The organism is Acidovorax sp. NO-1 (assembly GCF_000238595.1).
In the GTDB taxonomy this organism is placed as follows: domain Bacteria; phylum Pseudomonadota; class Gammaproteobacteria; order Burkholderiales; family Burkholderiaceae_C; genus Acidovorax.
This window is the reverse complement of the sequence record NZ_AGTS01000074.1, coordinates 1-56,176: the sequence shown is the minus strand read 5'-3', so window position 1 is coordinate 56,176 and position 56,176 is coordinate 1. Positions and strand designations below refer to the sequence as shown.

At 63.1% G+C, this 56,176-nt stretch carries 54 protein-coding genes and 3 pseudogenes (1 of these 57 cut by a window edge); 34 read left to right on the top strand and 23 right to left on the bottom strand.

Going from position 1 to position 56,176, the window contains the following annotated elements; translation table 11 throughout:
• Positions 1 to 588, bottom strand: partial view of a M14 family zinc carboxypeptidase gene (locus tag KYG_RS08800; protein WP_008904527.1) — the 5' portion only. 417 nt of this gene lie to the left of the window's left edge; 588 of the gene's 1,005 nt are visible here — the first part of the coding sequence; it begins with the start codon at positions 586 to 588; the stop codon falls past the left edge of the window.
• Between the two features lie 179 nt (positions 589 to 767).
• On the opposite strand from KYG_RS08800, the gene KYG_RS25345 reads away from it, so the two are divergent.
• The 4 genes from KYG_RS25345 to KYG_RS08790 all read left to right on the top strand — a co-directional run bounded on the left by KYG_RS25345 (position 768) and on the right by KYG_RS08790 (position 2,410).
• Positions 768 to 899 (top strand): hypothetical protein, encoded by a 132-nt coding sequence (locus KYG_RS25345; protein WP_008904526.1) that lies wholly within the window; start codon positions 768 to 770, stop codon positions 897 to 899.
• Positions 856 to 1,032: a hypothetical protein gene (locus KYG_RS25110; RefSeq protein ID WP_237707234.1), complete on the top strand. Its 177-nt coding sequence runs from the start codon at positions 856 to 858 to the stop codon at positions 1,030 to 1,032. The genes KYG_RS25345 and KYG_RS25110 overlap by 44 nt, the downstream gene beginning before the upstream one ends.
• Positions 1,033 to 1,069: 37 nt before the next feature.
• Positions 1,070 to 1,717 carry a hemolysin III family protein gene (locus tag KYG_RS08795; protein ID WP_008904524.1) on the top strand — a complete coding sequence of 216 codons (648 nt, stop codon included), beginning with the start codon at positions 1,070 to 1,072 and terminating at the stop codon, positions 1,715 to 1,717.
• 219 nt (positions 1,718 to 1,936) lie between these two features.
• The gene (locus KYG_RS08790) at positions 1,937 to 2,410 is read left to right on the top strand and encodes an HU family DNA-binding protein (RefSeq protein WP_008904523.1); all 474 of its coding nucleotides are present in this window, start codon (positions 1,937 to 1,939) and stop codon (positions 2,408 to 2,410) included.
• A 113-nt stretch (positions 2,411 to 2,523) separates the two neighbouring features.
• Here the strand turns inward: KYG_RS08790 and KYG_RS08785 are convergent, their stop codons facing one another.
• Complete coding sequence (locus KYG_RS08785) at positions 2,524 to 3,339, bottom strand: alpha/beta fold hydrolase (protein ID WP_008904522.1); 816 nt, start codon at positions 3,337 to 3,339, stop codon at positions 2,524 to 2,526.
• Positions 3,336 to 4,886, bottom strand: coding sequence for a benzoate-CoA ligase family protein (locus tag KYG_RS08780; RefSeq protein ID WP_008904521.1), 1,551 nt, complete (start codon positions 4,884 to 4,886; stop codon positions 3,336 to 3,338). The genes KYG_RS08785 and KYG_RS08780 overlap by 4 nt, the downstream gene beginning before the upstream one ends.
• Positions 4,887 to 5,107: 221 nt before the next feature.
• Between KYG_RS08780 and KYG_RS08775 the strand changes: the two genes are divergently transcribed.
• The 4 genes from KYG_RS08775 to boxA all read left to right on the top strand — a co-directional run bounded on the left by KYG_RS08775 (position 5,108) and on the right by boxA (position 10,752).
• A complete protein-coding gene (locus KYG_RS08775) occupies positions 5,108 to 6,046 on the top strand; it encodes a helix-turn-helix transcriptional regulator (protein ID WP_008904520.1) in 939 nt (312 codons plus the stop codon).
• Between the two features lie 147 nt (positions 6,047 to 6,193).
• Positions 6,194 to 7,867 carry a 2,3-epoxybenzoyl-CoA dihydrolase gene (gene boxC / locus KYG_RS08770; protein WP_008904519.1) on the top strand — a complete coding sequence of 558 codons (1,674 nt, stop codon included), beginning with the start codon at positions 6,194 to 6,196 and terminating at the stop codon, positions 7,865 to 7,867.
• A gap of 131 nt (positions 7,868 to 7,998) precedes the next feature.
• Positions 7,999 to 9,426, top strand: coding sequence for a benzoyl-CoA 2,3-epoxidase subunit BoxB (gene boxB / locus KYG_RS08765; protein ID WP_008904518.1), 1,428 nt, complete (start codon positions 7,999 to 8,001; stop codon positions 9,424 to 9,426).
• Between the two features lie 54 nt (positions 9,427 to 9,480).
• Complete coding sequence (gene boxA, locus KYG_RS08760) at positions 9,481 to 10,752, top strand: benzoyl-CoA 2,3-epoxidase subunit BoxA (protein ID WP_008904517.1); 1,272 nt, start codon at positions 9,481 to 9,483, stop codon at positions 10,750 to 10,752.
• Between the two features lie 332 nt (positions 10,753 to 11,084).
• Here boxA and KYG_RS08755 read toward each other — a convergent pair whose 3' ends face one another.
• The 5 genes from KYG_RS08755 to KYG_RS08735 form a co-directional block, all read right to left on the bottom strand.
• Entirely contained in the window at positions 11,085 to 11,480 is a 396-nt protein-coding gene (locus KYG_RS08755) for a hypothetical protein (protein WP_008904515.1), read from the bottom strand.
• Between the two features lie 101 nt (positions 11,481 to 11,581).
• Positions 11,582 to 14,728 carry an efflux RND transporter permease subunit gene (locus tag KYG_RS08750; protein WP_008904514.1) on the bottom strand — a complete coding sequence of 1,049 codons (3,147 nt, stop codon included), beginning with the start codon at positions 14,726 to 14,728 and terminating at the stop codon, positions 11,582 to 11,584.
• Positions 14,729 to 14,742: 14 nt separating this feature from the next.
• Positions 14,743 to 15,873 (bottom strand): efflux RND transporter periplasmic adaptor subunit, encoded by a 1,131-nt coding sequence (locus KYG_RS08745; protein WP_050813826.1) that lies wholly within the window; start codon positions 15,871 to 15,873, stop codon positions 14,743 to 14,745.
• Positions 15,874 to 15,905: 32 nt separating this feature from the next.
• Positions 15,906 to 16,538, bottom strand: a complete 633-nt coding sequence (locus KYG_RS08740; RefSeq protein ID WP_050813825.1) for a hypothetical protein — start codon at positions 16,536 to 16,538, stop codon at positions 15,906 to 15,908.
• Positions 16,535 to 17,701, bottom strand: coding sequence for a TolC family protein (locus KYG_RS08735; protein WP_237707233.1), 1,167 nt, complete (start codon positions 17,699 to 17,701; stop codon positions 16,535 to 16,537). Before KYG_RS08735 ends, KYG_RS08740 begins: the two co-directional genes overlap by 4 nt.
• Positions 17,702 to 18,195: 494 nt before the next feature.
• Between KYG_RS08735 and KYG_RS24655 the strand changes: the two genes are divergently transcribed.
• Together KYG_RS24655 and KYG_RS25100 are read left to right on the top strand one after the other, a co-directional pair.
• The gene (locus KYG_RS24655) at positions 18,196 to 18,408 is read left to right on the top strand and encodes a hypothetical protein (protein WP_160165341.1); all 213 of its coding nucleotides are present in this window, start codon (positions 18,196 to 18,198) and stop codon (positions 18,406 to 18,408) included.
• Between the two features lie 95 nt (positions 18,409 to 18,503).
• Positions 18,504 to 18,668 (top strand): annotated as a pseudogene (locus tag KYG_RS25100) (IS5/IS1182 family transposase); the annotation flags it as partial.
• 52 nt (positions 18,669 to 18,720) lie between these two features.
• Here the strand turns inward: KYG_RS25100 and KYG_RS08725 are convergent.
• Entirely contained in the window at positions 18,721 to 19,533 is an 813-nt protein-coding gene (locus tag KYG_RS08725; RefSeq protein WP_008904509.1) for a hypothetical protein, read from the bottom strand.
• A complete protein-coding gene (locus KYG_RS08720; protein WP_008904508.1) occupies positions 19,530 to 20,135 on the bottom strand; it encodes a hypothetical protein in 606 nt (201 codons plus the stop codon). The genes KYG_RS08725 and KYG_RS08720 overlap by 4 nt, the downstream gene beginning before the upstream one ends.
• A 122-nt stretch (positions 20,136 to 20,257) precedes the next feature.
• Between KYG_RS08720 and KYG_RS08715 the strand changes: the two genes are divergently transcribed.
• The gene (locus tag KYG_RS08715; RefSeq protein ID WP_008904507.1) at positions 20,258 to 21,484 is read left to right on the top strand and encodes an IS256 family transposase; all 1,227 of its coding nucleotides are present in this window, start codon (positions 20,258 to 20,260) and stop codon (positions 21,482 to 21,484) included.
• Positions 21,485 to 21,565: 81 nt separating this feature from the next.
• Here KYG_RS08715 and KYG_RS08710 read toward each other — a convergent pair.
• Together KYG_RS08710 and KYG_RS24835 are read right to left on the bottom strand one after the other, a co-directional pair.
• Positions 21,566 to 21,856: pseudogene (locus KYG_RS08710) on the bottom strand (ATP-binding protein); the annotation flags it as partial.
• A gap of 20 nt (positions 21,857 to 21,876) precedes the next feature.
• A complete protein-coding gene (locus KYG_RS24835) occupies positions 21,877 to 22,185 on the bottom strand; it encodes a hypothetical protein (RefSeq protein WP_008904505.1) in 309 nt (102 codons plus the stop codon).
• Between the two features lie 174 nt (positions 22,186 to 22,359).
• Between KYG_RS24835 and KYG_RS25475 the strand changes: the two genes are divergently transcribed.
• The gene (locus tag KYG_RS25475) at positions 22,360 to 22,626 is read left to right on the top strand and encodes a hypothetical protein (RefSeq protein ID WP_369749761.1); all 267 of its coding nucleotides are present in this window, start codon (positions 22,360 to 22,362) and stop codon (positions 22,624 to 22,626) included.
• Complete coding sequence (locus KYG_RS25470) at positions 22,614 to 23,390, top strand: ATP-binding cassette domain-containing protein (RefSeq protein ID WP_008904504.1); 777 nt, start codon at positions 22,614 to 22,616, stop codon at positions 23,388 to 23,390. The genes KYG_RS25475 and KYG_RS25470 overlap by 13 nt, the downstream gene beginning before the upstream one ends.
• Here KYG_RS25470 and KYG_RS08695 read toward each other — a convergent pair.
• Positions 23,296 to 24,219, bottom strand: a complete 924-nt coding sequence (locus tag KYG_RS08695; RefSeq protein WP_008904502.1) for a LysR family transcriptional regulator — start codon at positions 24,217 to 24,219, stop codon at positions 23,296 to 23,298. The two genes, KYG_RS25470 and KYG_RS08695, sit on opposite strands and share 95 nt — an antisense overlap.
• Positions 24,220 to 24,365: 146 nt before the next feature.
• On the opposite strand from KYG_RS08695, the gene KYG_RS08690 reads away from it, so the two are divergent.
• Genes KYG_RS08690 through KYG_RS08645 form a run of 10 tightly spaced genes read left to right on the top strand, consistent with a single transcriptional unit; the run spans position 24,366 to position 35,525 of the window.
• Positions 24,366 to 25,340 carry a tripartite tricarboxylate transporter substrate binding protein gene (locus KYG_RS08690; protein ID WP_008904501.1) on the top strand — a complete coding sequence of 325 codons (975 nt, stop codon included), beginning with the start codon at positions 24,366 to 24,368 and terminating at the stop codon, positions 25,338 to 25,340.
• A gap of 22 nt (positions 25,341 to 25,362) precedes the next feature.
• Entirely contained in the window at positions 25,363 to 28,326 is a 2,964-nt protein-coding gene (locus tag KYG_RS08685) for a molybdopterin cofactor-binding domain-containing protein (RefSeq protein ID WP_008904500.1), read from the top strand.
• Complete coding sequence (locus KYG_RS08680) at positions 28,323 to 29,153, top strand: xanthine dehydrogenase family protein subunit M (RefSeq protein WP_008904499.1); 831 nt, start codon at positions 28,323 to 28,325, stop codon at positions 29,151 to 29,153. Before KYG_RS08685 ends, KYG_RS08680 begins: the two co-directional genes overlap by 4 nt.
• Entirely contained in the window at positions 29,150 to 29,671 is a 522-nt protein-coding gene (locus KYG_RS08675) for a (2Fe-2S)-binding protein (protein WP_008904498.1), read from the top strand. The genes KYG_RS08680 and KYG_RS08675 overlap by 4 nt, the downstream gene beginning before the upstream one ends.
• 3 nt (positions 29,672 to 29,674) lie before the next feature.
• The gene (locus tag KYG_RS08670) at positions 29,675 to 31,252 is read left to right on the top strand and encodes an AMP-binding protein (RefSeq protein ID WP_008904497.1); all 1,578 of its coding nucleotides are present in this window, start codon (positions 29,675 to 29,677) and stop codon (positions 31,250 to 31,252) included.
• Positions 31,253 to 31,274: 22 nt separating this feature from the next.
• On the top strand, positions 31,275 to 32,726 hold the full coding sequence (locus KYG_RS08665) for a UbiD family decarboxylase (protein ID WP_008904496.1): 1,452 nt from the start codon (positions 31,275 to 31,277) through the stop codon (positions 32,724 to 32,726).
• On the top strand, positions 32,723 to 33,337 hold the full coding sequence (locus KYG_RS08660; RefSeq protein WP_008904495.1) for a UbiX family flavin prenyltransferase: 615 nt from the start codon (positions 32,723 to 32,725) through the stop codon (positions 33,335 to 33,337). Before KYG_RS08665 ends, KYG_RS08660 begins: the two co-directional genes overlap by 4 nt.
• 34 nt (positions 33,338 to 33,371) lie before the next feature.
• Positions 33,372 to 34,178 (top strand): enoyl-CoA hydratase/isomerase family protein, encoded by an 807-nt coding sequence (locus tag KYG_RS08655; protein ID WP_008904494.1) that lies wholly within the window; start codon positions 33,372 to 33,374, stop codon positions 34,176 to 34,178.
• Positions 34,179 to 34,208: 30 nt separating this feature from the next.
• Positions 34,209 to 34,646, top strand: coding sequence for a DUF2390 domain-containing protein (locus KYG_RS08650; protein WP_008904493.1), 438 nt, complete (start codon positions 34,209 to 34,211; stop codon positions 34,644 to 34,646).
• A gap of 30 nt (positions 34,647 to 34,676) precedes the next feature.
• Complete coding sequence (locus tag KYG_RS08645) at positions 34,677 to 35,525, top strand: AraC family transcriptional regulator (protein ID WP_008904492.1); 849 nt, start codon at positions 34,677 to 34,679, stop codon at positions 35,523 to 35,525.
• Here the strand turns inward: KYG_RS08645 and KYG_RS08640 are convergent, their stop codons facing one another.
• On the bottom strand, positions 35,526 to 36,152 hold the full coding sequence (locus KYG_RS08640) for a TetR/AcrR family transcriptional regulator (RefSeq protein ID WP_008904491.1): 627 nt from the start codon (positions 36,150 to 36,152) through the stop codon (positions 35,526 to 35,528). It abuts the gene before it with no gap.
• Between the two features lie 159 nt (positions 36,153 to 36,311).
• Here KYG_RS08640 and KYG_RS08635 point away from each other — a divergent pair, with 159 nt between their 5' ends.
• The 7 genes and pseudogenes from KYG_RS08635 to KYG_RS25090 all read left to right on the top strand — a co-directional run.
• Positions 36,312 to 37,130, top strand: a complete 819-nt coding sequence (locus KYG_RS08635) for a hypothetical protein (RefSeq protein ID WP_008904490.1) — start codon at positions 36,312 to 36,314, stop codon at positions 37,128 to 37,130.
• A 258-nt stretch (positions 37,131 to 37,388) separates the two neighbouring features.
• Entirely contained in the window at positions 37,389 to 38,369 is a 981-nt protein-coding gene (locus KYG_RS08630) for a TRAP transporter substrate-binding protein (RefSeq protein ID WP_008904489.1), read from the top strand.
• A gap of 92 nt (positions 38,370 to 38,461) precedes the next feature.
• Positions 38,462 to 39,025, top strand: a complete 564-nt coding sequence (locus tag KYG_RS08625) for a TRAP transporter small permease (RefSeq protein WP_008904488.1) — start codon at positions 38,462 to 38,464, stop codon at positions 39,023 to 39,025.
• Positions 39,025 to 40,290 carry a TRAP transporter large permease gene (locus KYG_RS08620; RefSeq protein WP_008904487.1) on the top strand — a complete coding sequence of 422 codons (1,266 nt, stop codon included), beginning with the start codon at positions 39,025 to 39,027 and terminating at the stop codon, positions 40,288 to 40,290. Before KYG_RS08625 ends, KYG_RS08620 begins: the two co-directional genes overlap by 1 nt.
• 54 nt (positions 40,291 to 40,344) lie before the next feature.
• Complete coding sequence (locus tag KYG_RS08615) at positions 40,345 to 41,103, top strand: SDR family NAD(P)-dependent oxidoreductase (protein ID WP_008904486.1); 759 nt, start codon at positions 40,345 to 40,347, stop codon at positions 41,101 to 41,103.
• 49 nt (positions 41,104 to 41,152) lie between these two features.
• Positions 41,153 to 42,622: an aldehyde dehydrogenase family protein gene (locus KYG_RS08610; protein ID WP_008904485.1), complete on the top strand. Its 1,470-nt coding sequence runs from the start codon at positions 41,153 to 41,155 to the stop codon at positions 42,620 to 42,622.
• Positions 42,623 to 42,713: 91 nt separating this feature from the next.
• A pseudogene (locus tag KYG_RS25090) lies at positions 42,714 to 42,830 on the top strand (GNAT family N-acetyltransferase); the annotation flags it as partial.
• Between the two features lie 176 nt (positions 42,831 to 43,006).
• Here KYG_RS25090 and KYG_RS08605 read toward each other — a convergent pair.
• The 6 genes from KYG_RS08605 to KYG_RS08580 all read right to left on the bottom strand — a co-directional run bounded on the left by KYG_RS08605 (position 43,007) and on the right by KYG_RS08580 (position 47,104).
• A complete protein-coding gene (locus KYG_RS08605; protein WP_008904484.1) occupies positions 43,007 to 43,360 on the bottom strand; it encodes a 50S ribosome-binding protein YggL in 354 nt (117 codons plus the stop codon).
• A gap of 112 nt (positions 43,361 to 43,472) precedes the next feature.
• Complete coding sequence (locus tag KYG_RS08600) at positions 43,473 to 43,802, bottom strand: hypothetical protein (RefSeq protein WP_237707232.1); 330 nt, start codon at positions 43,800 to 43,802, stop codon at positions 43,473 to 43,475.
• Between the two features lie 518 nt (positions 43,803 to 44,320).
• Positions 44,321 to 44,902, bottom strand: a complete 582-nt coding sequence (locus tag KYG_RS08595; RefSeq protein ID WP_008904481.1) for an HAD domain-containing protein — start codon at positions 44,900 to 44,902, stop codon at positions 44,321 to 44,323.
• Positions 44,903 to 44,934: 32 nt separating this feature from the next.
• The gene (locus KYG_RS08590) at positions 44,935 to 45,162 is read right to left on the bottom strand and encodes an antitoxin Xre/MbcA/ParS toxin-binding domain-containing protein (RefSeq protein ID WP_008904480.1); all 228 of its coding nucleotides are present in this window, start codon (positions 45,160 to 45,162) and stop codon (positions 44,935 to 44,937) included.
• An 8-nt stretch (positions 45,163 to 45,170) separates the two neighbouring features.
• Positions 45,171 to 45,854, bottom strand: coding sequence for a hypothetical protein (locus tag KYG_RS08585; protein ID WP_050813824.1), 684 nt, complete (start codon positions 45,852 to 45,854; stop codon positions 45,171 to 45,173).
• 116 nt (positions 45,855 to 45,970) lie between these two features.
• Positions 45,971 to 47,104: a hypothetical protein gene (locus tag KYG_RS08580; RefSeq protein WP_008904478.1), complete on the bottom strand. Its 1,134-nt coding sequence runs from the start codon at positions 47,102 to 47,104 to the stop codon at positions 45,971 to 45,973.
• Between the two features lie 314 nt (positions 47,105 to 47,418).
• Between KYG_RS08580 and KYG_RS23700 the strand changes: the two genes are divergently transcribed.
• The 4 genes from KYG_RS23700 (at position 47,419) to KYG_RS08565 (ending at position 52,557) form a co-directional block, all read left to right on the top strand.
• Positions 47,419 to 47,808: a helix-turn-helix transcriptional regulator gene (locus KYG_RS23700; RefSeq protein WP_008904477.1), complete on the top strand. Its 390-nt coding sequence runs from the start codon at positions 47,419 to 47,421 to the stop codon at positions 47,806 to 47,808.
• Between the two features lie 312 nt (positions 47,809 to 48,120).
• Entirely contained in the window at positions 48,121 to 49,023 is a 903-nt protein-coding gene (locus KYG_RS08575) for a TnsA endonuclease N-terminal domain-containing protein (RefSeq protein ID WP_008904476.1), read from the top strand.
• Complete coding sequence (locus KYG_RS08570) at positions 49,014 to 51,278, top strand: DDE-type integrase/transposase/recombinase (RefSeq protein ID WP_008904475.1); 2,265 nt, start codon at positions 49,014 to 49,016, stop codon at positions 51,276 to 51,278. The genes KYG_RS08575 and KYG_RS08570 overlap by 10 nt, the downstream gene beginning before the upstream one ends.
• Positions 51,271 to 52,557, top strand: a complete 1,287-nt coding sequence (locus KYG_RS08565; RefSeq protein ID WP_050813823.1) for an AAA family ATPase — start codon at positions 51,271 to 51,273, stop codon at positions 52,555 to 52,557. The genes KYG_RS08570 and KYG_RS08565 overlap by 8 nt, the downstream gene beginning before the upstream one ends.
• Here KYG_RS08565 and KYG_RS23695 read toward each other — a convergent pair.
• The 3 genes from KYG_RS23695 to KYG_RS08560 form a co-directional block, all read right to left on the bottom strand.
• Complete coding sequence (locus tag KYG_RS23695) at positions 52,527 to 53,909, bottom strand: TniQ family protein (RefSeq protein ID WP_085942535.1); 1,383 nt, start codon at positions 53,907 to 53,909, stop codon at positions 52,527 to 52,529. The two genes, KYG_RS08565 and KYG_RS23695, sit on opposite strands and share 31 nt — an antisense overlap.
• 19 nt (positions 53,910 to 53,928) lie before the next feature.
• Entirely contained in the window at positions 53,929 to 54,258 is a 330-nt protein-coding gene (locus tag KYG_RS23690) for a hypothetical protein (protein ID WP_008904473.1), read from the bottom strand.
• 66 nt (positions 54,259 to 54,324) lie between these two features.
• Positions 54,325 to 56,067: a TnsD family Tn7-like transposition protein gene (locus tag KYG_RS08560; protein ID WP_008904472.1), complete on the bottom strand. Its 1,743-nt coding sequence runs from the start codon at positions 56,065 to 56,067 to the stop codon at positions 54,325 to 54,327.
• Positions 56,068 to 56,176 lie beyond the last annotated feature (109 nt).

Genomic DNA, 56,176 nt, shown 5'->3' with positions numbered 1-56,176 from the left:
CGCATACGGGAACCACAGGCGGTCCTTCACCCCAAAGCCGGAGTGGCAGTCCAGCGCAATGCTGAACGGCCGTGGCAGCAGCTGCTCTTGCACCACCTCACACAGCGCCTGGCTTTCCTCCTCCATCGGCTCGCCCTGGCGCCCGCGGTACCAGGGCAGCCTGTCGCTCAGCCGCTGCCCGCCGATGCCCGGCGGCACCGGGTCCACGGCGTCTACCGGCGCGTTGCGCATCAGGTCCACCCCGCGCGGGTTGGCGCGCGTGGCGGCCCACATTCCGCCCGGGTTCACGATGGGCATGAACACCAGCCGCACCTGTTCGAGCTGCTGGTGCAGGGTGGTGTCCCACTGCAACCGCATCACCACGTTCTGCAGGTAGGCGATGACCACCTCGGCCCCGATGCGCTCCAGGCCATGGACTCCGCCAAAAAAGCCCACGGCAGGCGCATCGGGCGCGGGGTTTCCGACCCCGATCGCGTACACGGGAAAGCGCTGCCCCGATGCCAGCGACACGGTACGAACCACCTGCACATCCAGACGGGCGCCGCCCTGCTCGATGATTTTCTCCAGGGCCAGGAGCTCGGCAAGCATGGATGGGGTGTCGGGTGAAGGCGAGTGAGGGGCCAGGGCGTAGCGCCTCGCGAGGATAGTCCGCGAACACATGTCCCGCCAGCCTCTTGGCGCAAGTGTGTGGATTCCGCGACCGACGCGAAACCGTCACACAACGGCGCTACCTTGCGGGCAGTCACACCCTTTGAAAGAGGCGCGCCATGCTCTGGAAATTGCTCGGGTTGCAGCGGCTGCTGGATGAGCTGTTCGATGAACGGAGCTGGTTGAGCTTTGACCTGCCCCACCCCCATGACTGGACCTGCGACGATGCCCCGCCCGCCGCGCAGGATTGAGCTCGTCCGCCGGCTCATCGCGCTGGGCACGCTGGCGTGCGCCGCAGCCGCGGGCCTGGTGGAGCTGGTGGCGCTGCAGCGCTCGCGCCACCAGCTGCGGCGTGGACGGCAACAGCACACTGCTCACCACTGAGCTTGACCCCCTTCGCACCCATCCGGGATGGCTGGACATGCACGACCACGCACCCGACACGCGCGAAGAAATCGCCAACAGCTGCAGCCACGGCATCGCGCTATTGGCGGCCTGCCTGGCCACACCCAAGTTGCTGGAATCCGCTCTGCACGCGGGGGAACGGGCCTACGCCGGTGCATTGGCCTTTACCGTGACGATGCTGCTGCTCTATGGCGCATCCACCGCCTACCATGCGATGCCGCCGGGCAAGACCAAGCAACGGCTGCTGAAGCTGGACCAGTCGGCCATCTACCTTTTCATTGCCGGCAGCTACACGCCCTTTGCACTCAGCCAGCCGCCATCGGCACGAACCATGTGGATCCTGGTGGCCGTGTGGGCCGCAGCCGCTGTCGGATTTGTGACAAAGGCCTTGGCGCGCACCACATCCGCACTGTGGTCCACAGGCCTGTACGTCGCCATGGGCTGGCTGGTGCTGATCGCAGCTCTGCCATTGATCGCGCCCATGCCAGCTCTGGGCACCGCGTGGCTGGTGATTGGCGGTGCCGCGTATACGGTCGGCGTGGTTTTCTATGCACTGGACTCTGCGGTCCCCTACGCGCATGCGGTGTGGCATGGGTGTGTGGCCGCAGGCACTGCATGCCATGTGTTCGCCGTGTTGAGCGTGATGGCTGCAACGGCAGCGTGATGCTTCGCAGCCGCCTTGCGGTACGGCGAGCCGGGCTGCCCTTTCTGTCCACGCCCCACCTTCTCCTTCCACGCGGCAGAGCATGCATGGGCCTGCGGGTCAGCTGCGCGTAGGACTCGGGCTATAGGCTGTTCGCGGCATCGCCCCTAAAATCGGGCGCCCTCCCGAAAACCCGGGCGGGCACCCAGCAACTCTGAACATCGAAGAATCAAACACATCATGGCAACTGCAAAGAAAACCCCTGCACCCGCAAACAAGGTCGTCAAGGCCGCCGCACCCGCTGCCAAGAAGGCTGCACCTGCCGCAAAGAAAGTCGCCGCTCCAGCCAAAAAGGCCGCTGCCACCGCAGCCAAGCCCGTGGCGGCTGCAACCGCTCTGAAGCCGATCAAGACTGCCTTCAACAAGACCACCCTGGTGGCCCACCTGGCCGAGCAATCGGGCGTGGAACCCAAAGCCGCCAAGGCCGTGCTCGCTGCTCTGGAAGCCGCCATCCTGGGTTCGGTGCACAAGAAGGGTTCCGGCGAATTCACGCTGCCGGGCGTGCTGAAGATTGGCCTGCAGCAAGTGGCGGCCAAGAAGAAGCGCTTTGGCAAGGACCCCTTTACCGGTGAAGAGCGCTGGTTCCCCGCCAAGCCCGCCTCGGTGAAGATCAAGACGCGCGCGCTGAAGAAGCTGAAAGACGCCACGGCCTGATAGCGCCGTACCGCGCAGCTGCGCAGACCGTGATCCACGGCATGCCGCGCAGCCCGACCGAGCCGGAGCCCCTGGGCGTCCGGCTCTTTTTTTGCCTTCTCAACGGGTGGGGTTCAACGCCCGCTTTGCCCGCCGTGAGCGTGCCGATGCATGAAGGCAACCGACTGAGCAATGACGACGTCCGCGCAATCCCGGTGGGGAGAGTGCCCGCAATGCGGCAGCTGCAGCACACGCGCTCCAGAGACCACTGCAGCAATGCCATGCACCTGGGCGAGCGTTCCGTACTCGTCATCCAGCCCCTGCACCGCCAGCACAGGCGCACGCACGTGGGCAAGCTCTGCCTCGATGCTCCAGGTCCTGAATGCCGGATCGAGCCAGATCCGGCTCCAGCCGCCAAAGGCAGAATCCGGGTCGTCGTGGTAGCGGCTCAGCTTCTTGCGCAGATCGGTGTGCTCATAGGCGTCCCGCGCTATCACGATGCTCCGGATGGTCATGTCTTCCACGAAGATGTGAGGGGCCAGCACCACCAGGCCGCCCACCTTGTGGGGGAACATGGATGCATACAGCAGGGCGATGGACGCGCCGTCGCTGTGGCCGAAGAGCCAGGGCGATTCTTCAATGTCCAGCGCATCAAGGAATGCCGGCAGCACCTCCCGCGCCTGCCTGTGCATGAAGTCCACGCCCCAGGTTTCGTCGGGCGCCCGGGGGGTGGATCGCCCGTACCCGGGCCGCGAGAGCACCAGCCCCCGCAGGCCGCCGGCATCGCAAAGCCGTTGCGGAAAATCTCTCCACATCGCTACCGACCCCAAGCCCTCGTGCAGGAACACCACCAGCGGCGCGGTGTCGCGCTCCGGGGCGATCCACTGGTACTCGACGTGCACCGGCCGGCCCTGCCAGACGATGGCGGCGAATTCACTGCGCCCGCTCACGCGCTGGCCTCCCGCTCGCGCAGGCGGAAACGCTGTATTTTTCCGGTGGCCGTCTTCGGGAGCTCTGGCAGGAACTCGATGAAACGCGGGTACTTGTAGGGTGCGATTTTTTCCTTCACGAAGGCCTTGAGCTCGTCGGGTGTGGCGGTCCTGCCGTCCTTGAGCACGACAAACGCTTTGGTCCGGGTCAGGCCGTCAGCATCCTTCTTGCCGATGACGGCGGCCTCCAGCACGGCGCTGTGCTGCATCAGTGTGGCCTCCACCTCAAACGGCGAGACATACATGCCGCTGACCTTGAGCATGTCGTCGCTGCGGCCCGCGTAGGTGTAGTAGCCCTGTGCGTCGCGCACGTACTTGTCGCCACTTTTGGTCCACCCGCCCTGGAACGTCTCGCGCGTTTTCTCGCGGTTGTTCCAGTACATCAGTGCGGCGCTCGGCCCCCGGATGTAGAGGTCGCCCACCTCTGCGTCGGGCACGGGTTGGCCGTCCTCGCCCCGCAATTCGACCTCGTAGCCGGGTACGGGCTTGCCCGTGGTGCCGTAGCGGATGTCGCCAGGGCGGTTGGACAGGAAGATGTGCAGCATCTCCGTGGAGCCGATGCCATCGATGATGTCGCAGCCAAAGTGCGCCTTGAAGCGCTGCGCGATCTCCGCAGGCAGGGCTTCCCCCGCTGACGAGCACATGCGCAAGGCCACCGCCTCGCGCGCGGGCAGCCTGGGCGATGCCAGCATGCCCGCAAAACCGGTGGGGGCGCCAAAGAACACCGTGGGCTGGTGCTCCACCCAGCGCTTGAAGGTGGCATCGGGCGTGGGCCGCTCGGCCATCAGCACCACCGTGGCCCCCACGGACAGCGGGAAGGTGAGCGCGTTGCCCAGGCCGTAGGCAAAGTACAGTTTGGCCGCCGAAAAGCAGACATCCTTGCCGGTCACGCCGAGCACCGGCTTGCCATACAGCTCGGCCGTCCACCACAGGTTGGCGTGGGTGTGCACCGTGCCCTTGGGCTTGCCCGTCGAACCCGACGAGTAGAGCCAAAAGCCGGGGTCGTCCGCGCCCGTGGGGGCAGGCGCCGCCAGCGGGGTCGCGCTGTTCAGTGCGGCCTCCAGATCGCGGGCGCCCGCATGCAGCCTGCCCACGGGCAGCGACACCAGCAGTGTGCCCACTTCATGCGGGCCGCGCGCCATGGCTTCGGTCAGTAGGGGCAGCAGGGCCCCCGACACCAAGGCTGCCTGCGCCCGGCTGTGCGCCAGCATGTAGGCATAGTCGTCTGCGGTCAGCAGTGTGTTGACCGCTACCGGCACCAACCCTGCGTACAGGCAGCCCAGAAAGCACACCGGCCAGTCGCTGGTGTCATGCATGAGCAGCAGCACACGCTCTTCGCGCCGCACTCCCGCACCGGCCAGCACGCCAGCCAACCGCCGGGCGCGCTCCTCCAGGTCGCCGTAGCTCAGGCGGCCGCGATCGTCGATGTAGGCGGTCCGCCCGGCATGCGTCCGGTTCAGTTCAAAGAGATGTTCGGCAAAATTGAACCGCTCCGGCAGGCTGGGCATGGGATGTCTCCGAGGTGGCGGCCTGATAAGGCGCTGGCACGTGTTATTGATGTGTATCCTTGCGGATCCCAACGAGGTGCAGTATTTTGCTTGCGCATGAACAATAGGTAATGCTTGATCGGGTGTCAAGCACTATAGTGCATAAGACATGCCACCATGAATGGTCTGGCTCGCCATGGCCCCGATGCGCCAGCAGCCAGAACGCTGCCAGAAAGACAGGCATGAACGAACCAACAGACACAGACATCGCTCTCTCCACTCCTGCAGACGCCCTGCAAGACGCAGCCGAAGAGGCCAAGAACCCCCTGCTCGTGGCGCTGGGCGAGCGGGTGCGTACCCTGCGGGCCCAGCGCGGGTTGACGCGAAAGGCGGTCGCGGTAGCGGCCGACGTTTCCGAGCGGCACCTGGCCAACCTCGAATACGGCACCGGCAACGCGTCCATCCTGGTGCTGCAGCAGGTGGCCGGTGCCTTGCACTGCTCTCTGGCCGAGCTGCTGGGCGACTTCACCACCCGGTCGCCCGAATGGCTGCTGATCCGGGAGCTGCTCGAACACCGCAGCGAGCCCGAGCTGCGCCGTGTGCGGCTGGCGCTGCACCAATTGCTGAGCGGCGGTGGCAGCGACACGGCACGCCACCGGCGCATTGCGCTCATTGGCCTGCGGGGTGCGGGCAAATCCACGCTGGGCCCTCTGCTGGCGCGCGACCTTGATGTGCCCTTCGTTGAACTCAGCCGCGAGATCGAAACCCTGGCTGGCTGCAGCGTGCGGGAGATCCACGATCTTTATGGCACCACGGCCTACCGCCGCTACGAGCGCCGTGCCCTGGAAGAAACCGTACAGATCCACAGTGAGGTGGTGATCGCCACGCCCGGAGGCATCGTCTCCGACCCTGCCACCTTCAACGAGCTGCTGGCGCACTGCACCACCGTGTGGCTGCGTGCGACACCCGAGGAACACATGGGCCGCGTTCTGGCGCAAGGCGACATGCGCCCCATGGCCGCCAGCAAGGAGGCCATGGACGACCTGCGCCGCATCCTGGAAGGCCGCGCGGCCTTCTACTCCAAAGCCGACCTTACCGTGGATACCTCGGGGCAGGCCCTGGAGGAGAGCCTGCGCGAACTGCTCACCGGCGTACGCGCGCTGATGGCCCAACCCCGCTGACCCCGCGCGACCCGCGCCTACAACCCATCGCATTTCCACCCGCTGAGGGTCGGCTCGCATTGACTCGGCCCGAATCATGCATGATGATGCATATCAACGAGTCATGGCTTGCATTATTTTGCCGCTCGGTTCCTGATGGAGATGCCCATGAACGCCGCCCTACCCCCCACAGCCGTGCGGGTGGACTACCGCACCGATCCCACCCAATACCGCCACTGGGCCCTGACCGTCGATGGCCCGGTAGCCCGCCTCTCGCTCGACATTGCCGAGGACGGCGGCATACGCCCCGGCTACAAGCTCAAGCTCAACAGCTACGACCTGGGGGTGGATATCGAGCTGCACGACGCACTCAACCGCATCCGGTTCGAGCACCCGCAGGTGCGGTCGGTCATCGTCACCAGTGCAAAGGACCGCATCTTCTGCTCGGGGGCCAACATCTTCATGCTGGGCGTCTCCAGCCACGCGTGGAAAGTGAACTTCTGCAAGTTCACCAACGAGACGCGCAACGGCATCGAGGACTCTTCCAGGCACTCGGGCCTGAAGTTCGTGGCCGCGGTGAACGGTGCCTGCGCGGGCGGGGGCTATGAGCTCGCCCTGGCCTGCGACGAGATCGTGCTGGTGGACGACCGCTCGTCCGCCGTGTCCTTGCCCGAAGTGCCCTTGCTGGGCGTGCTGCCGGGCACGGGCGGGCTGACCCGCGTGACCGACAAGCGCCATGTACGCCACGACCTGGCCGACATCTTCTGCACCAGCGTGGAAGGTGTGCGCGGCCAGCGCGCGGTGGACTGGCGCCTGGTGGACCGCATTGCCAAGCCTGCGCAGTTTGCCGCGGCTGTGCAGGAGACCGCCACCCGCCTTGCGGAAGGCAGCCCACGCCCCGCCAACGCCCATGGGATCGCGCTGACCCGGGTGGAGCGCACAGAGTCCGACAACAGCCTGCACTACGACCACGTGATCGTGGACATCGACCGCAACCGCCGCACCGCCACCCTCACGCTGAAGGCGCCCGCCCACCCGCAGCCCTCGGACATGGCGGGTATCGAATCCGCTGGCGCCGCCTGGTGGCCACTGGCCCTTGCGCGCCAGCTGGACGATGCCATCCTGCACCTGCGCACCAACGAACCCGACATTGGCACTTGGCTGCTCAAGACCGAAGGCGACGCCCAGGCCGTGCTGGCCAGCGATGCCACGCTGATCGCGCACCAGGACCACTGGCTGGTGCGCGAGACCGTCGGCGCGCTGCGCCGCACGTTCGCACGGCTCGACGTGTCCTCCCGCACCCTGTTTTGCCTGGTAGAGCCTGGCTCTGCGTTTGCTGGATCGCTGGCCGAGCTGGCGTTTGCTGCGGACCGCACCTACATGCTGGCCCTGCCTGATGATGCAGAGCGCGCACCCCGGCTCACGCTCAACGCGTTCAACCTCGGACTGCTGCCGATGGTCAACGACCAGAGCCGCCTGCAGCGCCGCTTCTATGAGGAAGCCGCCCCACTGGAGGCCGCACGCGCCGCCGCCGGCACCCCGCTGGATGCCGACGCCGCGCTGGCGCTGGGGCTGGTGACGGCGGCCCCGGACGACATCGACTGGGACGACGAGATCCGCATCGCCATTGAGGAACGGGCCGCGATGTCGCCCGACGCGCTCACCGGGCTGGAAGCCAACCTGCGCTTTGCCAGCCGCGAGAACATGGCCACGCGCATCTTCGGTCGCCTGACAGCCTGGCAGAACTGGATCTTCAACCGCCCCAACGCCGTGGGCGACAAGGGCGCGCTGAAGGTTTACGGCACCGGTGAAAAAGCCGGTTTCGACACGAACCGCGTCTGACCCCTCAGCCCACCGCCCCACCCACCTCCGAACCCACCCCCACCGTTCAGGCGGAGCCTGTCGAAGTCCTGCGCAGAGCCCTCGACAAGCTCAGGCCGAACGGATAAGAACTTCCACCAGAAGGAATGGCCATGAGCACCATCAACTACAGCGAGAAAATCCCCAACAACGTCAACCTGGGCGAGGACCGCACGCTGCAGCGCGCTCTCGAAGGCTGGCAGCCCAACTTCATCCAATGGTGGGACGACGTAGGCCCCGAGGGCTCCACCAACCACGAGGTGTACCTGCGCACGGCGGTCAGCGTGGACCCGCAAGGCTGGGCGCAGTTCGGCCACGTGAAGATGCGCGACTACCGCTGGGGCATCTTCCTGAACCCGGGCGACGCCAGCCGCCAGATCCACTTTGGCGACCACAAGGGCGAAAAGGCGTGGCAGGACGTGCCCGGCGAGCACCGCGCCAACCTGCGCCGCATCATCGTGACGCAGGGCGACACCGAACCCGCGTCGGTCGAGCAGCAGCGCCACCTGGGGCTGACTGCGCCCAGCATGTACGACCTGCGCAACCTGTTCCAGATCAACGTGGAAGAAGGCCGCCACCTGTGGGCGATGGTCTACCTGCTGCACAAGCACTTCGGCCGCGACGGCCGCGAAGAGGCCGAGGCGCTGCTGCAGCGCCAGTCGGGCGACGTGGACAACCCGCGCATCCTGGGCGCCTTCAACGAGAAGACGCCCGACTGGCTGGCCTTCTTCATGTTCACCTACTTCACCGACCGCGACGGCAAGTTCCAGCTCTCGGCGCTGGCGGAGAGCGCGTTCGACCCGCTGGCGCGCACCACCAGGTTCATGCTGACCGAAGAAGCGCACCACATGTTTGTGGGCGAATCCGGCGTGTCGCGCGTGCTGTCGCGCACCGCGCAGGTGATGAACGAGCTCAGGACCGATGACCCGGCCCAGGTGCGCGCAGCAGGCGCCATCGACCTCCCCACCATCCAGCGGTATCTGAACTTCCACTACAGCGTGACCATCGACCTCTTCGGCGCGGACCAGTCGAGCAACGCTGCCACGTTCTACAGCTCGGGCCTGAAAGGCCGGTACGAGGAAGGCAAACGCGGTGACGACCACATCCTCAAGGGCCAGACGTACAAGGTGCTGGAGGTGGTGAACGGGCAGCTGCTGGAGAAGGAAGTGCCCATGCTCAACGCCCTGAACGAGGTGCTGCGCGACGACTTCATCAAGGATTCAATGGCCGGCGTAGGGCGCTGGAACAAGGTGCTGGAAAAAGCCGGCATTGCCACGCGCCTGGCCGTGCCACACAAGGCCTTCCACCGCCAGATCGGCGCACTGGCCGGCATCAAGATGTCGCCCGACGGGCGCGTGGTGAGCGAGGTGGAATGGGCCGCCCGCAAGGCCGAATGGCTGCCCACCCCCGAGGATTTCGCGTTTGTCGCGTCCCTGATGGGCCGCGTGGTGGAGCCCGGCAAATTCGCGGGCTGGATTGCCCCCCCCGTGATGGGCATCAACCGCCAGCCCGTCGATTTCGAATACGTGCGTTTTGGCTGATCACAGGCCCCCGCTCCCCGCACGCACACGCCGGGGGGCACTCTGGAGAACCCCATGGACATGGCTGTTGCAAACCCTGCGATCCGGCAACACCTGATCGACCCCGAGATCTGCATCCGCTGCAACACCTGCGAGGCCACGTGCCCTGTGGGCGCCATCACGCACGACGACAACAACTACGTTGTGCGGGCCGATGTGTGCAACGCCTGCATGGCCTGCATTGCGCCCTGCCCTACCGGCTCCATCGACAACTGGCGCACCGTGCCGCTGGCACGCGCGTACACCATCGAAGAACAGCTGACCTGGGAAAAACTGCCACCGGAGCTCTCGCCCGACGAACTGGCCGCGGAAGGTGTGGCGGCAACCACCGAAACGGCCGTGCAGCCACCCGCCCCGGCAGCTTCCGCGGAGCCCGGCACGCAGGTTTTTCGATCGGCCCAGTACGGCGCCACCGTGCCTCCCTGGTCGGCCGCACACCCCTACACCAACCTGTTTCCTGCCAGGAGCCCCACCACCGCCACCGTGGTCGGCAACTTCAACTGCACCGAGGCGGGCTTTGAGAGCGAGACGCACCACATCGTGCTCGACTTCGGCAGCATGCCGTTCCCGGTGCTGGAAGGGCAGTCCATCGGCGTCATCCCGCCCGGCACCGATGCCACCGGCAAGGCGCACCATGCACGCCAGTACTCGGTGGCCAGCCCGCGCAATGGCGAGCGGCCCGGCTACAACAACCTGGCGCTCACGGTAAAACGCGTGACCACCGACCACGACGGCAACTCCGTGCGCGGCGCCGCCTCCAACTACCTCTGCGACCTGAAGGTGGGCGACACGGTGCAGGTGGTGGGGCCCTTTGGCAGCGCGTTCCTGATGCCCAACCACCCGCGCTCGCACATCGTGATGATCTGCACCGGCACCGGCAGCGCCCCCATGCGCGCAATGACCGAGTGGCGCAGGCGCCTGCGCAGCAGCGGCAAGTTCGAGGGTGGCAAGCTGATGCTGTTTTTTGGCGCGCGCACCCAGCAGGAGCTGCCGTATTTTGGCCCGCTGCAAAACCTGCCCAAGGATTTCATCGACATCAACCTGGCGTTCTCACGCACTGCCGGGCAACCCCGGCGCTACGTGCAGGACCTGATGCGCGAGCGCGCCGCCGACCTGGCCGCGCTGCTGCGCGATGGCAACAGCCACTTCTACGTGTGTGGCCTGAAAAGCATGGAAGAAGGCGTGGTGATGGCACTGCGCGACATTGCCAGCGAGTCCGGCCTGGACTGGAACACGGTGGGCGCCACACTCCAGCGCGAAGGACGCCTGCATCTGGAGACCTACTGAGGCCGCCCGCCCACTATCGCCCGCAAGACACACGCGACGACGAAGGTGCGCACATGTCTCGCGTGAGCCGCAAGCAGACCGAGATACTGCGTGCCACCCTGCAGTCCGTGGTGGATATCTGCACCCTGGCCACTTAGGCAGCGGTCGTCAGGGGCAAGGCACCCACAACAGCGACCCCTGCGTGCAGCAGCGCGGCCGTCGTGAAGCCGCCAGCCCCGCACCCACGCTGCTGGACCTCGGGTGTTGACGCCAAGGCTGCGACCAGCAGGCCAGCAAGCATCCAAGCCACCTCGCAGCGCAGGAATGGGCAGGGATTCGCGCGTCATGCTGCCTTACCTGACAGCGAATCGTACCGTGATGCTTTTCTTACTATTGGTGGTCAGCACCGCAATTGCCTTCGCCCCTTTGGACAGGGACACACCTTTAGCCTCCAGTCTGTTAGCACCCGCCGGTTTCAAGGGCGCCTCGGATTTTTCTGCGCCGTTGAGCACCGTCAGCTTGCCTTCAAATCGCGAGGCATCCGCGTCTTTTCCATGGTCCTGAATGTAGATCTGGACACCTTCGGCAGTGGCAACCAGCTCAAATGACAAATCAGCGGCGGTTTGTACGATACCGCCATGCACAGGGGCCGCTGCACCATGGGCCATTGCCGTTGGAACGACGAGTGCAGACAGGGCCAGCATCAAGGCGCCAGGAGTCAATTGGGAGAGTTTGGTTTTGATGGTCATTGGGTTTCCTTTGGATGAGATATCGTTTGAAAACGGCGCGCTTTAAAAGGCGGCGCCCAAATGCCTCGGGAACAGTTGAAACCAGGTTGATCGGGGTGTGGTCAGTAAACCTCCTGCGGCGTAGCGCCCTCGTTGTGCGTCTGGGCATCGACCTCGATCAGGCGCCGCATCGCCCGCTCTCCAAACATCCAGAACATCACGGGCGTGAGCAAGGTATCCAGTAAAGTCGAACTGACGAGTCCACCAAAAATCACGACCGCCACCGGGTGCAGGATCTCCTTGCCAGGCGCATCTGCCGCCAGCAACAGCGGGGTCAGGGCAAAGGCCGCTACCAGCGCCGTCATCAAGACCGGTGTCAACCGTTCCAGCGAGCCGCGCACGATCATGGGTTGGCCAAAGACCTCGCCCTCGAACTTACACAGGTTGATGTAGTGGCTGACTTTCAAAATCCCGTTGCGCGTGGCAATGCCGGCCAGGGTGATGAAGCCCACCATGGAGGCCACCGAGAGGCTTACCCCCGCCAGCCACATCGCTGCCACGCTGCCGATCAGCGCGAGCGGGATGTTGGCCATGATGATCCCGGCCAGCACAGCCGACTTGTAGCGCCCGTACAGAACAAGAAAGATCATCGCCAAAGACACCAGTGACAGGCCGACGATCAGTTGCATGGCTTGCTCCTGGGCCTGAAACTGGCCTTCCAGGCTCAGAAAGGTCCCAGGGGGCAGAGGTGTCCTGGCCATCACCGCGCGAATATCGCTGATGACGCGGCCCATGTCTGATCCATCCGTGTTGGCATAAACGACGATACGCCGACGGCCGTTTTCCCGGCCAATCTGGTTGGGGCCGTCGGTCTCCTCCACCGACGCAATCGATGAGACCGGTATCCGCCCCGCAGGCGTGTCGATCAGCGTGCGTGCCAGATCCTGCGGGCTGCGTTTGTCATCGGGCAGGCGCAGCACCAGTTCATAGCGGCGAATTCCATCCACGATCTGGGCACCATGGGCACCGTCCGTTAGGGCCTGCAGCACCCGCACCGCTTCGCCCGGAGACAGCCCGACCTGCGCCGCCTTGCGGTGGTCGAGCCGTACCGTGATCTGGGGGATGAGCACCTGCTTTTCCACGGTCAGATCCACGAGCCCTGAAACGCCCGAAAGTCCTTGGCGCATCTGCTCGGCCAGGCCCCGCAAGGTGTCCGTGTCATCGCCGAAGATCTTGAGCGCAATCTGCGCCCGTACCCCTGACAAGAGGTGATCCAGGCGGTGGGAAATAGGCTGGCCAATGGCCACCTGGGCCGGAAGGACGACCAAACGGGCCCGGATATCCGCCATCACGGCCTCGCGGTCGCGGGCGGACCGCTTCAGGTCCACATCGATCTCGGCCGAGTGCACACCTTCGGCATGTTCATCCAGCTCGGCGCGCCCAGTACGGCGCCCCACCTGGGTGACCTCGGGGACCTCTGCGATCAGCGTCTCGGCCAACGCTCCCATGCGATTGGCCTCAGCCAAGGCGGTGCCTGGGTTGAATACCATGCCCAGTACCAGCGAGCCCTCATTGAACGCAGGAAGAAAAGCGCGCGGGAAAAACGGGACACTGGCCGCCGCTGCCGCCACCGCCAGTGCGGAGACAGCCATCAGCACCTTCGCGCGAGAAAACGACCAGCTGAGCACTTGCGCATCCCGCCGCTTGAGCCAGGCGACCAGCGTACTGTCACCGTGGTCCAGCCGTTTCATCCCCGGCAACAGGTAAAGACACAACACCGGCGTCACCGTCATCGAGACCAGCATCGATGCCAGCACCGACACAATGTAGGCGATGCCCAGGGGCGTGAACAGGCGTCCTTCAATGCCCGGCAGCGCAAAGAGCGGCACAAACACCAGCACCACGATGGCGGTGGCGTAGACGATGCCCGAGCGGACTTCCACGCTCGCCCGGCGCACGACCTCCAGCGTGGACAGTGGATTGCCCTGGGCACGGTTTTGCTTCAGCCTGCGCAGGATGTTCTCCACATCCACCACCGCGTCGTCCACCAGTTCGCCAATGGCAATGGCCAGGCCACCCAGAGTCATGACGTTGATGGACTGGTCCAGTAGCCGGAACACCATGGCCGTTACGGCCAGCGACAAGGGAATTGCCACGAGCGAGATCAGCGTGGTTCGCACGGACAACAGGAAGGCGAACAACACGATGGCCACCATGATGGCGCCATCACGCAAGGCTTCGGTCACGTTGCCGATGGACGCCTCGATAAAGTCCGCCTGGCGAAACAACACCTTGGGCGCAGCCAACCCCACTGGCAGCCCTTGTTGGAGGCCCCCCAATGCTGCCTCGATGGCATGGGTGAGCTGCACGGTATCGGCCGCTGGCTGCTTTTGCACACTGACGATGACGGCAGGCGCGCCGCTGTATCCGGCGTCGCCACGCTTCATGGCTGCAGCGAACCGGACATTGGCCACCTGTTCCAGCAAGATGGCCCGGCCATCCTTCCACGCCACCGCCACGCCCTGCAGGTCCTCGACACGATTGGTGCGACCGATGTGGCGGATAAGGAATTCACGGCTGTTGAGGTCGATGAAGCCACCTCCCGCATTCCCCGCAAAGCCTCGAAGGGCCTGCTCGATCTGCGTCAATGTCACCCCGAACTGTGCCATGCGTGCCGTGTCCGGCTCCACCCGCAACTGGCGCACTTCGCCGCCGATGGGGATGACCTGAGACACCCCTGGAATCGACAGCAGTCTGGGGCGCAGCACGAAGTCCGCGTACTCACGGGCCTGCATGGGTGTCGCTGCAGGGGATTTGCCATCGCCTGCCGTCAAGGGCAGAGCAATGAGCATGACTTCGCCCATGATGGAAGACACTGGCCCCATGACGGGCGTGATGCCTCCGGGGAGTTGCTCCCGCACCAGCGCCAGACGCTCCGCCACGAGCTGGCGGTTGCGGTAGATGTCGGTCCCCCAATCGAACTCGGCATAGAGGATGGACAGGCCAACCCCAGATGTAGAGCGAACCCGCGTGACCCCCGGCATGCCGTTGAGCGCGGTCTCCAGAGGGAAGGTCACCAGCTGCTCGACTTCTTCGGGCGCCATACCTCCTGCTTCCGTCAAGACGGTGACCAGGGGTTTGTTGAGGTCGGGAAACACATCGACTGGCGTGCGCCATGCGGTGATGGCCCCGTAGACCATCAGCAGCGCCGCGACCGCCAGGACGAACAGGCGGTTGTGAAGGCTGTTCCTTACGATCCAATTGAACATTGCGTGGGCTCCGTTCAGCGGATCTGTGCGATGAGCGGTGCACCTTGCACCACGACGCGGTTGTCAGCGCCCAGGCCCTGCGTGACGACCACCGTGGCGGCGTCCAGGGACCGGTACTGCACCGGCTGGGGAATGTAGCGCTCTGCACCGGACTTGATCCAGACCACCGGTTCGTTGGCACTGTTGCGCACAACGGCCTGCGCAGGCAGGACGAAGCCCTTCACCTGCTCGTTCAGCGAGGCCACGACGGTGACGGGCTGTCCGACCGCCAGCGGCAAGGCTGTGCCCGATTGCTCCGGGACGGCCCTGAAAGTCATCGGGAGGACGCCATCACGCAGGCTGCGCGCAGCGCCGATCAGCTGCAGCTTGACGCCAAGCACCCCCTGCAAGTGGGCTGTACCCGTGCGTGCGGGCAAGCCAGGATCTGCCGTAGTGGCCTCCACCAACACTCGTGCAGGGTCAATCACCTCGAACAACACTTCGCGGGCCTCAACCACCTGGCCTTTGGTTGCGTCGGCTCTGGCAATCACGCCGGAGACGGGAGCCAGCAAGGCCTCTCGGGCAGCCAGGCTCGCTCCAATGCTTTTCTCGCGCGCGGTGAGGCTCTGTAGCTCAGCACGTGCGGCCTCGATCTCCTTGCGCGGCACCGTGCCTTCGAGGGACTGCAGCCGCTGCACCCGCTGTGCAGCCAGCTCCCGGCCGCTGCGCAACTCCGCCAGTTGGGCCTGTTGATTTGCCAGCGCATAGGGCTCTGCATGGTGGGCCACATAGGCCAGTACCTCCCCCTGGCGCACGGTCTGGCCGGCGATCGGTAGGCCGCGAGGGCCCGCTTCGATCCGGCCCCCATGGATTGCCTGAACGCGGCCGCTCGCATTAGGGTCCATCACCACCCGCGCTGACAATTCGATGGTGGCTGCAGCCTGGGTTTCCAGGGTCAGCTGCGTGAGGATGCCCAGGCGCCGTTGGGCGAGCATCGGAACGTTGACACTGCCGTCTGGCAACCGCATCAAACCGGATGCGCTGACCGCCGTGGGGGCATCTAGATGCTCACCGTTCGGCCCATGGGCACCTGGCGCTGCGACGGCAACAGGTGGGAACATCGCCGCGATGCACGTGATGACACTCAAGCCGAAAACATGAAACATGCTGGTTGCCTTGGTTTTTTTCATCGATGGGTTCACAGCGCACCTCCTCTGGAGGAGGTACCTGCAGCCTTGGGCGTGCGGCCAAAGAACCAACCGACCGCCGCCAGGACGACCAGGGCCAGAGCCAGCCAGACCGTTCGGGAGGGCCCATGGGCGTGCCCGTCGTCGTGGGAGTGGCCATGGTCGTCGAGCACGGCGCCCGCGACCGTGAGGGTGCCGTCCAGCAGGTCGGAGTCATTGCCCGCCAGTACGGTGACCACCATGGGATGGTCACCGGGTGCCGCCAGAGCCTTGAGCATGTTGGCATCGTCGATGGCGTAGTCGCCCATATCTGCATGGAACTTGGCAGGCGCCTTGAGGTCGCCAGTCTCCACTTCCACTGTGGCATTGAGCACAGGTTCATTGGTGGCAAAACGGTTGATCAGGATGGACAACTCTCCGCCCTGCAGTCGGCCCACCAACTCGAAGGCTTCCGAGCGCGCTTCAAAACTAGGCACGGGGCCGCTGTTGGCACCAGCTTGAGCGGGGGCATCCAAGTGCTCGCCATTAGGACCGTGCGCTCCTGGCGCGGCATAGCTGGGTGTTCCGGCAAGCACCAGCAAGGCCAAGCCTGCTCCCAGCAATGAGAGGCGGTAACGAGAGGGGAATAGATTCAAGAGATTCATGGAAGGATTCCGAGAGATTGCTGGAAGCGGGCGCGGGCCAGGCCCAGGGCCACTTGCTGGCGTGCGAAGCTGGTGTCGGCCTGGGTAGCTGCAGCGAGCGCGCGCAACAACTCCGGCAGCGGTGTTTCTCCAGCTTTGAAAGACCGATCAATGAGCGTGGCACGCTCCCGCAGGAGTGCCGAGCGCTGGCGCTCCGCTTCCAGTTGCTGCTCTGCCGTGTGCACCGCAGACTGCGCCATCGCGGCGTCAGCAGCCAGCCGCTCCTCGGTTCGCTGTTTCGCGGTCAGCGCTACATCCAGCTCACTCAGTGCGGCAGCTTGCAGAGGTTGGTTGCGGCTCGCTGTGCCCAGGGGAATGCGCACGCCGACGCCGATGCTGTTTTGAGCCGACTCACCCCGCCCGGGGGTGTCTTGTCGGATGCGCAGCAAGAGCTCTGGAGGGTCGCGCCGCGTGGCGGCCACCACGTCCAGCCGCTTGCGAGCGCGCTCAACCGTCAGCGCAGCGACACGCGCATCGGGGTGGGTTTCAACGGTGAAGTGCGCCCCGCCTGGTGAAACTCCGGCCCCATCAACAACCGGGGCAGACGTGAGATCAGGCGCCAGGGCTATGCCCGTCAGGGTCATCCATTGCGACTGGCTGGCGCTCAAGCGCTGGCGTGCAGCCAACTGTGCAGATTGCGCAGCCAGCGCTTCGGATTGAGCGGCAAGCGCATCCGCCTGGGCCAGATCACCCGCTTTGACGCGGCGACGCACGTCATCGGAGATCTCCTGCAAGGACCTCCACTGGGCGTCCGCCAGGTCGGACTCGGCCTTTTGCGCGGCAATGCCCCAGGCGGCTTCACGTACCAGCCCAGCAAAATGCAGGCGCCCCGCTTGAACGGCAGCATGGGACAGCTCTACGTCGGCATCCACAGCAGCGCCGCGTGCATTGCGCTGCCCAGGCAACCACAGCGGCCACGCCAGGCCGGCCTCGGCTTCCCGACGTCCAGCCGACGTTTGCCAGCGGTCGTCCCGGTAGGAAAACTCCACTGCGGGGGGGGCCGCCCACAGGCTGGAGATCGCCACCCGATCCGCAGCAGCCCGCTGTGTCTGACCTTCGGCTTCTCTCGCCTGTGTGGCGCGCTGCCACGCAGCCTCGACAGCTTGTGCCAGTGTTGGAGCCATGGGCGATGCCGTGGCATAAAGCGATGGGGCGGCATGGGACTGCGCAACCGCAGCGCCAACGAGGACGCAGCTCAAAGCACAGCCTGCGGCACAACGCACCGCAAGCCCGGAAATAACAAAACGCACGTGATTCCTGACCGATCAAAGGCGGTAAACCAGGATCGTTGACGCAGCAGCGCCTGATCAAAGCAGTACCGCACCGATGAACAACCCCGCTTTCGCGTGGAAAGCGCGGCGCTAAGGGTGGATCAGGAAATCAGTCGGGGAGGTCGTCTTAAACCGTCCAGATGAGGGGGCGGGCTGACGGATTCGGCGGTCACGGCCGGTGCGGGCGAGCGGTCGAGAGGAAGCGACAGCTGGGGGAAGTGTAAAAGTGCTGCGGTCCCTGGCCCTGCGTCCGCAAACATGTGCTGGAGGGACTCCAGAGAGTCGTCCAGGTGCATTACTCCGTGTTGGTCATGGTGGTGAGAGACACCGTCCATATGCATCTCCGCATGAACCGCCTCAAACGCGCCTGCGTGGTCGAGTACGACCGTCTGACGGGCCGCTGCGAAGGCCTGGCAGAAGAAGGAGAGCAACAGGATGACTGCGAGCAGTCGGCGCATGAAATTGGGAGCGTGCAATTGAGAACTGGTCGCAATCATAGCGATACTGGAATGCTCGCGCCCCAAATCCATGTCAACGGACAGGTTTCGTATTCCGGTTAATTAAAGTCGTAAACAGAGGCCCAGCATCCATGCGGCTTTACGCCTTACTCACAGCAGCGCGTGTTTATCTAAAGTCGTAAACAGCCCAGAGTTCGCTTAAGGGGGCGCTGGGCGATGCACTGCACGCGGTGACATGCGGCGCCGGGCACAACCTGCGCCTGATCCTGGCCGCGCTGCGGCTTTTATGCGTGCGCTTTGTGCCTATCGATGCAGGCAATCTGCTCGCCGATCCCGATGATCACCGACCAGCTTGCGGCTGAAAACGGGATTATTCAGGGCGAACTATGTCGGTGCCGTTTCGGGACACTCCCCTCACGCCACCCCCAGAATCCACCCCTCCACTCTCGCTAGCAGTTGCATGCTGGGGTCCATATCTGGATGCAGGGCGATTTGCAGTTCCCCAGATGCATCAGCTTGCCTAAGCCACTGGGCAATAACGTAGGCGTCGTGCTGGTCACCTGTCATCCCCTGGCCAGCGGGAAACCGGTGCTTGTAGAGCGCGGGGTAGGCTTCCACGAAGGTAGACCTCAGCTCTGGCGGAGAGAATCCATCGAAAGGCCAGAAGTGGACATCCTTGCCTAACCGCTCCCGCAGAAACAGCAGCCAAGGGATGCCTGAATGCGTAGACTTTGCGACCGAGCCCTGACAGTCGAAATGAAATACGGACTTGCCCCGGCAGCGCTGCTCCGTGATGCGACGCCATTTGGGGTCGCCAGTGCGCGCTCCACCATTGCCTGCCAAACCGTTGCGAACAAAGTCCACATATATATGGGGCTCATCCGTTGGCCAGTGGCGATGGAAATCGCGAAGAAACACGTCCCAGTTCGGCAGTATCTGGTGGTACTCAAAGTACCGTAACGGGAATGAAAACCCATGGTCGATACCCACGATTGTGGAGGTCGGCTGGCTCAAGGTTTCCAGCAACCAGTGGGCGACCGTCTGGCGTGTCCAGTACCGCTTGGGGCTAGGCGGGGGTATCACTTCCGTCGCCTCGCCCTCACCTGTGGCGATGTAGACACGCAACCCCTTGAGGCCGCTGGTCGGGGTTTCTGCACCAGAGTAATCGATGCCGATGTAACGTTCAAACTGCGGCTTGGAAATAAGCTCGCTATGGCCAAAGGTCATGACGCTTTCGCCCCCAGCAGTGACACCACGTCGTTCCACAGTCCGGTGACTTTCTCACCAAAGGCATGGGCTCGCAGATACGAGACGGCCCCCGCTATCTGACCGACCACCTCATAACCACTCATTTCTGAGTTTGGCCGGCCGACGACTGGTGGCAATGCCTCTTCCCAGCCCTCGAAACTTGGCCATGGAACAACGAACTGCCTGCCGTCTTTGTGTTGGACGCGAACCCAGCCACTGCCGTCGTGCAGCTTGAAAGCCGCAACAGACGAGTTGGGTCTCATCCAGTCCCAGGGCATCGACTTACGAGGGGCCATCCCCTGCTGCTCCGCAGTGCATCTGGGTGGCATCAATGTAGCCAGTGCTGCAGGCGGCGAGGTTGGACGTGCCGCTAGCTCCTGAAGACGCTTCAATTTGAGCGCAGCCTCCTCCCTGAGCCGGGCTTCTTCCGCAGCGAATCGAGCCAGCAGGGCCTCGGTGTTTTCTACAAGCAGCGCGCGCTCGTCAGAGGTCAGCAATTTGCCGTTGCCTCCCCAATCCTGAGCCTTGCCTATGGCGGTGGCGCTGCCGTAGCGTTTTATGAAGCAGGTCGAACCAAGCACCAGCAGCTTTTCGCCCTCTCGAACAACGTGTATGGCTTTGTAGACCGTGTGCTGAGGGTGTACAGAATTTTGTGTAAACGGACAATCCACCGCCGGCGCAAGCCGGCCTGTCCGTAAGCACAATGAACACCAAGAAACACGACGTACCCGAAGAACTGCTGTCTGGCCTGCTGGCCAACTACAAAAAGCCTGAAGACCTCATCGGCGAGAACGGTCTGCTCAAGCAGTTGACCAAGCTGCTGGTCGAGCGAGCCTTGGACGCCGAGCTGACTGAGCACCTGGGCCATGAACGCAACGAAGCGGTGGCCAACCCCGCCGGCAACACCCGAAACGGCAAGAGCAAGAAGACCCTCAAGGGGGAGTTTGGCGAGTTGCCCATCGAGGTGCCACGCGACCGCCATGGCAGCTTCGAGCCCCAGCTCATCCCCAAGCACCAGACCCGCTGGGCCGGCTTCGACGACAAAATCATCTCGCTATACGCCCGTGGCCTGACGGTGCGCGAGATACAGGCCCACTTGCAGGAGATGTACGGCACCGAGATCTCGCCCAGCCTGATTTCCTCGGTGACCGATGCTGTGGCCGATGAGGTCAAGGCTTGGCAGACACGACCGCTGGAGCCCATCTATCCCATCGTCTATCTGGACTGCATCCATGTGAAGGTGCGAGAAGGTGCTGTGCGGGTCAAGGCGGTGTACCTGGCCATTGGCATCACCATGACGGGCGACAAGGAGGTGCTGGGCCTGTGGCTGGCGCAAACCGAGGGCGCCAAGTTCTGGCTGCAGGTCGTCACCGAATTGCGCAACCGGGGCGTGCAGGACATCTTTATTGCCTGTGTGGATGGGCTCAAAGGTTTCCCGCAAGCCATCGAGGCGGTGTTCCCCAAGGCGGTGGTGCAGCTGTGCATCGTGCACATGGTGCGCCACAGCCTGAACTACGTGTCCTGGAAGCGAAGAAAGGAGGTGGCCGCCGACCTGCGCCGCATCTACACGGCCGCCACCGCCGAGGAGGCCGAGCTGATGCTCGGGGAATTCGAGGAGCGCTGGGATGCCGAGTACCTGCCCATTGGCCAGTCTTGGCGCAGGAACTGGAGCCGACTCATCCCGTTCTTTGACTACCCGCCGGAAATCCGCAAGGTCATCTACACCACCAACGCCATCGAGTCGGTGAACATGGGCCTGAGGAAGCTGACCAAGAACCGGGGCTCATTCCCCAGCGATGAGGCGCTAACCAAGCTGTTCTACCTGGCCCTGCGCAACATCAGCCAGAAGTGGACCATGCCCATCCGGGATTGGAAGGCTGCGCTGACCCGCTTTACCATTCAGTTCGGAGACCGCATCTCCGTCAACTGAAGTCCGAACTGTTGATTCATCAGCACAACTGAGCCAGCGATCACGTTGAATATTGAGCCACTGGGTTGATGGATTCCTTGGCTACTCGCTTGTGGATAAGTCTATCGGGTCTTCTGTTTTTCGATCTCCTTTCTGAGCTTTGCTGCGTTGCTTTGGTGGTGCCGTGCCAGCGGCACTGGAATGCTTGAATCGCCAGCTCTCATTGCCCGTCTCCACGATGTGGCAATGGTGCGTGAGTCGGTCAAGCAAGGCGGTGGTCATCTTGGCGTCGCCAAAGACGTTGCTCCACTCCGAGAAGGTGAGGTTGGTGGTGATCACCACGCTCGTTCGCTCATACAGCTTGGAGAGCAGGTGGAACAGCATGGCGCCGCCCAACCTGCGCTGCAGGATGGCTATGACGAAGGCGCGGAAAGCGCCCACGCCACCGGCCTCAGTGGGTGTGAAGAGGCCCGAATACAGACCCCCAGCACGAGTGCCACGAGCGCGGCAATGGGCACCAGCTTAGCCAGCATCTCGGCGGTGGTGAGCAGGCGCGCGGTGCTGCGCTCGGCGGCATGCTGGGCATGGCGCTTGAGGTCGAACACCAGGCCAGGCGTGAACCGGGCCATAGGGATGATGATCACAGCTAAGGCTGCCGCCAGGAAGAAGCCAGGGATGATGTCGGCTATGAACAGGGTGCCGATAGACTGCTCGGCCGGCACCCCGTAGATGCTGAGCAGCAGGCTGGTTGATCATCATGCCCAGCACCGAGCTGCTTGCCACAGTGCCGGCGGCAAAGCTGGCGCGGTGGCCATGACTCACCATCTCGGGCTCAGCTACGCGGGTGAACACGGCCGCCGAAGCAATGGACACACAGGTAACCCGCCGCAAACACTGTGTTGGCCGCCACGGTGGCCACGCCCAGGCCACCGCGCAGTCGCCGCAGCGGGGTCTCGGCTACACAAACGTATCCTTGCCGACATTGGATATTGAGACCAACAGCCCTATCAGAACAAAAGGCGGGATGGTGGCGAATATGTAGTCGGCCACGCCGTTGTAGGAACCAGGGCCAGAAGCTGGCCGAGGGCGCGCCGGCCGCCGTGCGGGCCAATGCCGCGGTCCAGGCCGTCTATTTCGGCGAGGCGCACGGATGCTGGAACTGAAGGATGTTCACACCCACTTTGGCCTGAGCCACGTGTTGCAGGGCATCGACCTACGCATCGGCAAGGGCGAGGTCGTCGGGCTTTTCGGGCGCAATAGCGTAGGAAAGACCACGGTGATCAAGACCATCGCCGGGTGGGTACCGCCGTCGCGGGGCGAGGTGGTGTTCGAGGGCGAGAGCTTGCGTGGCGTGGGCCCGGACCGGATCTGCCGGCGCGGGATCGGGCTGGTGCCGGAGGATCGGCGCATCTTTCCCGGCCTCACTGTCGAGGAGACCTGCGCCTCGGTCAGATGCAGTGTCCGGCACGCAGCCGGGCGGCGAGCAGCAGATGCTGGCGATCGCGCGCGTGCTGGCCGGTGCGCTGCGGCGGCTGCTGATCGACGAGCACACCGAGGGACTGGCGCCGATGATCGTGGAGGAGCTGTTCCTGCTGATCGGGCAGCTCGCCCGCGAGGGGATTCCCATCGTGCTCGTCGAGCAGAACGTGCGCCAGGCGATACGGCTCACCACGCGCTACTACCTGATCGAGCGCGGCCGGGTGGTTGCCCAGGGCGATTACTCGAACGAAGCCGGCCGGGCGGCACTGCTGAGCCAAATAGCGTATCAGACGGCCCTGCTGGATTGGGTTGTGGCGCATGCGGCCAGCAATGGCACGGCAGCGGCCAGGGCTTCACGGCCGTCCGTCATCGCCGTGAGGCGGCACAGACCCCAGGCCCGCCAGATGGCGGCGCAGGGCGGAGAGGAATGCGGCGGCGGCAGGATTGAGCGGCCTGCTCGGGTCGGTCACGGCTACGATCGTGCGCCTCAATCGAGGGGAGACGAAGCGATGCACCTTCACTTCCGCTCGTTCGAGCAGGCCACGCACGGCGACATGGGGCAGGAGCGTGCAGAAATCGCTCTCGCGCACCAGCTTTAGGATGGCGCTGATGGAATCGATCTCGAGGCTGGGGCTCAGGTGGACATCCTCCGCTTCGGCAAAGTTCTCGATGATCCCGCGCAGACCGTGTCGGCGTGTGGGAAACACCAGCTTCAAGGCCGACATGCCGCTGAAACGCAAGGAAGCAGGCACGTCTGCGTGGGCCGGCCCCATGACCAGAAGCAGATCCTCGTCGGCGATGGTTTCGCTCTTGAGCGTCAATGCCCGCCGTGGCTTGTTGATCACAGCGGCATCGAGTTGGCCGAGCGCCACCGCATCGATGAGGTCGCCGCTGAAGCCATCCGTCATCGACAGTTCGACCTTCGGATGGGCCGGGGAGAATTCCAGGATCGCATCGACCAGGACGCCCTGCGCGATGGTCGCGATCATCCCGAAGCGCACCTCCCCGTTCAGTTCGCCCGTGGCTTCAATTACCTGTTCGCGCGCTCGCTGGTAACCCGTGACGACCGGCAGGAAGAGGCGGTAAAGGCGGCGGCCTTCGGGGGTGGGCTGCATGCCTTGCGGCGTGCGCATGAAGAGACGCTGTCCCACCTCCGCCTCGAGCTTGGCCATCTGCATGCTGAGTGCCGACTGGACGATGTGCAGGCGGCGTGCCGCGCGGGTCACTGAACCGTCCTCGTAGAGGGTGATGAAGTACTGGATCTGCCGGAATTCCATGGTCGTCCAAGGTATCAATAAATCTGATTTTATTCATCATAAAAGGTTAATTGATCTGATGCCAACCGACTCCTAGAATCGATGCAAATAAGCAGTCCTGCCCCCCCAGGCGCTCTGAGAACACTCAACAAACGGAGACAACTTCCATGGTCGCAACCCGTCGCAAGGCTCTGCAAATGCTCGCGGTGCTCGCCGCCTTCGGCACCGATGCCGCCCAGGCGCTGGAGTACCCCACCAAACCAGTGCGCATCGTGGTGCCTTATCCGGCCGGCGGTTTCAACGACACGCTCGGCCGGCTCGCGGCCAAGCACCTGGGTGACTACTGGAAGAAACCGGTGATCGTCGATAACAAGCCAGGTGCCGGCACCATGATCGGCACCAAGGAAGTGGCCGGCGCGGCGGCCGATGGCCACACTATCCTGGTCGTGCAGTTCCCCTACGCCGCCAACCCCTGGCTGTACAAGAACATCGCTTACGACACGCAGAAGGCCTTCGCGCCGGTCCTGCTCGCGGGGCGCTCGCCCATGCTGCTGGTGACCCATGCGCAGGGTCCGTACCGGTCCGCAGCTGAACTCCTTGCTGCGGCCCGCAGTAAGCCGAATGCCTTGACCTATGGCTCCTCTGGGGCTGGTTCATCGAACCACCTGGCGATGGCGCTGTTCGAAACCGCCACCGCCACACAGATGCGCCAGATTCCCTACAAGGGGAGCACCCCCATGCTGACCGACCTGGCCGGTGGCCAATTCGATGTGGCCCTGGATCTGCTGCCTCACGCCATGCCCTTCATGCAATCGGGGCGCGTGCGCCCGCTCGCCATCGCAGCACCGAAGCGGTCGCCCCTGCTGCCCGACGTGCCAACGGCCGCAGAAGCCGGAATCCCCGGCTACGAGGTCTCGTCCTGGCATGGCTTCGTGGTGCCGTCCGGCACCCCGCCGTCCGTCGTCGATAAGCTCAACAGCGACCTCAACCGGATGCTGCTCGAGGACGAGGTGAAGAAAGCTTTCGCCGCACAGGGTGTCGTGCCCGACGGCGGAACGCCGGCGCAGTTCCGCGGCTTTATCGATGGCCAGATGGCCCTGTGGAAGAAGGTCGTGAGCGACCGCAACATCACTGTGGACTGAGAGGCCGTGCCCGGCTCCACACATGCTTGAAACACCCACTCCCCACCTGGGCCGCCGCGCGCAGCGTGTCGAAGACCGCCCGCTGCTCACCGGCCGGGGCCGTTACGGTGACGATGCGCCCGTGCGTGCCGGCACGCTGCACGCTGCGGTGCTGCGCTCGCCCCATGCTCACGCCCGGCTGCTGGCCGTTCGCTCCGACAAGGCCATGGCCCTGCCCGGCGTGCGCGCCATCCTGACCGCCGCGGACGTGCAACGCTGGTCCAAGCCCTTCATCGTTGGCGTGAAGGCGCCGATGGAACTATGGGCCCTGGCCGTGGATAAGGTGCGCTACGTGGGCGAGCCGGTCGCCGTGGTGGTCGCCCAGAGCCGCTACATCGCGGAGGATGCGCTGGAGCTGCTGGAGGTCGACTACGAATCCCTGCCGCCGATCACGGACATACGCGCCGCGATCGCAGAAGGCGCTCCGGTGCTGCACGAGAAGGTGGGCAGCAATGTGGTGAGCGACCGGAGCTTCCGCTATGGCGACCCCGAACAGGCCTTCGCCAGCGCTCCGCACCGGGTTGCGCTCACGGTCGAATACCCGCGCAACTCCTGCACGCCGATCGAATGCGCGGTGGTGGTGGCGGAGTTCCTCTGCGAGGATGATGGCTACGACGTGCAGTCCAACTTCATGGGGCCGTTCTCGCTGCACACCGTGATGGCGATGGCACTGAAGGTTCCAGGCAACAAGCTGCGCCACCGCACCTTCCCGGATTCCGGCGGCAGCTTCGGGGTGAAGCAGGCCGTGCTCAATCCGGCCGTGCTGATGTGCCTGGCGGCGCGCAAGGCCGGCGCCCCGGTCAAGTGGGTGGAAGACCGGCTCGAGCACCTGACCGCCGCCACCTCGGCCACCGGCCGCCTGTGCCACGCGGCTGCGGCGGTCGAAGCCGACGGCCGCATCACCGCCCTGTCGCTGGACCAGTTCGACGACTGCGGCGGCTACCTGCGCGCGCCCGAGCCCGCCACCTTCTACCGCATGCACGGCTGCCTGACTGGCGCCTATGCCATCGCCAACCTCAGCGTGCGCAACCGGGTGGTGCTGACCAGCAAGACGCCCTCCGGCCTGGTGCGCGGCTTCGGCGGGCCGCAGGTGTACTTCGCGCTGGAACGCTTGGTGCAGCGCATCGCAGTTGAACTGAACATCGACCCGCTGGACGTCTACCGGCGCAACTTCATCCCCCGCGACGCGTTCCCCTACCGCGCGGCTGCCGGGGCGCTGATCGACTCCGGCGACTACCAGCGAGCCTTGGAACTGGCGCTGCACGAGGGCGGCCTGGCCGAGCTGCGCCAGCGCCAGGCGGCCGCCCGCGCCGAGGGCCGGCTATACGGCATCGGCTTCGCTGCCATCGTGGAGCCCTCCGTCTCCAACATGGGCTACATCACGACGGTGCTGCCCCGCGAGCAGCGCGCCAAGGCCGGGCCGAAGAACGGCGCCATCGCTGCCGCCACCGTCAGCATCGACCCGCTGGGCGGCGTGACGGTGGTCATCGCTTCCGCGCCGGCCGGCCAGGGCCACCGCACCGTGTGCGCCCAGCTGGCGGCCGACGTGTTCGGCGTCGATCCGGACGACGTGGCTGTGAACGTGGAGTTCGACACCGCCAAGGACGCCTGGTCGGTCGCGGCCGGCAACTACTCCAGCCGCTTCGCCGGTGCCGTGGCCGGCACGCTGCACATTGCTTGCCAGCGCCTGCGCGACAAGCTGGCGCGTATCGCCGCCGCGCAGTTCGGATGCGAGCCCGACCAGGTGGTTTTTGCCGGCGGCAAGATCTATCCCAAGGACGCGCCCGAACGCGGCCAGCCCTTTGGCCGGCTGGCTGCCAGCCCGCACTGGGCGCCCGGCCTGCTGCCCGAGGGCGAGCCCCTGGGCTTGCGCGAAACGGCTTTCTGGTCACCGCCGCAGCTGACCGCCCCGGACGAGGACGACCGCGTCAACACCTCGGCGGCCTACGGCTTCGCCTTCGACATCTGCGCCGTCGAGGTGGATCGCGCCACCGGCCGGGTGCGCATTGACCGCTACGTGACCACGCACGACGCCGGCACCCTGCTGAACCCGGCCCTGGCCGACGGCCAGATCCGCGGCGCCTTCGCCCAGGGACTGGGCGCGGCGCTGATGGAGGAGTTCCGCTATGGCAGCGACGGCAGCTTCCAGTCCGGCACCTTCGCCGACTACCTGGTTCCCACCACCTGCGAGGTGCCCGACCCGATCATCGTGCACTTGGAAACTCCCAGCCCCTTCACGCCGCTGGGCGCCAAGGGACTGGGCGAGGGCAACAACATGAGCACGCCGCCCTGCATCGCCAACGCGGTGGCCGACGCGCTCGGCGTGGCCAACGTCACGCTGCCGCTGACGCCCTCGCGCGTGATGGACCTGCTGGGCATGGACGATCCGCCGCCCTCCCGGGGCGCGGCGCCGGCCCGGCCCGCGGGCGGCAAGGCCGGCAAGGCCCTGGCGGCGCAAGGCGAGATCCTGCTGCCGGCCGAACCCGAGTCGGTGTTCGCCGTGCTGCTGGACCCGGCGGCCCTGGCCAAGGTCATCCCCGGCTGCCATGCACTGCATCAGACCGGCCCCAATCGTTACCGCGCGGACGTGACGGTGGGCGTGGGCATGATCAAGGCGCGCTATGCCGCCGAGATCGCGCTGAGCGACCTGGAGCCGCCGCGCCGCCTGCGGCTGGCCGGCTCCGGCCTGTCCAGCATGGGCGCGGCCAAGGGCAGCGGCCTGGTCACGCTCGAGCCCAGGGATGGCGGCACGCTGCTGCGCTACGACTACGAGGCCGAGGTCTCGGGCAAGGTGGCGGCCGTGGGCGGCCGCATGCTGGAGGGCGCGGCCAAGATCGTGCTGCGGCAACTGTTCGAACAACTCGGCCGGCAGGCGGGCGGCAAGGGCGCCACGCCTTCGGGCTCATGGTGGGAGCGCTTGCTGGCCCGCCTGGGAGTGGCACGATGAAGCCGGCGGCCTTCGACTACGTGCGCGCGGAAACCGCCGACGAGGCGGTGCAGCAGCTCAAGGCGCTCGGCCCCGAGGCGCGGATCCTGGCCGGCGGCCAATCGCTGATGGCCGTGCTCAACATGCGGCTGGCGCAGCCCAGCGTGCTGATCGACATCTCGCGCACTGACGATCTGGACTTCGTGCGCAGCGAAGGCGGCATGCTGGCCGTGGGCGCGGCGGCCACGCAAGCGAGCGTGGAATGGCGCTCGGCCCTGGCGCGGGAAGTGCCGCTGCTGGCGCAGGCCTTCCCCTTCATCTCGCATTTCCAGGTGCGCAACCGCGGCACCGTGTGCGGCTCGGTGGCCCATGCCGACCCCAGCGCCGAGATTCCGCTGGTGCTGCTGGCGCTGGGCGGCGAGGTGGTGCTGCGCAACGCCAGGAAGCGCCGCACCCTGCCCGCGAGCGAATTCTTCCAGGGCATGCTGATGACGGCGCGCGCGCCCGACGAACTGGTCGAGCAGGTGCGCTTCCCGCTGGCCCAGGCGGGCCAGCGCAGCGCCTTCACGGAGTTTTCGGCCCGCCATGGCGACTTCGCCATCGTTTCGGCGGCCGCCGTGCGCGACGCGCGCGGCCTTTGCCTCGCCATCGGCGGGGTGTCGGACCGGCCGCGCCTGGCGCAGTGGCCGGCCGGCCTGCGCGGCGCCGACCTGGACAGCGCCCTCAACGATTTCGCCTGGGAGCTCGAAGCCCAGGACGACGCGCATGCCAGCGCCACCTTCCGCCGCCACCTCGTGCGCCAGCTCGGCGCGCAGGTGATCGCCCAAGTCACGGAGACCTCCCGATGAAACAGTGCAGCCGCGACCAACAGCACACCGTGCGCCTGACGCTCAACGGCGCCGCCCGCAGCGCAGCCTGCGAGCCGCGCATGCTGCTGTCCGACTTCCTGCGCGAAGGGCTGGGCGCGACCGGCACACACGTGGGCTGCGAGCACGGCGTGTGCGGTGCCTGCACCGTGCAGATCGACGGCGTGGCCGGCCGCTCCTGCCTGACGCTGGCGCTGCAGGTCGACGGCCGCCGCGTCGACACCGTCGAAGGCCTGTGCGATGCGGACGGACCGATGTCCGACCTGCAGCAGGCCTTCAAGCGCCACCACGCCCTGCAGTGCGGCTTCTGCACCGCCGGCATCCTCATGAGCTGCGACGACTACCTGCGCCGCGTCCCGGATCCCAGCGAAGCCCAGGTGCGCGACATGCTATCGGGCCATCTTTGCCGCTGCACCGGCTACACGCCCATCGTGGCGGCGGTGCTCGAAACCGCGTCGCTGCGCCGCCAGGCCGCGACCACCCCCCACCCCGGAGACTGATCCATGCTCGACCTCGGTACGACCTTCCTACAAAGCGTCGAACGCAGCCCGCACGCGCTTGCCCTAGTGGACAGCGGCGTGCGTCTCACCTATGCGCAGTGGCATGAGCAGATCGGCCGCACCGTGACGGGTCTGCAGCGCCTGGGACTGGGCCGGGGCGACCGGCTGCTGTCGCTGCTGCAGAACCGCCACCAGGCGGCCACGCTGCACTGGGCCTGCCAGTTCCTGGGCGTGGTGATCGTGCCGCTGAACTGGCGCGCCAAGTCCGACGAGATCGACTACTGCCTGGCGGACGCCGAGGCCAAGGCGGTGTTCTTCGACGCCTCCAGCGAGGAGGCCACCGGTGCCAGCGGCGGCGCGCGCGCGCTGCCGCGCATCGGCGTCGGCCCGCTCGAAAGCAAGGATTCCACCTGCGATTGGGAGGCCCTGCTGGCCGGCCCGGCGTCGCCCCTGCAGGCCGCGGTCGATGCCGAGGACCTGTCGCTGATGCTCTACACATCTGGCACCACCGGCAAGCCCAAGGGCGTGCCCCGCCGGCATCGCCAGGAGCGCGCCGCGGCGCTGGCGCACGTGGCGCAGAACCTCTACCGCCGCGGCGAACGCACGCTGGGCGTGATGCCCCTGTACCACACGATGGGCGTGCGCTCCCTGCTCGCCATGGCCCTGATCGACGGCGTGTTCGTGTGCATGCCCCGCTTCGACACGCAGGGGGCGCTGGACCTGATCGAGGCCGAGCGCCTGACCTGCCTGTACCTGGTGCCCACGCTCTACCACGACGTGCTGACGCAGCGTGAGCGCTCCGGGCGCGGCAGCGGCCCCGGCCCCGACATCGCCTCGGTGAAGAAGCTGGGCTTTGCCGGCGCCCCCATGCACGACGCGCTGCTCAAGCGCCTGCAGGCGGCCTTCGAGCCCGAGCTCTTCGTCAACCACTACGGCTCCTCGGAGGTCTACACCTTCTCGATCGACCAGCAGGCGCTGGACAAGCCCGGCAGCGCCGGCCGGGCCGGCATCAACACCCGGCTGCGCGTGGTGCGCCTGGACGCTGGCGACGTCGACGCCCGCGTCGGTCCCGGGGTGGAGGGCCAGATCATTGCCGACCTGCGCGGCGACGAAGCCTTCGAGGGCTACTGGAAACGCGAGGACGCCAACGCCAAGTCGCTGCGCAGCGGCTGGTACTTCACCGGCGACACCGGCTACCTCGACGAGGACGGCGACCTGTTCGTCACCGGCCGGGTGGACGACATGATCATCAGCGGCGGCGAGAACATCTCACCGGTCGACATCGAGTCGGTGATCTCGCTGTGCCCCGGCGTCGGCGAAGTGGCCGTGGCCGGGCTGTCGGACGAGCGCTGGGGGCAGCGGGTCGTGGCGTTCGTCACCACCCGCGATGGCGGGGCGCCGCTGGATGCGCATGCGCTGGACGCTCATTGCCGCAGCTCCGACCTGCCTAACTTCAAGCGGCCGCGCGAATACGTGTTCGTCGCCGAAATTCCCAAATCCCCCGTCGGCAAGGTGCTGCGCCGCAAGCTCGTGGCGGGTGAGTACACGCCCCTGCCGGCCGGCGAAGACCGTTCCGCCTGATCCCACTTCTCCCCGCACGCTTATGACCACTTCCGCCCCCGCCCTTTTCACCGACCTGCGTCGCTGGCTCGCCCACCTGTCCGACACCGGCCGCCTGGCCGTCATCCACGAAGGTGTGAAGCTCGAACACCAGCTGGCCGCCATCGCCAAGCGGCTCGACGGCCGGCAAGCGGTCTATTTCCCCCGGCCCGGCGGGCATGACATGCCAGTGGTGTCGGGCTTCATGTCGCGCCGCGGCTGGATTGCCGAAGCCATGGGCGTGACCGAGTCGCAACTGCTGCAGCGCTTCCGCCAGGCCGCCGAGAACCCGCTGCCCTGGCGGGAGGTGCCGACGGGCGAGGCACTCTGCCAGCAGGTGGTGCAAAAGAGCGTCGATCCGCGCGAGGTGTTGCCCATACCAACCCACAGCGAGCACGACAACGGCCCCTACATCACCGCCGGCCTGGTGATCGCCCGAAACCCTAAGACGGGGGCGCAGAACGTTTCGATCAACCGGATCCAGGTCCACTCCAAGGAGCGCATGGCGATCCTGATGCTGCCGCGCCACCTCTGGGCCTTCTACAAGGAAGCCGAAGCGCGTCAGCAGCCGCTGGACGTTGCGGTGGTGATCGGCGTCGACCCGCTCACGCTGCTGGCCTCGCAGGCCATCGCCCCGCTCGATTGCGACGAGCTGGAGATAGCCGGCGCCCTGCACGGCGCCCCGTTGCGCGTGGTCAAGTGCCTCACCAATGATGTGCGCGTGCCGGCCGACGCCGAGGTGGTGATCGAAGGACGCATCCTGCCGGGCGTGAAGGAGCTGGAAGGCCCCTTCGGCGAGTTTCCCAAGTACTACAGCGCGCGAGAGCACCGCGAGGTGATCCAGGTGGACGCCATCACCCACCGCCGCGATCCGGTCTTCCACACGATTGTCCCCGCCGAGATGGAGCACCTCCTGCTGGGTTCCATCCCGCGCGAGGCGACGCTGCTGGCCCACCTGCAGCGCAGCTTCCCCAACGTGCTGGACGTCCATCTGTCGATTGGCGGTGTGGGCCGCTACCACCTGTTCGTCAAGATCCGGAAGACCCACGAGGGCCAGCCCAAGAACGTGATCTGCGCAGCGTTCGGCGCGCACTACGACATCAAGCAGGTAGTGGTCGTGGACGACGACGTGGAGGTGCACGACCCGCTGCAGGTGGAATGGGCAGTGGCCACGCGCTTTCAGGCCGACCGGGACCTGGTCGTGATCGCCGGGGCGCAAGGCTCGGTGCTTGATCCTTCCACCACGGTGGGCCAGGAGTTCGGCGAGAACAGCGCGCCGCCATCCCACGTGCAGGGCATCAGCGCCAAGATGGGCCTGGACGCCACCAAGCCCGTGGTCTACCACGAGCATGTCTTCACCAAAGTGCGCGTGCCGGGTGAGGACACCGAGGACCTGGACGCGCTGATCGACCCGTCGGCCCGCGTCGATTTTCACACAGGCAAGGTGCAAAGATGACCACAAAGCGCCTGATCGTGGCGATCACCGGTGCCAGCGGCGCCATTTACGGCATCCGCCTTCTGCAGGTGCTGCGTACGCTGCCCGGCTGGGAGACGCACCTGGTGCTGTCCGCATCCGGCGCGCTCACCGCGGCTCAAGAGGTGGACCTTAAGCGCAGCGAGATCGAGGCTCTGGCCGACGAGGTGCACAGCGTCAAGGACATCGGTGCCGCCGTCTCCAGTGGCTCTTTTCACACCGCTGGTATGGTGGTGGCGCCCTGCTCGATGAAGACATTGGCCGGCATCGCGCATGGGCTGGGCGACAACCTGGTTAATCGCGCCGCAGACGTGGTACTGAAGGAACGCCGCCGCCTGGTGCTCCTGGCGCGCGAGACGCCCCTGAACCTGGCGCACCTGCGCAACATGGCCGCCGTGACGGAGATGGGCGCCATAGTGTTCCCACCCGTGCCGGCGTTCTACGTCCGCCCCGCGTCGCTCGATGACATGGTCAACCACACCGTCGGCCGCGTGCTGGACCTTTTCGACGTTGAGCACACCGATCTCGTCACACGCTGGGAGGGCCTGCGCCAGCCTCAGCCGGCCGCCCTGGTGCGCATGCCCAATCCCTGAATCCTCTTCTTCCATCGATCCCCAGGAGACCTTTATGACCCAACTGACCCACCCGGCCCAAACCCTGCTCGAACATCTGGACGGCTTCAGCGTTCAGATTGACGCCGCGCGCGAGCGTGCAGACATCGTGCTGCACCGTCCGCCCTACAACATCATCTCCATGGCCCAGCGCGACCAGCTGCGGCTGGTGTTCGAGTCGCTGGACGAGAACCCGGCCGTGCGGGTGATCGTGCTGCGCGCTCAAGGCGAGCACTTCTCCAGTGGTGGCGACATTAAGGGCTTCTTGGAAGCCTCCCCGGAGCACGTCTCCAAGCTGGCCTGGAACATCGCGGCCCCCGCTCGTTGCAGCAAGCCGGTGATCGCTGCCAACCGGGGCTACTGCTTCGGCGTCGGCTTCGAGATTTCGCTGGCCTGCGACTTCCGCCTGGTGACCGAAACCACGCGCTACGCCTTGCCCGAACAGAAGCTGGGCCAGATTCCTGGCTCCGGCGGATCGGCACGCCTGCAAAAGATGGTGGGCATCACCCGCACCAAGGACATCGTGATGCGCTCGCGCCGAATTCCGGGCCAGCAGGCGTACGAATGGGGCGTGGCCACCGAATGCGTGCCCGATTCCGAGCTGGAAGCGGCTACCGATCGCCTGGTCGACGAGCTGCGCGCTTTCTCGCCGATTGCGCAACGCACCGCCAAGAAGCTGCTGAACGACACCGAAGATTCCACGCTGACCGTGGCCATCGAGCTGGAAGGCCATTGCTACAGCCGGCTGCGCAGCTCCGATGACTTCCGCGAGGGCGTCGAGGCCTTCCACGGCAAACGCAATCCCAACTTCATCGGTTCCTGAACGTCGTTCGGATTCGAAGCGCTGCCTCCCATGAACCATGTAAAACCCGTCAGCAGGCAGGATGCGTGGAACTTCATCGTGGCACGCTATCGCGACCTCACACCCGACGAGTTGAAGTATCTCCACGGACAGCAGGATGCGCATGGGCTGGACATCGTGCTGCATCTGTTTCAGGCGTACTCGGCGTTGCGGCTCGGACGATCACTCACGCCAGACGAAGTCGCCTCCGCCGGATCGCAGATCGCCGGTTGGCGCTCCGAAGTGATCTTGCCCCTGCGGCGACTGCATCGGGCGCTGAAGGATCCGCCCGGCTTCGCTCCAGTCCCGCCGGAAAGTGCACAGGCGCTTCGTATCCTCATAGCCCGGGCAGAACTGGAAGCCGAGCAGGTCGAGTTGTACGCGCTGTGCGATTGGCTTTCTTCGATGGCGGCCGCGCAGATCCATGGCGCCGACCAGCCCCATCGGTGAAGCGTTGGCCACGTTTCCTCAGGAGGATCGATGACGAAAGCACTCAGGATCGCGCAGGGCGGATTCGGACGCCTGGCACTGCTCGACATGGACACCCCGCTGGTTTCGCATGCGCACTCACAGTGCCACGTGATCTTAAAAGCCAGCGGCGCCGATTCCGCGTTTTACGTCAGCGAGGAGCGGCTACCGGTCACCGACCGAACCGCCATCCTGGTGAATGCCTGGGAGCCGCACTACTTCTACAGCGAGCCGGACTTTCCGCGCACCGTCTACCTGGCGCTGTACATCGAACCCCGGTGGCTGGCGACGCTGCACGACCCGCTGCGTCTGGCGGCCCATCCCCGCTTCTTCCCGCGGCCCTGCGTGCAAATCACGCCCCGCATCCGCAAGCTGGCGGATGATCTGATCGGTGATCTGATGTCGCCGATCCCGATGAAGCAGGAGCGCCTGGAGATCGCCTTGTTCGACCTGATGCTGGCGGTCAGCGAACAGTTCTCTGCGTTGGAGAGCATCCAGGACCTGATGCGGCCGGAAGGGTTGCGACTGCCCGATTCGCGCATCCAGCGCGCGCTTAACCACATTAGCGAATACTTGGATCAGGCTCTGGATGCGGACCGGTTGGCCGCCTCCGCGCACCTGTCGCGCGCGCAGTTCTTCGTGCGCTTTCGCCGCTGCACCGGGATGACGCCACACGTCTACGTCAACACCTTGCGGGCCGAAACCGCCTGTCTTCAGCTGGCGCAGGTGGACGAACGAACCAGCCTCGGGCGACTCGCGGAAGACCTGGGTTTTTCCGACCAGGGCCACTTCACGCGCTTCTTCCGTGGCCAGATCGGCGTGACGCCCAGCGAGTACCGGCGCGTGGTGCAGGCGTATTGACTACTTGAGCTTTTCCAAAGTTCCCGCAGAAGGAACACAGACGAGCATTGCCTCGTAGGTGTCGAGAATGTTGTCCAGTGTGAATTTGCGCGTCCACAGGCGCGACGACGCGGGCGCGTCGTCAGCCGGCGCTTCCTTGATCGAGAAAACCGTCGTCGTGTAGATCGCCACTAGTGACATGCGCTGTTCTAGCACCGGGGTAGGGATGTGGGCGAGCAGATTGCGGAAATGCTCGAGGCAGCGGCGATAGCCGGTATTCCACTTGGCGCCAATGTGGGCGCGGAAAAGCTCGCGATGCGTGAGCTGCACGTTCGACAGGAAGCGCAGGTAGGTGCTGCCTTCGGCTTCGGTCACCGTCAGTTGGTACACCGGCCGGACGAAGGCGTCCAGTACGTCACGCACATGGCGCGGGCCACCGTCCGCGGCCATCTGGTCGAGAAGGGCCAGGCGGAAGGCATCTACCTTCTGCGCGCCGTCGACCAGCAGCTCGCCGATCAATTCGTCCTTCGATCCGAAGTGGTACTGCAGCGAAGCCTTGTTGCGCTGCCCGGCCGCCGCAATGATATCGGCCACCGTGACGCCGTCGATGCCGTGCTGCGCGAACAGGCGCTGTGCAACGGCCTTCATCCGAACCTTCGTTTCCCTTCCGTCCGAGCGCACGGGTTTCAATGTTGACATTGTTAGTTAATTGTGTAGCCTTAATTAAGGCAGTGTACTTAAATCAATGCCGAAAGGCCAGTCCGGTGCGTCCGTGCCGGATTGCTGTGCGAAATGAAAGGAATCATCATGAATCGCGAAGAGGAAATCGTTGCACGATCCCTGTCCTACAGGAAGCAATACGTGGAAGACACCCCCGGCTGGTACCGCGGCGAGCTGCACCTAGGCTTCACGCTGGCGTTCACCATCGGTGTGGTCTGGTATTGCGCAGCGCAACTGCAGAACACGACCTGGCAGGAATGGCTGTTCGTCGTGATTCCGATGTTTCTGTTCGGGAACTGGGCGGAGTGGGCCGGGCACCGCTATTTGTTGCACAGCCCCAAGAGCTGGATCAAGCCGGCCTACAAGCGCCACGTCGCGACCCACCACCAGTTCTTCTCCCACAAGACGCTCGATTACAACGGACACAAGGAGTGGCGCGCGTTGCTGTTCCCGCCATTTGCGCCCGTGCTGTTTGTGCTGGCGGCTCTGCCGGCGGCCCTGCTGATCGGCAACCTGTGGTCTGCCAACGCGGGGTACATCGCCATGCTGACGATGGCGTCGTACTTCCTGATGTACGAAGGCCTGCATACCTTGTCGCACCTCGAGCACCCGATTCTGGATCGCCTGCCGCTGGTCAACACGGTGCGGCGCATGCATGTACTTCATCATAACCCTGACTTCATGCACACCCGCAACTTCAACCTCACCTTCCCCATCTGCGATGCGCTGTTCGGGACCAGCGACCTGGACAAGGGGGTGCTGGGTACGCTGTTCAACGGCATGTCGGATGAGGCGCGCAAGGCGGAAGACAAGGCAAAGCTCGTTGCCCAGCAAAACGAACGCGCAAGCACGGTTGCCGAAGCCGAGCCGGCTAGCACCGTGCCGGCCGCGCAGGCGCGTGCCTGAGTTTTGCTCTTGTTCTAACGTGCAAAGGCGAGGGCGCGCGGCGTTCCTCGCCTTTGCCGTTTGCGCTGGGCGATGCTGCGGTTGCACATCGATCCAGACTCTATGGCAAAAAATCAGAGCCTGGGCCAATGCCCGCGAGAGGGCGGCCCGGTAAAGTCGGATACATATAAAGAGCCGCGGTATTTTTTCGTGATGCACGGCGAAACAAGAAACGACGCAAAGAGCGCATCACGCGCTCACCAATCCAAGGAGAAGACAATGCAATTGAAGAAGCTGCTGACCATTTTCGCCGTTGCGCTGGGCACGACCCTGAGCGCTGCGGCCGGAGCAAAGGAATTGAAGGTAGGCCTGATCGTTCCGGCCACCCATGAGTGGACCAAGGCCGCCGCCGCGATGGGCGAGGAGCTCAAGCAAAAGTCCAACGGCAAGTATTCGGTCGCGACCTTCCCGGCCGGCCAGCTGGGCAGCGAAGCGCAGATGATGCAGCAGCTACAGACCGGCGCGCTCGACATGGCCTTCATGACGGTTGCCGAAGTGACCAACCGCGTGCCGGACATGAGCGTGCTGTTCGCACCGTACCTGGTCAAGGATTACCGCCAGGCCGAAATCCTGCTCAACGGCCCCACCGCCCAAAAGATGCTCGAGCGTCTGCCGCGTGAAGTCGGCGCAGTGGGTCTGGGCTACGGCGTTGCATCGATGCGCCTGATGCTCAATGCATTCCCGACCAATAGCGGTGCCGACCTGAAGGGTCGTAAGATGCGCATCACGCCGTTCCCGCCGGTGCGTGACTTCTACCAGTTGCTGGGTGCCGCTTCGACCCCGATGCCGCTGACCGACGTGTACGACTCGCTGGCCAACGGCCAGGTCGATGGCGTGGATGCGGATGCCGAACTGGTGTGGCGCATGAAGTTCTTCGAGCGCGGCAACACCTTGGTGCACTCGAGCCACATGATGTTCCCCGTCGTCGGCCTGATTTCCGGACGCCTGTGGCAGCAACTGACACCCGCCGACCGCGAGCTGATTGCCACCTCCGCACGCAAGCACCTCAACAGCCTGTTCTCGACCTATACCTCGGTGGAGGCCGAAATGCTGAAGAACATCGAAGGCACGAAGAAAATCAAGGTGGTGAAGGCCGGTCCCGAGTTCTTCGGCGACGTTCCGCAGAAGTGGGAAGAAATCTGGCTCAAGCGCGCGCCTGTCCTGGCTGACCTGCGCAAGGAAGTCGCCGCCATCAAGTAAGACCGGGTCACGGTTCTTGCGCTCGGGCGGTCCTGTCGGATCGCCCGCCCCCTCGCTGAATTGGAGTTCTCGTGGTTCAAGTCATTCACTGCTTGAGCGATGGCATCCTGCGCGTCGAACGCGGCGCCGTGCGCCTGCTGGCATTCGCACTGCCCCTGATGATCATCGCCAATACCATCGGCCGCGCATTTCGCTCTCCCATCTATTTCATGGATGAACTCGCCATCCATTGCATGGTATGGATCGCCATGATCGGGATGTCGCTGACGCTGAAAACCCGTACCGCCGTATCCGTCACGATGCTGGTCGACGCGGTACCGCTTGCGCTGATGAAGAGCATGAAAATCCTCATCGACGTCATCATCCTCACCTTCGCCGGCATCCTGATCTACCTGTGCATCAAATGGTTCGACCCCGTTGCGCTGGCACGCGTCGGTTTCGACTTCCAGGAATTTTCCGGGGAAACCTTCAACTTCATGTACCAGGACACCACCAACACCCTGGGCATGAAGAAATTCTGGTTCTGGTTGATCGTGCCGGTCGCCGCGATGACGACCTTCGTGCATGCGCTCTCGAATCTGTTGAAGACGGCCGCGACGCCTGCCGCGGCCTTGAAGGAATTGAGTGCGTCGTCCGGCGCAAGGGGACTCGACTGATGTCTATCGCAGCTATTTTTGCCGTCCTGCTGGCCTTCGGCGTGCCGATCGCGCTGGTGCTGGCCGCCACCGCCCTGGCGTACATTTACCTCAGCGGCAATACCGTGTTGTACCTGTCGTTTCCCCAGGTGCTGTACGGCAGCATGGAGAACTACGGCCTGATCGCCATTCCGCTGTTCATGCTGGTGGGTGAGCTGATGAACGAAGGCGGCATCACGCGCCGCTTGATCGCACTCGCTTCGGTCTTCATCGGCCACGTGCGCGGCGGGCTGGCCTACATCAACATCGTCGCCAACATGTTCCTGGCATCCATCATCGGCTCGGCCAATGCGCAGACCGCGGTGATGTCCCAGGTGATGGTGCCGGAGATGGTGAGCAAGGGTTATTCGCGCGGCTTCGCCACCGCCACCACCTGTGCCGGCGCGCTGCTGGCGCCGATCATTCCGCCGTCGATGCTGTTCGTGATCTTCGGCGTATTGGCACAGGTGTCGATCGGCGACATGTTCATCGCCGGCATCATCCCCGGCCTGTTGCTGGGCTTTACCTTCATGGCGGTGATTGCACTGCTGGGCATGCGCTATCGCTACCCCGACGGCGAGCGTCTGACCAGGAAGCAAAAGGTGAGCAACGTGCTGTCCGCCATTCCGTCGCTGTCGGTTCCCGCAGTGATGATCGGCGGCATCCTGGGCGGCATCACCACGCCTACGGAAGCGGCCGCAGTAGGCGCGCTGATGTCGATCATCGTCGGCCGCTTCGCGCACGGCGACATCAAGACCGACCGCATGGGCGACATGCTCCTGCGGGTGGCGATCAACACCGGCGTCGTGCTGGTCCTGGTCGCCGCAGCCGGTGTGTTCGGCTGGGTCATCGTGTTTGAAAAGGTGCCGCAACAGATCGCGATCATCCTGCAGCAGATGACTTCCGATCCGTTCATCTTCCTGATGCTGGTGATGGTCCTGCTGCTGGGCGTGGGCTGCGTGCTGGACGGGATCGCCGCGCTGATCCTGCTGGTGCCGATCCTGCTGCCGGTCGCAACGCAAGTGTATGGAATCAATCCGTATCACTTCGGCCTGCTGATCTGCGTGAACCTCACTCTGGGGCTGCTGACGCCTCCAGTCGGAGCTGCGCTCTATGTAGCGTCCAGCGTCACCGGGGCGTCGCCAGGCGAGATTCTCAAGCCGCTGGCACCGTTCCTGATCGCGACCGCGGCAATCCTGGTGCTGCTGGCCTGGCAACCCTATCTGGTCACCGCGCTGATCCAGTAAGCAAACCACGCGCCCACCGTGTGTGGGTGCCACAATCATTCAACGGAGAACACCATGAGCAAATTGAAGGACCGCGTCGCCATCGTCACCGGTGGCGCGCAAGGCATCGGTGCGGCCTATGCACGCGCACTGGCGGCTGAAGGCGCACGCGTGGCGGTGGCCGATATCCTCGACTGCACGCCGGTCGCCAAGGAAATCGAAGCCGCCGGCGGCTGCGCGATGGCGATTACCGTCAACGTCGCCGACGAAGCCTCGACCCGTGCAATGGCGCAGGCCGTGGCCGAACACTTCGGCCGCATCGACATCCTGGTCAACAACGCCGCAGTGTACGCGTCGCTGCAGCTCAAGCCATTCGAGGAAATCGACGTCGCCGAGTGGGACAAGGTGATGGCAGTGAATGTGCGCGGGCCCTTCCTGTGTGCGCGCGCCGTGGTGCCGTTCATGCGTACCCACAAGTACGGCCGCATCGTCAACATTTCCTCCGGCACGCCGTTCAAGGGCACGCCCAACCTGCTGCACTACGTGACGTCGAAGGGCGCGATCCTGGCCCTGACGCGTGCGATCGCGCGCGAAGTCGGCGGCGACGGCATCCTCGTCAACACGCTCGCACCGGGCCTCGTGTTGAGCGAAGGCGTGATCCAGAACGCCGACATGCGCGACAAGCTGACCGGCCCGGTGCTCGCCAGCCGCGCGATCAAGCGCGACCAGATGCCGGAAGACCTGGTCAAGCCGCTGCTGTTCCTGGTGTCCGACGACTGCGCCTTCATGACCGGCGAAACGGTGGTGGTGGACGGCGGTTCGGTCATGCATTGACCGTCCCCGAGATATCCCCTTGCAGCTCAACAATCGGAGAGAGGACAACATGAATGCCACCGCTCAACCCTGGATAGCCGGGCAGTGGGCCGCTGTCGGCGGCCGCGCGGTCGCCGACAGCGTCGACCCCAGCACCGGCAAGGTGCTCGGACAGTTCGCGGACGCCGGAATCGCCACTGCCGAAGCGGCGATCGACGCCGCGCGCATCGCCTTCCTGCGCAGCGACTGGGCGCATGCGCCGCGCTTGCGCGCGGCCGTGATGCTTGAATTCGCCAATCGTGTCGAGCGTCGCGCCGGCGAACTGGCGCTGCTGCTGGCGCAGGAGACCGGCAAGCTGTTGAAGCCGGCGCAGATGGAACTGGCCGGCACCGTGTCGGAGATCCGTTTCTACGCAGGACTGGCGCGCACGATCTTCGGCCGCACCACCGAGGTCGAGCCGGGTACGCTGTCCGTGCTCGCGCGCGAAGCGGCCGGCGTGGCAGGCATCATCGTGCCGTGGAACGCCGCGTCCATCCTGCTGGTGCGCTCGCTGGCGCCCGCGATGGCAGCAGGTTGCACCAGCGTCATCAAGATGGCGCCGCAGGCAGCGCTGTTCCAGACCGAGCTGCTGCGCTGCCTGGTCGAGATTCCGGAGCTGCCGCCCGGCGTCATCAACTTCTACAGCTGCACCAGCAGCCAGCCGAGCGAGGCCCTGGTCACCTCCCCGGATGTCGATGTGATCAGCTTCACCGGCAGCGTGCCGGTCGGCCAGCGCATCATGGCCAGCGCGGCATCGACGCTCAAGCGCTTGAACCTGGAGCTGGGCGGCAAGGCGCCGGGCATCGTGTTCGCGGATGCAGACCCGGCCGCCATCGCACCGCAGCTGGTCGCCGCCGCCACCATCGCCGCCGGACAGCAGTGCACGGCGCTCGACCGGGTCCTGGTGCACGAGTCGCTGCTGGAGCCGCTGCGCGACGCCCTGGCCGCGCACATGCGCAGCATCGCGGTCGGCCCGGCCACCGAGGCCGGAAGCCAGATGGGGCCGTTGATCGACGTCGCCAACCGCGACCGCATCGACCGCCTGGTGGACGAGGCGCGGCACTACGGCGAAGTCATCGTGCGCGGCGAAGTGCTCGGCGGGCGCCTGGCGGGCGGCGCCTTCATCGGCCCCAGCCTGGTCCAGGTCGGCGCGCTCGACTCGCCAATCGTGCAGGAGGAATTCTTCGGGCCGGTGCTCAACCTGGAAAGCTTCCGTGACGAAGCCGAAGCGGTCGCGCGCGCCAACGCCACCCGCTTCGGGCTGTCGGCCAGCGTGTGGACGCACGACGGCGCGCGTGCGCGCCGCGTTGCCCGCGCGCTGCGCAGCGGCACGGTGTGGATCAACACCCACAACAAGCTGCTGCCCGAAGCGGAAACCGGCGGCTTCGGTGCTAGCGGCTATGGCCGCCTGCACGGGGCCGAAGCGATGCTGGAGTTCTTAGAGACGAAGCACGTGTATGAAGACATCGGACGTGTGAAGCCGCGCACGGAACCGACGTGAAGTCGGATTGGTAACCCCTGAGTGAACTTGCGGCGAATCCCCAAGTTGCTGCAAAGTAAGCGTCGCCTCAACACCCTCTTGACGAGGAGGGATGGTTGATGCCAAAGACAATGCGGCGGCAAGTTTCTACCGGCATCATGACTTCATCGCTCTGCCCAACTCATCGAGAACCCTGTTCTTGCCGCTGGCGACCGTCCAACCTGTTTAAAGTGCGCCGCTGAGCACCTACGGGCGGGAGTCGGACACGCATGCTGGACCGTGGCCCACGCGAACGTCGTGCGACCCCGATGTATTCACCCCAAGATACTTGAATGACCCATGCTTCACTCCTGGGTTTGGTCGTTCAGAGGTGTCCCCTGAAGTTCGAGGTCGAAGAGCGGGCGCTCAAGACGCCTCGTTGTACCAGGCATCTCGCAGAGGGCCGACCTTGATCTCAGCGAGATCCGGCCATCGCCCGAGCCAGCTCTCGAAGGCGGCGCGATCAGCGTCCGTGACGCTCCCGCGACGCGCGACCACGAAACCGCAATTGCCCCCTCCGCCCAGACTCAGCGCTCGGGGTACAACGAGGTCCTCGAGCAACTGATCGATGAACCGATCCTGCACATCGATCGACGGTGCCACGCGCCAAGTCAGCTCGTAGTCGAATCCCAGCACTTGGAACTCGCCGATGTGCAGCTTCTTGCGAAGGCGCCGGGAGCGAGATCGTTTAGGTGGTGGCAGCACGAGTAGGTCAGTCATGGGTATTTCATGTGGGGGGGGATAGGCCGTACGTTGTGGCGGGATGTCGCACGACAGGTATAGCCCGGGCTCAATCAACCGAAAAGAAATCGGACACTTCTCCTTGGCGATTTCAGACGCCATCGGGTTGGTCGGATTGAAAGGCGCCATCACCCACCGCCCACTGCAGCTCATCCACCACCCTGCGCATGATCCACACACACTGCGCATCGGTGCACCATTGCTTGGCCAGCAAGCCTTTCAGCGCAGCCTTGACCGTCGTCTCTTGATTGCCTTCGTAGGTCGCCAGCTTCCTCTGGCAGTACGGGACCATCTGCGACACCAGGTCGTCACACATCTGGAAGACCGCCAGAACTTCGCACGGCGACGTGCCCGGCGCATAGAACCTGCCACCTTCCTCGACCAGGTTCATCTTGGGCTGGGCGCCAGAAACAGCTGACACGGTTGCTGTCACAGGGAAGTCTTCTGGCACCCCTGGATAGTTGGTTCGGTCCATCGTCATATCGGCTCCATATTGAATGTTGCACCCTCTAAGATCCCAAATCCCACGTCGAGCTGCTGCAGGGCATGCTCTCTTCAGGGGACTGTTGGCCCTTTGGGGCGGCGCCAGCCGATTGGTTTGTGCCCCCTGGCCAACGGAGCAAAGCCGTTGCGCCGCACTCGCCCAGAGAACAGCCGCCCCTTCCACACTGGCCCCGGCTTCTTGCTGATGACGAACCCTTTTGACTTGCCTCGGGCGGCGACACTCTTGATGATGGAGAAGTACACCCGGGTTCCGACCTTCCAGTCCATCTCCTTCGGCAAAGCGAATCGGTAGTGGCGATCTATGACGGTCGTTCCAGTGGGTTCACCGCGGCGTTTGACGGCTCTTTGATTCAGAGGCATATCTGTCCTTGTGTGATTTTCCGAATGCTTCGTCAGCAAGATGGGGCAGAGAGCATGGGCAGTCTCACACGGAGATCACCCAGGGGTGAACGGGGTGGAATGGCAGCGTTGTAGCTGTTCTTCGAGCTCACACTGGACACTGGGATCGGACAGACCCTTCGTTCCATGGTAGGCGATCAGGTGGTGCCGATACGCCTCTGGCCAGTCTTCGAGGTCGTCATCGAGCCCGATCCAGTGGCGCGGCGTTCTGCGCTGGGCGTCCTGCTGGATTTGTACTCCCCGGGGTGTTCCACGAAACATGGATTGATTCCAGGGATCCACGCCATGTACCCCCTTGTGGTATGTCCCGCCTATGAAGCGGGAGCGCAAGGATGTCGGAAGGCGTTTAAGCGTGGCGCTGTACCCGGGACGAATGCACCAGGTGCTACTGAGCACCAGGACCACTGCCGGGTAGGGCTCCAGCGCTTGCTCCAGGATGGGAGGCCACTCGAACAAGGTGCGTCCTGGAGCTTCGTATGGGCTCATGTAGATGCCTTTGCCGGTATGCCAGAGCACCTTCTCGTGGTGGACCACCCCATCGTGGTCCAGGTAGAGGACTACTTCCCCGCTGCGGGGCGTGGATGCCGGAACGCAGGGGGGATTGTGCTCGGGGGGCATGACTGGTTCGCCGAATGGAAAGGCGCCCGTGCTTAAGAGAATGTGCCGGACTGGGCATTCAGTAGCACGCCGCGCAGCAGGTCCAGGCCAGCGGGCTCTTTCAAGACATCCAGGGGGCGCCTGCCGCCGAGTGCGGGGACGGCGCTCACCAACCAGTGGTCGAGCCAGGCCCGCGCATCAAAGCCCTGCGGGTTACCTGACTCATCAACCATGCGTTGCACGAGCGCGGTGAGGGAGGTGATGTCTTCGTTGGAAGTCATGAACCACCTCAACGCTTGCCCGCAAGCGGGGCTATATCGGCATTGAAGGAGGTGGGGGCGATTCTTTGATCGTGCAGCCAGGATGCCTTGTCGTACACAAAGCCCGCAAACTCATTGTTCAGAGTGGTTTTCCGCAGGATGAGTTGGCGCGCGAAGTGTGCCAAGTGTGCAACTTCCCGTTCGTTTCGAACTTCCAGCGGCGCCACCAGGCTCACCCCCATGGCCCAGCTCAGGCGCTGCCATTTCCAGGACGGGCGAACCTCCAGGTCAATGCCTTCCTGGCACAGTCGCTTCTCGATTTCCAAGAGTTTGGCGTAGTAGTCTCGCTGCGCCTCTGAGGGCTCGCGACTGGTGTAGCTACTGAGCTTCTTGCGCCTGCCGGTTTTTCCAACCTTCTTGTAGTTCTTGGTGCCACCTTCAAAGAGCCAGCGATCATGGGGATCGTCTCCAGCCTCTTCCCAGGCCTGCGACTCGATTTGCTCCCAGTAGACATGCCGAGGGTGTCGCCACCAGACGATGATGCGTCGTCCATTGAGGATGAAGCCCACATCGTCCCACCACGACAGGCTTGTCTCCGTCATATTCCAATAGGCATGGGGGATGAAAAGGCCGCCTTCCGACAGGCGCCAGGGGTGCATGCGGTGGTACTCCCGCATCCGCCTTCCCAGTGATTCATAGTGTGGACTTTTCATGTGCGGGCATTTGTTCCTGGCGGTCGTGAACGCTCTGAACGTCGGTCCTCAGTAGCTGCGTTCACGGGAAAACCTACTTTCGGACAGATACCAATATCTGACGCAGCTTGCGCGTTTCAATTCTTTTTCACAATGATGGGATGCGCTGCTTCACAGCCCATGATCGCAGCGCTCACCATCGCAGGCGAGACGCCAAGATCCGACAAAAAGGCTTCGTACGTTGACCTCGCACAGACGAGCTTTTCATAAGACCCCGGGGTCCACGCAAACCGCCCCAATTCATGGGCACGGGAAAGAAATTGGAGCAAATCTTCAGCGTCGCCATCTCTATAGAAGAGTGACTCCAGCGCATCCAAGTAGATCGCTTCTGGCTCTACGTGATGGACAAATATTTCATATCGATTCGCCCATGCAAATGCGTGCAGAGCGAGCGTTGCACTTGATAAATCAAGACTCCATGCCTCCAATCTATCCGCGCGAAGAAATTCTGTGTCGGCCGCAAGTCCAAAAAGTATCCGATGCACCTGGCTCGCAGAAAGGTCTCTCAGATCCGACAGGGTCTCTGCATCAGGCCTCGGCGGCTTATCCATCCACGCGTCAAACGCTGGTGGGGAGAAACTATCCAAAACGCGCCTCATCTCGACGCGCTCGCTATCACTTGAGATATCCCAACTTAGCTTCAGATCCGAGGAGAAAGTTGAATAGATCCGGCCCGCACGTGGACTCCAGAGCAAGTGAAGAAGCTCCATGAGCCGCTCGGCGGCAATGGCCTTCAAAGTTTCCCAGTCCACAGAGCCGTTGCCGACAGCTAGCGCGGCCACATCGACGGCGTCAAAGTGCAAGTGCAAGTTGGTGATCGGGATGTATTCGCGGGCTCTTTGCCGTAAGGCGGATTCTGGCGACTTGCTCTGCGTCGGCTTTAGAAGTTGGCGGACCAGCCCGCCGACCATTAGCTCTTGATAGAAGTTCCGCCGCTTTGTCCCCAGGTTTGGCAACTCAGCGGCGCATTGATCCAAGCAGGCGATTGCATCAGAGCGTGCTCGCGGCGGCTCTGGGTGAAACCAGTTTTGCCACGTGCGAGGATCCAAAGTACTCGTTTCTAACAACCGTTCGATCTCGTTCATCACAAGCCGGGTTTGGGGCTCACCGGGGCAATGGTTATTGCCAAGCAGCACCTTCTTGAAATGGTTTATTCCCGCACGCTGCCGCATCAACTGCGCCACAGGGATCTCGGGGGTATGGTCAAGCATCAGCCAATATGTGAGGGGGGAGCAGAACCCCGAGAGGTCAACCGCGCGCGAACCTCAAGGGACTCATGTATCAAATGACGCGAATCAAAAACTGTCAACACAATTCACGCAGCTGGATTTCATGGGAAATTGCATAGCGGCTTTGTCAGCTATCAGGTAGCTTTACGCACCGCGTCATGCAACTATGACGCAACTACCACAGTCTTTTTCTGCCAGAAATTGCTGTCGACTTTTCATGGACCACTGGTGCTTTTGCTGGTCGTTTTGACGGTCGCGTTTCGCCAGAGCCATGAGACAGAGACACTCGGCACCCCATGACCCCTGGCAACGCATCCATCACTTTCGGAGCGCTACTTTTTCAGTTGCGGGAAAGAGCCTTTGTGAGCCAGCGGCGACTAGCCGCCACGGTTGGCTTGCCGGCTTCGATGGTCAGTGAAATAGAGAACGGTCGACGTCCCCCGCCACCTGACAAGTACGTGCTCAGCATCGGGCGAGCCCTGAAAGCGTCATCCAGTGAACAAGCCACCCTATCTGACTTGGCGGCGCGGGAAAGGCAGTCGCTAGGTTTGAAGATAGGCAAGACAACACCAAAGCATGTGGCCTCTCTCCTCAGAGACATCGCCTGCATGAGCCATCAACTTTCGCCCACGCAGGCGAACAACATCAGGGCACAGCTCCTGCAAGGAGGCATAGCGATGAAATAAGAAACGGCAGGACCCCTTTTCAGAAGCCCCGCCGTCGAGGGAGCTCAGACCGAAGTCTTCGCGGTTCGCAACGCTAGATTAACCGATCTGACCCCTGGGTGGTGGATTTGTTCGCGCCTGTCAGGCGAACAACCTAAAGGTCAGATTCATGCAAACAATCACCAATCGCCGTGAGGCATTGGCGCGTCCGTGCAAAGCCTCCAGAGGTGCGCCAAATCAGCGGAATAGGCCCGACAACGGTGTGGCCAAGCGTCCGCATACAGCGCTGGTGCCCAATTTCTGCGTCGCCTCCCCCAAACTGGAGGCGACGCCATGAGGACGGAAAAACGCTTCACGCCTAAAGTCCTCGAACGCTTTCAGAGAGAAGGCCGAGGTACCGGTACTTACACAGACTACGTCCCCTGGCACAGAGTTTCGCGCGGCGATCCTTCCAGCAAGGGACGCTCCCACCTCATCGTCTGGATGGATCGACAGCGGGAGCTTCTGTCTGACCAGGAATGGGGGGGCTTGAACTTCGCTGGCCTGGTTCCAGGCTTGATCGATCTTGCTGAGCAGTTTCCGATCAGCCAGGACTCCGCCTCGCATGATCTCTCTCGGTGGCAAATCGGCTGTGGCGTTACGCAATTCCCCGGAACATTAGAGATCGCCGGGAATCTGGGTATCAAGCACCCTGCGCTGAAAGACGGCGACGAAACCCATGTATGGAACAGCACAACAGATTTGCTGCTCGTCATACGCAATCAAAGCGGCAGTCTGATGCTGCTTGCTGTTTCGTGCAAACCGACCAGCACTCTCACAAAACGGGCCAAAGAGTTGCTCCGCCTGGAGAAAACCTATTGGAATCTCCGGGGCGTGGAGTGGATCCTCATCACGCCCGAACAGTACGAAAAGAGTGTTGGTCTTACCCTGCGCAGAAGCTCACCTTGGGGCTTCGATGAGCCAGCAAACATTTCAGAAATCCAGCTGGCTTGCAGAGTGGTGCGCTCGGCTCCCTGGCTTGCCTTCTCTGACATCGTCCAGCACCTGACTGACCTCTTGGGAGGAGAAACGCACCGTCATCAAGCGCAGCGGGCACTTTGGCAATCGATCTGGCGCGGTCTACTACCTGTGGATTTGCGACGCGGCTGGAGGCCTCACCACCCCCTGAGCTTGATTTCGCAGAAAGAGTTCGTGTCCCTCAACCCAATTCTGGCGCGGAGGTCGGCATGCATCTGATGCACAACCAAGCGTTCAAGTTGACCACGGAGGCGCTGGGATTACCCGAAGGCATCTTTCGGATCATCGTGGATGATTCCTCCACAGACACCACCTATTGCGTTCTGATCAAGCAAGATTCCCCGCAGACAAAGGTTCGAGGAGGTAGACCCCGCATTGAAGACCAGAAACTGAAGCGAAAAAAAAGAGTCCACCAGAAATCGTTGGTCGGTACCCTGCACGCAGTTTGTCGAAAAGACCTTATTGAACTCTTGGATTCGCACGAGCTGATCTCCATAAGCCTTGAGCTTCCCGGTCTGTACTACACACCGATTGATCAACCAAGCGCGCAAAGTGCTTTCGACAAGCGCTGCAGGGTGATGGAGCAGTTCCTTGACAACGAGAAACTCAAGGAATCCGTTCAGATCCACGGAAATCTGGGTCACCTAGTGAGCGAGACGGCTCAACAACACAAAGTCAGCAAGTCGTACGTCTACAAACTCTGGTCCATTCTGTGCGCGTTTGGTCTCACCAAAACAAGTCTCCGCACCCGCTGGGACAAGTGCGGCGCCCCCGGGAAACGACGCGATCTGTCAGCAAGCAGCACCAGAAAGAAGGCTGGGAGAAAGACATTTTCTCAGCGACTCTCGAAACTGCTCTACGGATGCTGGGGTGAACCTGTTCAGCCAGGGATGAGCACGGTCTGGCGCGCAAAAATAATGATGGCAGACAAAGGCATTGCAACGCCAAAGCCGTCGATGCCGGAGCGCCATAAACGCATCATCGCCAGCCAGTTCACCACGGCGATGCGCTATGACGACAACGGGAACATTGTCGCAATCGATCTTGAAAAAGGCCAGTACCCCAACTACCAACAGGTGAAGCGGGTTCTGACGGAAGACATCGAGGAGATCTACCGAATCCGCGAAAAAACCAGCAGCGGTCATTTCGAACGTGCGCTCCGCGGCTTGTCGGGCTACAGCTGGGAGGGATCTGAAGGCCCCGGGCTGATGTACGCCATCGACTCAACCATCGGGGACGTGTACTTGCGATCGTCTATTGATCCCAACTGGATCATCGGTCGCCCCATCGTGTATGTCATCGTGGACGTCTTCTCCACGGCTGTGGTGGGTTTTTATGTCTGTCTTACAGGGCCTAGTTGGGACACCGCGCAAGTCGCTATTTTCAACACAGTCGCATCGTCCAACCTGATGAGCGATCTGTGGGGTCACGACATGCGCCAGTCGCTGTTCCCGGCCCCTACCCTGCCAGCAAGACTGCTCTGCGATCGCGGCGAGTACCTGTCCAAGCGGGCAAAGGCCACGGGCATGAAACTGCTCACCACTCTCAGCTACACCGCGCCCTTCCGTCCCGATCTGAAGGGCGTGGTGGAGGTCATGCACCGCATCATGAAGAACGTGCAGTACCACTTCATTCCAGGCGCGATGGATGCGAGAAGGAAGGAATACGACTTGCGCCGATCTAACCCAGCGGCTGCGACGATGTCCGTCCGTCGCTACATGCAGTTTCTCCACGAGTGCTTCTACATCTACAATCTGACTGCAGACCGACGCAAGCGCTTGGATGCACACATGATCGCGCAGGGAGTGTTCCCTAGCCCAGCAGGGCTGTGGCGTTGGGGGCATGCCATGGGCATTGGCTTCTCTCGCGCACAGTCGCCCGCGGAGTTAATCACACAACTGCTCCCCACGGGCGATGCACGCGTCACGCGAAACGGTGTCGTCTTCCGCACGAATCGCTATAGCGCGCCGGTCGTAGAAGCTAAGCAATGGACAACTCGCGCACGATCAGTCCGGGGCAGTTGGGAAATCCCGGCGCAGTACTACCCAGGCTCAGTTTCACGCATCTGGACTCCGTACGAAAGCGGAAATGGTCTGGTTGATCTCACGATCTCAGACCATTCTCGGGCTGCTCCGGAGCTGACCCATGACGAGGTGGTTGACGCTTTTGCGTTCCAGAAGCTCAAGGCTGCTGACGTTGAACATCAGCGCGTTAAAGATGCGGTGCTTGGCTATCACCGCATGGAGCTTATCCGCCAACAGGCCATTGAGGAGACACGCGCTGCCCGTCAACGTGCACGTGGACTCACGCCAACGATCCGTGAAGCTCGCGCAATCGAAAACGAGTTCGCCGGTCAATTGATGGTAGGCGAAGTCCGAGGTGCTGCCAAGACACGAGCTGAGTCCAAAACCAACTATGACGCGATGATGGGTGATCTTTTCCAAGCCATGGATGCGGAGGTCATGCATGACTAAGCGTGCTTCTGAATCCGCCACCGTGCACGATCCATACGCAGGGAATTCGCTCATCGCCCAGCTTGGACCGATACGTTCACGCCCTGAAACACTCAAGGCATTGGTCGAGTTTCCGCCTCGCCCCCCCAAAGACATCGCGTCTATTCCGCGCCACGTCCGCCTACACATGCTGATGAGTGTGCGCGATCTGCACGTCCCCAGCGTGGAGGAACTGCAGTTGTACGAGACGATGGACATGATGATCCGGCAGAACTACCACCATCTGCAACCCTCGTCATCCAGTACATGGAGCATGATCAGCGGCGAGGAGGCCCGCTATAGGCCTCCTGTAACGGCGCCAACCTACGGAGCCGCAGTTGTAGGGGTTTCCGGCTCGGGCAAGACACAAGCGATTCGCAGATGCCTTTCCACATTCCCTCAAACTATCCAGCACACTTCATTTTTCCGGATGGTCAATGGCTTGCAGCAGGTGGTCTGGCTCTCGCTGGATGTTCCTGCGGGTGGCAAGGCCACCGATCTCGCAGCGGCGCTGATGACGGCATGGAAAAAGGCAACAGGCAGTACCCGTTTTGACAAGACACTGGCTGGCGAATGGCGCAATGGACCACAAATGCTGGATGAATGGCGTCAGGTTGCTTCCAGCCATTTTCTGGGTCTTCTGCACCTGGATGAGATTCAGAACCTGTTCAAGCTTCCTCCACTCAAGTCCAGAAGCAAGAGAAAACCGGGTGAACCACAGCCGGAGCTGCGCATCATTGACGATCAGTCCCTCAAGTGGATTCTGACGGCGTTGAACGAATGGCAGATACCGTTGCTGGTCTCAGGTACGCCGGACGGCTTCGGTGCACTGACCAAGCGTTTGAGCAATACGGAACGCATCGTCACCTCTGGGTACCACGCCTTCAAGCACTTCTGGGGAGATCATGATGCGGCGTTCCGTCAGCACTTTCTGCCAAGACTCGGCCACTACCAGTACGTCGCTCGCCCAATAGCTATCAATGAAGAATTGGGTGATCTCGTCCTAGAAAAAACTGCTGGCGTTCAACGTTTGATCATTGCACTTTGGATTGCCGCGCACCGGGTGGCGTTCGAGCGCAATGATGACGATCTTCGCCTTGGTGACTTCAAGGTGGCTGCAGACACCTATCTGGCCCCCGTGGCTCAGGCCGTTGCTGCGTTGCACAGCAATGACCCAGGACGGCTGTCAATGTACGAAGACCTTTCTCCGCAGGACCACAGTTTTTGGGCTCAGTTTTGGAGCAACATTTCGCGCAATTGAGGGGTCGCCAGCACAGCCCCTTGCTCTTGGTTTGAAGGAAGTCGACCTTTGACCCGACGCGCTCTTGGCCGGTCCTTTGTTTTAGGACTCATCCGGTCAAGAGCAAGCGCAAGTGCTGGTCCACATTGACGCATCAGTGCATCAAAACGTCCTGGGCTTAGGCCGGAGATTTCCAAACATGACGCATAGGAGCGCTTACCCAGGTAGAAAGCTCTCAAGGCAGCGACAGGACCGACCTCGGATGCGGGAGTCCATTCAGGAAGGCTCGGAAGACCCAATTCCAAAAGGCTCTTACGAACCACGTAAACGGGCAGATCAAGAAGTCGGGCGACCTCAGCATGCACGCCCTTCGCGATTGCGTAACCTTCAACAAGCTCATCTATTGCAGGAACACTGCGCTTGATGGGCTTTCGATGAGGGGCAGGTACCACGCCACCGCCATAGACGCCCGCCAATGCATTGATGGCTGTATCCGCGCTCTCGAACAAGACAGACAACACCAACAAGTAGGCAATCACAGACGACGCCGATTTGCGCAGATATAGCGTCCCATCTACCTGATGAAGATATTCACCCTGTGATTTTTCAACTACTTCGTGAAACACAGTGCTTAACCACTGGGGTGGAAACACAGCTTTCATGTGGTCGCTGATCAACGCTCCTTGCTTAGATGAGGCGTTGACCTTGAAGCCTTGCGCACTTCCTGTATCCCTGAGCAAGGGAGCGATGAGCGCGACATCCAGTGGACTTGGCCGATCGTACAAAGAAGCAGCTAGCTCAATGAATCGAGCAACATAAGCATTTTTGATAGCAGGCTTTACCCACTCCTGCGGAATCTGTGCGGCCTCATCAATAGACATCGCTGGGGATGCCAGAAAGGGGTCATCAGATGTGATGAAGTACAAAGGTGTTTCGTGCTTGGGGCACCAGATTTGACCTGGGGTCTGCAGATCTCGCCGCCAGTAGCTCGCTCCATGAAAGTGGACATCTGCCTTGACACATTCCTTGCAGAAGAACGCTGGTTGGCCTTTACGCAGGCTCGCGCTGTTGTGCAGCAGGGACTTTCTTTCCTTGCTCCCATGGATGAGGCTGGGAACATAGGATGTGATTCCCCTGCGCAAGGGCAGCGTGGTGTGCCGTTGCGCAAAGTGCTCCGTCGTCATCCCTGCCATCCTGCTGAGAAGCTCGTGCGTTGTCAGGTCGCGGCGTGACCGTCCTTCCTCACCAAAATGCGCAGCCATCGCCTCCACCGCGTCCTTCGGAGTGCGGTATCCGTTGACCCGCATGATCCGCCCCAAGTAGCCACGGTCCATCTCTTCTGGAAATGGCGCAGGCTGCACAAGCATGTTCATCAGCTGTCTCCGTTTCAGATCAAGCGGGTTTGAGAATCGCCAGGGACCGAATCACGGCAGCCAATGCCTTGGCATGTGACGCAGAGCCATCCCAAGTGGCCTGAAGGGCCTCAATCAGCTCTCGATTGCTGCGAACGGTATCGGCGCTGACACCACCCTCGAAGCGCTCCACAAAAAGGCATACCTCTTCAAACAAACGTGAGGCTCTGACGCCTTCTCCCTTGAGGATGCGGCTGACCTGAGGTTGACTGGCCCCTACGTGGGCGGCAATGTCCGCTTGGGCTATTCCATGGGCCAAACAAATACGACGAGCGTTTGCTGCGCGTGCTCTGATTTCCGATTCAATCATGCATAAAGCATAACTCATTGCATATATGCATATCAAGAGCGAAGCGACATAGACAAAGGATGGGTCTCAGCGAAAAAGATCTTGGGACGGTAGATGGGCACTCAGAGCTGCCTTGATGGCTTCAAGAGTGCGCGGCAATCGGGGCAATTGGGCCTGCTTTGCCCGCAGGTCAGGTATTTGCTGGCACAACTGCCAGAGGTGTATGCGCGAGACGCCCTGCTCCTCCATCAGGCGCAATGCTGCTTCACGAACCAGGATGCATAGTCGCTCATCTCGAGCTACCCAATCCACTGAGGGCGGCCGGGAGCGCTGGGATTCAGGAAGTGGATCCGGTTTGTGAGTGTCCAACCAGGCGCGGTCATTTCGATAGAGCCACGCATAGGTGCGTGGATCCATGCTGCGCATCCACTTGACCCCAAGATTTCCTGAGGACTGCAACAGTTCAAGCCAAAGATTTCGAGCATGGGTCCTCGCTTTTTCCCTTCGCGCTTCAGACCAGTCAGCATGCAGCTTTTCCTCACTGAGCAGCAAACGGGTGACGGTCCCGACAGAGACTCCGGCTCGAGATGCCACTTGTTCTTTGTCAGCCCCTTTGCGTAGCTCCCGGATGGCTTTAGCACGCACATCTGTGGACAGCTTCTGTGGTCGACGTGAAATCGCTATCCCTGCCTTTGCAGCCCAGATGAGCGCTGTTTGCGGGTCAACTCCAGCAAGGCTCGCTGCCTTGCGCACCGATTGCCCCGCTTCCTGAATGAGACGATGCAGGTGGGTCATTCGCGGGTCAATGACGGGGAATCCAGGCAACTCTGTGTTTGGGACTGTTGATTGGGTGTGAACACCCTTGGATTTCATTGCGAGATCGAACCGTTGTGCAGTGCCGAATAGCCAATGGATAAGGAGCAGGTGCCTGAGGGGATGGGTTCCCGAGCGAGGAGGCCTCAGCAATCGACCCAATTGCGTCGCCATCGCTTCCTCGTCTTGGGCGAGCGACGCAAACTCCGGAATGCGTCTGAGTGGCTCGCAGTAGCTGAGGAAGGCTGTCGCGATCTGTCCAGTGCGCAAGCTTGCGGCACCAGCAACCCATCCACGCGCCCGAAATTCTTCGCGGTAGACCTCGTACAGATCTCTCAACAGCAGTGGCTGGAATGCTCCTGATTGAACAAGATGTTCAATGAGCTCTGCAAGGCTCAACAACAAAGAGCACGAAGCTGTTTCGGGGGACTTCGCGCTTGCGGAATGCAAGTCAGCCAAGCGCGGCAAGTGCCATTGGAAGCGCTCGACTCCATTGGCTTTAAGGGCTGATTGAAGCAACGGCTGCTGGTGTGCCGTACAGATCCACATACCCGGGAACTGGTGCTTCAAATGCCAATAGGCCCATCCAGTCTCGCGGAGGTCTTGCTCCATACATTGCGGGCAGGCCTTGAGGGGATGGTTGGCGCGAAACCGGCTTGTTAGGATACCCAGGCGCAGCTTCAGATGGGCCACACTGGCACCAGACATACATGCGACGGCGTTGGCAGTCTCGTTTGGCGGGGCGAAGGCCGCGTAGAAATTGAGCAATGTCCGCTCTCTCGCAATGGAATCGACCTCACCCAGCAATGCATCCGTGCGCTGCGCGAAGGCACCAAGACTGTTGGGTAAATCATGGTGGACACCAGCACGTGCGCTGCCGAACATCAGTTGGCAGGTTTGCGCAGATGTGACATGCCCCCAAAGCTGGTGATGACGGCTAACCAGACTGAAGAATGTCTCGTCAGGCAGCCAGGACAGGAGCTGGTACTCGGGGAAGAGTTTGTCCGTTTCTGGCATCGCGGTAGGCTATGCCGAAGGAGGTCGCTGCGCAAGGTGTCCTGACTTGCCGGATTCCGAATCATCGCTGCTGGTCACCGAGGTTGAAGGATCGGCTCGGTGTCTGCAA

Bases quoted from the DNA above. Each gene is read 5' to 3' on its own strand.
- KYG_RS08685 (WP_008904500.1), top strand. From the start codon at position 25,363: ATGCTTGAAACACCCACTCCCCACCTGGGCCGCCGCGCGCAGCGTGTC.
- KYG_RS23695 (WP_085942535.1), bottom strand. From the start codon at position 53,909: ATGAACATGCTTGTGCAGCCTGCGCCATTTCCAGAAGAGATGGACCGT.
- KYG_RS08675 (WP_008904498.1), top strand. From the start codon at position 29,150: ATGAAACAGTGCAGCCGCGACCAACAGCACACCGTGCGCCTGACGCTC.
- KYG_RS25345 (WP_008904526.1), top strand. From the start codon at position 768: ATGCTCTGGAAATTGCTCGGGTTGCAGCGGCTGCTGGATGAGCTGTTC.
- boxA (WP_008904517.1), top strand. From the start codon at position 9,481: ATGGACATGGCTGTTGCAAACCCTGCGATCCGGCAACACCTGATCGAC.
- KYG_RS08565 (WP_050813823.1), top strand. From the start codon at position 51,271: ATGACTAAGCGTGCTTCTGAATCCGCCACCGTGCACGATCCATACGCA.
- KYG_RS08605 (WP_008904484.1), bottom strand. From the start codon at position 43,360: ATGACTGACCTACTCGTGCTGCCACCACCTAAACGATCTCGCTCCCGG.
- KYG_RS08755 (WP_008904515.1), bottom strand. From the start codon at position 11,480: ATGACCATCAAAACCAAACTCTCCCAATTGACTCCTGGCGCCTTGATG.
- KYG_RS25470 (WP_008904504.1), top strand. From the start codon at position 22,614: ATGCTGGAACTGAAGGATGTTCACACCCACTTTGGCCTGAGCCACGTG.
- KYG_RS08585 (WP_050813824.1), bottom strand. From the start codon at position 45,854: ATGAAAAGTCCACACTATGAATCACTGGGAAGGCGGATGCGGGAGTAC.
- KYG_RS08795 (WP_008904524.1), top strand. From the start codon at position 1,070: ATGCACGACCACGCACCCGACACGCGCGAAGAAATCGCCAACAGCTGC.
- KYG_RS24655 (WP_160165341.1), top strand. From the start codon at position 18,196: ATGAACCGCCTCAAACGCGCCTGCGTGGTCGAGTACGACCGTCTGACG.
- KYG_RS23690 (WP_008904473.1), bottom strand. From the start codon at position 54,258: ATGATTGAATCGGAAATCAGAGCACGCGCAGCAAACGCTCGTCGTATT.
- KYG_RS23700 (WP_008904477.1), top strand. From the start codon at position 47,419: ATGACCCCTGGCAACGCATCCATCACTTTCGGAGCGCTACTTTTTCAG.
- KYG_RS08735 (WP_237707233.1), bottom strand. From the start codon at position 17,701: ATGGCTCCAACACTGGCACAAGCTGTCGAGGCTGCGTGGCAGCGCGCC.
- KYG_RS08650 (WP_008904493.1), top strand. From the start codon at position 34,209: ATGAACCATGTAAAACCCGTCAGCAGGCAGGATGCGTGGAACTTCATC.
- KYG_RS08580 (WP_008904478.1), bottom strand. From the start codon at position 47,104: ATGCTTGACCATACCCCCGAGATCCCTGTGGCGCAGTTGATGCGGCAG.
- KYG_RS08575 (WP_008904476.1), top strand. From the start codon at position 48,121: ATGAGGACGGAAAAACGCTTCACGCCTAAAGTCCTCGAACGCTTTCAG.
- KYG_RS08790 (WP_008904523.1), top strand. From the start codon at position 1,937: ATGGCAACTGCAAAGAAAACCCCTGCACCCGCAAACAAGGTCGTCAAG.
- KYG_RS08695 (WP_008904502.1), bottom strand. From the start codon at position 24,219: ATGGAATTCCGGCAGATCCAGTACTTCATCACCCTCTACGAGGACGGT.
- boxC (WP_008904519.1), top strand. From the start codon at position 6,194: ATGAACGCCGCCCTACCCCCCACAGCCGTGCGGGTGGACTACCGCACC.
- KYG_RS08630 (WP_008904489.1), top strand. From the start codon at position 37,389: ATGCAATTGAAGAAGCTGCTGACCATTTTCGCCGTTGCGCTGGGCACG.
- KYG_RS08740 (WP_050813825.1), bottom strand. From the start codon at position 16,538: ATGAATCTCTTGAATCTATTCCCCTCTCGTTACCGCCTCTCATTGCTG.
- KYG_RS08620 (WP_008904487.1), top strand. From the start codon at position 39,025: ATGTCTATCGCAGCTATTTTTGCCGTCCTGCTGGCCTTCGGCGTGCCG.
- KYG_RS08780 (WP_008904521.1), bottom strand. From the start codon at position 4,886: ATGCCCAGCCTGCCGGAGCGGTTCAATTTTGCCGAACATCTCTTTGAA.
- KYG_RS08615 (WP_008904486.1), top strand. From the start codon at position 40,345: ATGAGCAAATTGAAGGACCGCGTCGCCATCGTCACCGGTGGCGCGCAA.
- KYG_RS08660 (WP_008904495.1), top strand. From the start codon at position 32,723: ATGACCACAAAGCGCCTGATCGTGGCGATCACCGGTGCCAGCGGCGCC.
- KYG_RS08560 (WP_008904472.1), bottom strand. From the start codon at position 56,067: ATGCCAGAAACGGACAAACTCTTCCCCGAGTACCAGCTCCTGTCCTGG.
- KYG_RS08745 (WP_050813826.1), bottom strand. From the start codon at position 15,873: ATGTTTCATGTTTTCGGCTTGAGTGTCATCACGTGCATCGCGGCGATG.
- KYG_RS08655 (WP_008904494.1), top strand. From the start codon at position 33,372: ATGACCCAACTGACCCACCCGGCCCAAACCCTGCTCGAACATCTGGAC.
- KYG_RS08595 (WP_008904481.1), bottom strand. From the start codon at position 44,902: ATGCCCCCCGAGCACAATCCCCCCTGCGTTCCGGCATCCACGCCCCGC.
- KYG_RS08640 (WP_008904491.1), bottom strand. From the start codon at position 36,152: ATGAAGGCCGTTGCACAGCGCCTGTTCGCGCAGCACGGCATCGACGGC.
- KYG_RS08635 (WP_008904490.1), top strand. From the start codon at position 36,312: ATGAATCGCGAAGAGGAAATCGTTGCACGATCCCTGTCCTACAGGAAG.
- boxB (WP_008904518.1), top strand. From the start codon at position 7,999: ATGAGCACCATCAACTACAGCGAGAAAATCCCCAACAACGTCAACCTG.
- KYG_RS08590 (WP_008904480.1), bottom strand. From the start codon at position 45,162: ATGACTTCCAACGAAGACATCACCTCCCTCACCGCGCTCGTGCAACGC.
- KYG_RS08680 (WP_008904499.1), top strand. From the start codon at position 28,323: ATGAAGCCGGCGGCCTTCGACTACGTGCGCGCGGAAACCGCCGACGAG.
- KYG_RS08665 (WP_008904496.1), top strand. From the start codon at position 31,275: ATGACCACTTCCGCCCCCGCCCTTTTCACCGACCTGCGTCGCTGGCTC.
- KYG_RS08725 (WP_008904509.1), bottom strand. From the start codon at position 19,533: ATGACCTTTGGCCATAGCGAGCTTATTTCCAAGCCGCAGTTTGAACGT.
- KYG_RS08775 (WP_008904520.1), top strand. From the start codon at position 5,108: ATGAACGAACCAACAGACACAGACATCGCTCTCTCCACTCCTGCAGAC.
- KYG_RS25110 (WP_237707234.1), top strand. From the start codon at position 856: ATGACTGGACCTGCGACGATGCCCCGCCCGCCGCGCAGGATTGAGCTC.
- KYG_RS08670 (WP_008904497.1), top strand. From the start codon at position 29,675: ATGCTCGACCTCGGTACGACCTTCCTACAAAGCGTCGAACGCAGCCCG.
- KYG_RS08690 (WP_008904501.1), top strand. From the start codon at position 24,366: ATGGTCGCAACCCGTCGCAAGGCTCTGCAAATGCTCGCGGTGCTCGCC.
- KYG_RS08570 (WP_008904475.1), top strand. From the start codon at position 49,014: ATGCATCTGATGCACAACCAAGCGTTCAAGTTGACCACGGAGGCGCTG.
- KYG_RS08610 (WP_008904485.1), top strand. From the start codon at position 41,153: ATGAATGCCACCGCTCAACCCTGGATAGCCGGGCAGTGGGCCGCTGTC.
- KYG_RS08715 (WP_008904507.1), top strand. From the start codon at position 20,258: ATGAACACCAAGAAACACGACGTACCCGAAGAACTGCTGTCTGGCCTG.
- KYG_RS08750 (WP_008904514.1), bottom strand. From the start codon at position 14,728: ATGTTCAATTGGATCGTAAGGAACAGCCTTCACAACCGCCTGTTCGTC.
- KYG_RS08645 (WP_008904492.1), top strand. From the start codon at position 34,677: ATGACGAAAGCACTCAGGATCGCGCAGGGCGGATTCGGACGCCTGGCA.